At 46.3% G+C, this 57,671-nt stretch carries 43 protein-coding genes, 1 tRNA gene and 3 pseudogenes (1 of these 47 running past the window's edge); 26 read left to right on the top strand and 21 right to left on the bottom strand.

The features are described from left to right. A protein-coding gene (locus tag ACJMM9_RS01185) for a TldD/PmbA family protein (protein ID WP_405323079.1) crosses the window boundary here: on the top strand, nucleotides 1–1,298 show its 3' portion. 31 nt of this gene lie to the left of the window's left edge; only the last 1,298 of its 1,329 coding nucleotides appear in the window; its start codon lies beyond the left edge, outside the window; its stop codon occupies nucleotides 1,296–1,298. Nucleotides 1,299–1,438: 140 nt separating this feature from the next. Here ACJMM9_RS01185 and ACJMM9_RS01180 read toward each other — a convergent pair whose 3' ends face one another. From ACJMM9_RS01180 to ACJMM9_RS01170, 3 genes are all read right to left on the bottom strand, one after another. Continuing rightward, nucleotides 1,439–2,446 carry a hypothetical protein gene (locus ACJMM9_RS01180; protein ID WP_405323077.1) on the bottom strand — a complete coding sequence of 336 codons (1,008 nt, stop codon included), beginning with the start codon at nucleotides 2,444–2,446 and terminating at the stop codon, nucleotides 1,439–1,441. 155 nt (nucleotides 2,447–2,601) lie between these two features. Then, nucleotides 2,602–2,940 carry a hypothetical protein gene (locus ACJMM9_RS01175; RefSeq protein WP_405323075.1) on the bottom strand — a complete coding sequence of 113 codons (339 nt, stop codon included), beginning with the start codon at nucleotides 2,938–2,940 and terminating at the stop codon, nucleotides 2,602–2,604. A 200-nt stretch (nucleotides 2,941–3,140) separates the two neighbouring features. Beyond that, nucleotides 3,141–4,478 (bottom strand): LuxR C-terminal-related transcriptional regulator, encoded by a 1,338-nt coding sequence (locus tag ACJMM9_RS01170; protein ID WP_405323073.1) that lies wholly within the window; start codon nucleotides 4,476–4,478, stop codon nucleotides 3,141–3,143. A gap of 493 nt (nucleotides 4,479–4,971) precedes the next feature. Between ACJMM9_RS01170 and ACJMM9_RS01165 the strand changes: the two genes are divergently transcribed. From ACJMM9_RS01165 to ACJMM9_RS01090, 16 genes are all read left to right on the top strand, one after another. Continuing rightward, nucleotides 4,972–5,550 carry a DUF4255 domain-containing protein gene (locus ACJMM9_RS01165; protein WP_088639986.1) on the top strand — a complete coding sequence of 193 codons (579 nt, stop codon included), beginning with the start codon at nucleotides 4,972–4,974 and terminating at the stop codon, nucleotides 5,548–5,550. Continuing rightward, nucleotides 5,550–6,335 carry a hypothetical protein gene (locus ACJMM9_RS01160; RefSeq protein WP_405323071.1) on the top strand — a complete coding sequence of 262 codons (786 nt, stop codon included), beginning with the start codon at nucleotides 5,550–5,552 and terminating at the stop codon, nucleotides 6,333–6,335. The genes ACJMM9_RS01165 and ACJMM9_RS01160 overlap by 1 nt, the downstream gene beginning before the upstream one ends. A 17-nt stretch (nucleotides 6,336–6,352) precedes the next feature. Further along, nucleotides 6,353–8,158, top strand: coding sequence for a phage tail sheath family protein (locus ACJMM9_RS01155; protein WP_405323069.1), 1,806 nt, complete (start codon nucleotides 6,353–6,355; stop codon nucleotides 8,156–8,158). Between the two features lie 16 nt (nucleotides 8,159–8,174). Then, the gene (locus ACJMM9_RS01150; protein ID WP_088639983.1) at nucleotides 8,175–8,627 is read left to right on the top strand and encodes a phage tail protein; all 453 of its coding nucleotides are present in this window, start codon (nucleotides 8,175–8,177) and stop codon (nucleotides 8,625–8,627) included. Between the two features lie 40 nt (nucleotides 8,628–8,667). Continuing rightward, nucleotides 8,668–9,123 (top strand): phage tail protein, encoded by a 456-nt coding sequence (locus ACJMM9_RS01145; RefSeq protein ID WP_173353616.1) that lies wholly within the window; start codon nucleotides 8,668–8,670, stop codon nucleotides 9,121–9,123. A 158-nt stretch (nucleotides 9,124–9,281) separates the two neighbouring features. After that, entirely contained in the window at nucleotides 9,282–9,920 is a 639-nt protein-coding gene (locus ACJMM9_RS01140) for a peptidoglycan-binding protein (protein WP_405323067.1), read from the top strand. Nucleotides 9,921–9,927: 7 nt separating this feature from the next. Then, nucleotides 9,928–11,715, top strand: coding sequence for a type VI secretion system tip protein VgrG (gene vgrG / locus ACJMM9_RS01135; protein WP_405323066.1), 1,788 nt, complete (start codon nucleotides 9,928–9,930; stop codon nucleotides 11,713–11,715). Nucleotides 11,716–11,723: 8 nt separating this feature from the next. Further along, nucleotides 11,724–12,026, top strand: a complete 303-nt coding sequence (locus ACJMM9_RS01130; RefSeq protein WP_088639979.1) for a PAAR domain-containing protein — start codon at nucleotides 11,724–11,726, stop codon at nucleotides 12,024–12,026. 1 nt (nucleotide 12,027) lies between these two features. Then, nucleotides 12,028–12,432: a GPW/gp25 family protein gene (locus ACJMM9_RS01125; RefSeq protein WP_088639978.1), complete on the top strand. Its 405-nt coding sequence runs from the start codon at nucleotides 12,028–12,030 to the stop codon at nucleotides 12,430–12,432. A gap of 18 nt (nucleotides 12,433–12,450) precedes the next feature. Beyond that, entirely contained in the window at nucleotides 12,451–15,591 is a 3,141-nt protein-coding gene (locus tag ACJMM9_RS01120; protein WP_405323064.1) for a hypothetical protein, read from the top strand. Next, nucleotides 15,592–16,419, top strand: coding sequence for a hypothetical protein (locus ACJMM9_RS01115; RefSeq protein ID WP_405323063.1), 828 nt, complete (start codon nucleotides 15,592–15,594; stop codon nucleotides 16,417–16,419). After that, the gene (locus ACJMM9_RS01110; RefSeq protein WP_405323062.1) at nucleotides 16,416–17,744 is read left to right on the top strand and encodes a hypothetical protein; all 1,329 of its coding nucleotides are present in this window, start codon (nucleotides 16,416–16,418) and stop codon (nucleotides 17,742–17,744) included. Before ACJMM9_RS01115 ends, ACJMM9_RS01110 begins: the two co-directional genes overlap by 4 nt. Further along, nucleotides 17,741–18,823 carry a contractile injection system tape measure protein gene (locus tag ACJMM9_RS01105; protein WP_405323061.1) on the top strand — a complete coding sequence of 361 codons (1,083 nt, stop codon included), beginning with the start codon at nucleotides 17,741–17,743 and terminating at the stop codon, nucleotides 18,821–18,823. Before ACJMM9_RS01110 ends, ACJMM9_RS01105 begins: the two co-directional genes overlap by 4 nt. 7 nt (nucleotides 18,824–18,830) lie before the next feature. Continuing rightward, complete coding sequence (locus tag ACJMM9_RS01100; protein WP_405323060.1) at nucleotides 18,831–20,165, top strand: ATP-binding protein; 1,335 nt, start codon at nucleotides 18,831–18,833, stop codon at nucleotides 20,163–20,165. 71 nt (nucleotides 20,166–20,236) lie between these two features. After that, nucleotides 20,237–21,925, top strand: coding sequence for a hypothetical protein (locus tag ACJMM9_RS01095; RefSeq protein WP_405323059.1), 1,689 nt, complete (start codon nucleotides 20,237–20,239; stop codon nucleotides 21,923–21,925). A 61-nt stretch (nucleotides 21,926–21,986) separates the two neighbouring features. Next, the gene (locus ACJMM9_RS01090; protein ID WP_173466301.1) at nucleotides 21,987–22,208 is read left to right on the top strand and encodes a hypothetical protein; all 222 of its coding nucleotides are present in this window, start codon (nucleotides 21,987–21,989) and stop codon (nucleotides 22,206–22,208) included. A 37-nt stretch (nucleotides 22,209–22,245) separates the two neighbouring features. On the opposite strand, the gene ACJMM9_RS01085 is transcribed toward ACJMM9_RS01090, so the two are convergent. Then, a complete protein-coding gene (locus tag ACJMM9_RS01085; protein ID WP_405323057.1) occupies nucleotides 22,246–22,443 on the bottom strand; it encodes a hypothetical protein in 198 nt (65 codons plus the stop codon). 154 nt (nucleotides 22,444–22,597) lie between these two features. On the opposite strand from ACJMM9_RS01085, the pseudogene ACJMM9_RS01080 reads away from it, so the two are divergent. The 5 genes and pseudogenes from ACJMM9_RS01080 to ACJMM9_RS01060 all read left to right on the top strand — a co-directional run. Beyond that, nucleotides 22,598–22,897: pseudogene (locus ACJMM9_RS01080) on the top strand (DUF4157 domain-containing protein); the annotation flags it as partial. Between the two features lie 1,233 nt (nucleotides 22,898–24,130). After that, nucleotides 24,131–24,430: pseudogene (locus ACJMM9_RS01075) on the top strand (DUF4157 domain-containing protein); the annotation flags it as partial. Nucleotides 24,431–25,594: 1,164 nt separating this feature from the next. Continuing rightward, nucleotides 25,595–25,894: pseudogene (locus ACJMM9_RS01070) on the top strand (DUF4157 domain-containing protein); the annotation flags it as partial. 1,999 nt (nucleotides 25,895–27,893) lie between these two features. Further along, a complete protein-coding gene (locus ACJMM9_RS01065) occupies nucleotides 27,894–28,448 on the top strand; it encodes a DUF1353 domain-containing protein (RefSeq protein ID WP_088639965.1) in 555 nt (184 codons plus the stop codon). 85 nt (nucleotides 28,449–28,533) lie between these two features. After that, complete coding sequence (locus tag ACJMM9_RS01060; RefSeq protein WP_405323055.1) at nucleotides 28,534–30,744, top strand: HD-GYP domain-containing protein; 2,211 nt, start codon at nucleotides 28,534–28,536, stop codon at nucleotides 30,742–30,744. Nucleotides 30,745–30,794: 50 nt separating this feature from the next. On the opposite strand, the gene ACJMM9_RS01055 is transcribed toward ACJMM9_RS01060, so the two are convergent. Together ACJMM9_RS01055 and ACJMM9_RS01050 are read right to left on the bottom strand one after the other, a co-directional pair. Next, nucleotides 30,795–32,306, bottom strand: a complete 1,512-nt coding sequence (locus ACJMM9_RS01055; protein ID WP_405323053.1) for a C2 family cysteine protease — start codon at nucleotides 32,304–32,306, stop codon at nucleotides 30,795–30,797. Nucleotides 32,307–32,346: 40 nt separating this feature from the next. Then, nucleotides 32,347–33,822: a C2 family cysteine protease gene (locus tag ACJMM9_RS01050; RefSeq protein WP_405323051.1), complete on the bottom strand. Its 1,476-nt coding sequence runs from the start codon at nucleotides 33,820–33,822 to the stop codon at nucleotides 32,347–32,349. 518 nt (nucleotides 33,823–34,340) lie between these two features. On the opposite strand from ACJMM9_RS01050, the gene ACJMM9_RS01045 reads away from it, so the two are divergent. Further along, nucleotides 34,341–34,413 (top strand) — tRNA-Arg (locus ACJMM9_RS01045). 61 nt (nucleotides 34,414–34,474) lie between these two features. Here ACJMM9_RS01045 and ACJMM9_RS01040 read toward each other — a convergent pair. From ACJMM9_RS01040 to ACJMM9_RS01010, 7 genes are all read right to left on the bottom strand, one after another. Next, nucleotides 34,475–35,809: an ATP-binding protein gene (locus tag ACJMM9_RS01040; RefSeq protein ID WP_405323049.1), complete on the bottom strand. Its 1,335-nt coding sequence runs from the start codon at nucleotides 35,807–35,809 to the stop codon at nucleotides 34,475–34,477. Nucleotides 35,810–35,978: 169 nt separating this feature from the next. Then, a complete protein-coding gene (locus ACJMM9_RS01035; protein WP_405323048.1) occupies nucleotides 35,979–36,566 on the bottom strand; it encodes an L-threonylcarbamoyladenylate synthase in 588 nt (195 codons plus the stop codon). Nucleotides 36,567–36,646: 80 nt separating this feature from the next. Then, a complete protein-coding gene (locus ACJMM9_RS01030; protein ID WP_405323046.1) occupies nucleotides 36,647–37,054 on the bottom strand; it encodes a YraN family protein in 408 nt (135 codons plus the stop codon). A 254-nt stretch (nucleotides 37,055–37,308) separates the two neighbouring features. Beyond that, a complete protein-coding gene (locus ACJMM9_RS01025) occupies nucleotides 37,309–38,814 on the bottom strand; it encodes a serine/threonine-protein kinase (RefSeq protein WP_405323044.1) in 1,506 nt (501 codons plus the stop codon). Then, nucleotides 38,811–40,925, bottom strand: a complete 2,115-nt coding sequence (locus ACJMM9_RS01020) for an ATP-binding cassette domain-containing protein (protein WP_405323043.1) — start codon at nucleotides 40,923–40,925, stop codon at nucleotides 38,811–38,813. Before ACJMM9_RS01020 ends, ACJMM9_RS01025 begins: the two co-directional genes overlap by 4 nt. Before the next feature lie 12 nt (nucleotides 40,926–40,937). Continuing rightward, nucleotides 40,938–42,128, bottom strand: coding sequence for a pyridoxal phosphate-dependent aminotransferase (locus tag ACJMM9_RS01015; protein WP_405323042.1), 1,191 nt, complete (start codon nucleotides 42,126–42,128; stop codon nucleotides 40,938–40,940). Beyond that, complete coding sequence (locus ACJMM9_RS01010) at nucleotides 42,125–44,461, bottom strand: MMPL family transporter (RefSeq protein WP_405323040.1); 2,337 nt, start codon at nucleotides 44,459–44,461, stop codon at nucleotides 42,125–42,127. Before ACJMM9_RS01010 ends, ACJMM9_RS01015 begins: the two co-directional genes overlap by 4 nt. A gap of 113 nt (nucleotides 44,462–44,574) precedes the next feature. On the opposite strand from ACJMM9_RS01010, the gene ACJMM9_RS01005 reads away from it, so the two are divergent. Further along, nucleotides 44,575–46,026, top strand: coding sequence for a BamA/TamA family outer membrane protein (locus ACJMM9_RS01005; RefSeq protein ID WP_405323038.1), 1,452 nt, complete (start codon nucleotides 44,575–44,577; stop codon nucleotides 46,024–46,026). Between the two features lie 4 nt (nucleotides 46,027–46,030). Here ACJMM9_RS01005 and ruvB read toward each other — a convergent pair whose 3' ends face one another. From ruvB to ACJMM9_RS00985, 4 genes are all read right to left on the bottom strand, one after another. Further along, nucleotides 46,031–47,068, bottom strand: coding sequence for a Holliday junction branch migration DNA helicase RuvB (gene ruvB, locus ACJMM9_RS01000; RefSeq protein ID WP_405323037.1), 1,038 nt, complete (start codon nucleotides 47,066–47,068; stop codon nucleotides 46,031–46,033). A gap of 117 nt (nucleotides 47,069–47,185) precedes the next feature. Further along, nucleotides 47,186–47,794, bottom strand: a complete 609-nt coding sequence (ruvA, locus tag ACJMM9_RS00995) for a Holliday junction branch migration protein RuvA (protein ID WP_405323036.1) — start codon at nucleotides 47,792–47,794, stop codon at nucleotides 47,186–47,188. Between the two features lie 115 nt (nucleotides 47,795–47,909). Continuing rightward, on the bottom strand, nucleotides 47,910–48,920 hold the full coding sequence (locus tag ACJMM9_RS00990) for a virulence RhuM family protein (protein ID WP_405323034.1): 1,011 nt from the start codon (nucleotides 48,918–48,920) through the stop codon (nucleotides 47,910–47,912). Between the two features lie 110 nt (nucleotides 48,921–49,030). Beyond that, nucleotides 49,031–51,361, bottom strand: coding sequence for a DUF748 domain-containing protein (locus tag ACJMM9_RS00985; RefSeq protein ID WP_405323033.1), 2,331 nt, complete (start codon nucleotides 51,359–51,361; stop codon nucleotides 49,031–49,033). Between the two features lie 186 nt (nucleotides 51,362–51,547). On the opposite strand from ACJMM9_RS00985, the gene ACJMM9_RS00980 reads away from it, so the two are divergent. Beyond that, entirely contained in the window at nucleotides 51,548–53,221 is a 1,674-nt protein-coding gene (locus tag ACJMM9_RS00980; RefSeq protein WP_405323031.1) for a glycoside hydrolase family 9 protein, read from the top strand. 108 nt (nucleotides 53,222–53,329) lie between these two features. Here the strand turns inward: ACJMM9_RS00980 and ACJMM9_RS00975 are convergent, their stop codons facing one another. The 4 genes from ACJMM9_RS00975 to ACJMM9_RS00960 all read right to left on the bottom strand — a co-directional run bounded on the left by ACJMM9_RS00975 (nucleotide 53,330) and on the right by ACJMM9_RS00960 (nucleotide 56,401). Next, complete coding sequence (locus ACJMM9_RS00975; RefSeq protein ID WP_405323030.1) at nucleotides 53,330–54,190, bottom strand: YdcF family protein; 861 nt, start codon at nucleotides 54,188–54,190, stop codon at nucleotides 53,330–53,332. A gap of 5 nt (nucleotides 54,191–54,195) precedes the next feature. Next, entirely contained in the window at nucleotides 54,196–54,651 is a 456-nt protein-coding gene (locus ACJMM9_RS00970) for a GNAT family N-acetyltransferase (RefSeq protein WP_405323028.1), read from the bottom strand. Between the two features lie 83 nt (nucleotides 54,652–54,734). Then, entirely contained in the window at nucleotides 54,735–55,364 is a 630-nt protein-coding gene (tsaB, locus tag ACJMM9_RS00965; protein ID WP_405323025.1) for a tRNA (adenosine(37)-N6)-threonylcarbamoyltransferase complex dimerization subunit type 1 TsaB, read from the bottom strand. A gap of 2 nt (nucleotides 55,365–55,366) precedes the next feature. Beyond that, on the bottom strand, nucleotides 55,367–56,401 hold the full coding sequence (locus ACJMM9_RS00960; RefSeq protein ID WP_088641202.1) for a D-alanine--D-alanine ligase: 1,035 nt from the start codon (nucleotides 56,399–56,401) through the stop codon (nucleotides 55,367–55,369). A 228-nt stretch (nucleotides 56,402–56,629) separates the two neighbouring features. Here ACJMM9_RS00960 and ACJMM9_RS00955 point away from each other — a divergent pair, with 228 nt between their 5' ends. Continuing rightward, complete coding sequence (locus ACJMM9_RS00955; RefSeq protein ID WP_088641201.1) at nucleotides 56,630–57,550, top strand: NAD(P)-dependent oxidoreductase; 921 nt, start codon at nucleotides 56,630–56,632, stop codon at nucleotides 57,548–57,550. Nucleotides 57,551–57,671 lie beyond the last annotated feature (121 nt).

Below are 57,671 nucleotides of genomic sequence, written 5' to 3'. Positions count from 1 at the left end.
GCGACCTCGCCAAGGGCGAAGCCGAACAGTTCGATGTAATCGCTTCTAACACCCATTCCGAGGGCTTGTCCGTCTTTCAGGGGCAGGTCCAGAGTACTGAAATTTCGGATTCCGTAGGGCTTGGGGTCCGCGTCATCAAAGATGGCCGCCCAGGTTACGCGCATACGGAACGACTCACCGACGAAGCCTTGCGCCAGACGCTCAAGGACGCTCTTTGCCACACGCAGTGGACCGAAAAGATCGACATTACACTCCCGAATGCGGTAGAACTCCCGAAGGGCGAACCGAACTACAATCCGGCACTTGAATCGCTTGACCTTGCGACCATGAAAGATTTCTGCATCGAGCTTGAAAGGGCGACGTTTGCAAAGTCCAAGGAAATCGAGAACATCCCGTACCTCGGTGGCGATATCGAACATGATTATTCCGTTGTTGCAAACAATACGGGACTTTTCTACGAAGCCCGCTCGAACTGCGCTTCTGCGGGTGCAGGTGCAGTCGCAAGTCGCAACGGCATTAAGAAACTTGGCAACTTTGTCAAGAATGGCCGCGACTGGAACGAATTCTCTGTCGATGAAATCGCAAGCAAGACTGCCGAATATGCGACGGAACTTTTTGGCGCCCAGAAAATCGAAAGCGGCAAGATTCCTGTGATTCTCTCGGAACGCATTTCTGCGCGTTTCCTTGGCATGTACAGCCAGCCGTTCTTTGCTGAAACAATGCAGAAGGGGCAGTCCCGCCTCGACGGTAAGGAAGGCGAAAAAATCGCAAGCGACGTTTTCTCGCTGTGGAACGATCCGACTGGCGAAATGTTCGAGCACAAGTTCTATTTCGATTCCGAAGGCTGCCTCACGAAGCGCGTGAAGGTTGTCGAAAATGGCGTCTTCAATTCGGCGCTTTACAATCTCGAAACCGCAGCAAAAGCGGGTCGCGAAACGACCGGCAATGGCGCTCGTAGTTTTGGCAGCAAGATGTCCACGAGCTTCTACAATATGCTCGTACCGCCAGGAAGCATGACGACGATGGAACTCCTGAAGCTTTTCCCGAAGTGCTTGCTCGTGGTGCGCCTGGAAGGCAATTCCGGCTGCAATTCCGTGAGCGGTGAACTCAGCATCGGTGCGCATGGTTTCTGGTGCGAGAACGGGGCTATCCAGCACCCGGTCGATGGCGTCACGCTCAGCGGGAACTTCTTCGACATCATCAAGAACATTGTGGCGGTCGGTAACGAATACCGCGATCCGTTTGCAAGCTACAAGGTTCCTGCACTTGCCGTGAGCGAATTAAGCGTGAGCGCCTAACGCTCGGCTTTCAGCAGGTTACATTTCGGCGGGCTTTGTCCCGCCTTTTCTGTATAAAAAATGCTGCAAGAGCTTTCCTTGGGGAGGTGGATCCTTTTCAAGCTCTTGCAGCACTATGTTTGAGGTATTTTTTTACCCTATTACGGGTTGTATTTTTCGCTGTGTCGGTCGAGAGGAACTTTACCGACTGAAACCGTATTTGTCGTGTGGCAATACAAGTCGTGCGGTGTGACGAACATGGCCTGCTGTTGCTTGGCGTTGTCGATCAAATCCTTGATGCTATCGACGACAATGCCGCTTGCCTTCAAGAGCGATTTCAAGAAATCTTCAATGGCGTTGCTCAAGAAGTTGCTCTTCAGCAGGTAAACGTGATCTTCATTTTTATCGTCAACAAGATCTTCCAAAACTTCTTGAGTGGATTCCGTTACCGGTTCGTCGTTTTCTGCGGTGAAAGTCTTGTTGAAGTTGTATTCCGCAGCGTGTTCGGCGTAAAGATCCAAAAGCGTTGCTGTGCGCTTGCCGGCTCTGAGATTGGCGTCAACGTCGCCGTTTTTAATATTGATCTTCAAATCAGGATTGTTCTTGGATGCATCCAGATAGCACTGGTACACGTATGAAGAGCAAACCATCGTGTGTTTGCCATCGTGGTATTTTTCATCGATTAAGGTCTTCAGTTCGGCGGCTGCAATCTTTAACAACTTGATAATTGCAGCTTGCTTGAGGCTTACGTGAGAAACATCCTTGTAAATGAGGATCATGGCGAGCAAAACCAGATTCGAGTAAGGATAAACGAGTCCCTGCTTGACGTAGTCGTATGCGATATCGGTGACTGGAGCCACGATCTTGTCGAAATCGTCTCCGAAACCGCCTTTCTTTGTGATTCGGCGGACGTGTACGCCACGAGCGTTTGGAGTACTTGTAACAAGGTGCATGTTGATCCCGTCTTGCCCGGCGTCTGCTAATGCTGCATTCTCGCCGTTTTGCATGAAAATTGCGCCGTGGGTAACTCTGGAATTGGTAAATGCCATGATAAGGCGGGAAATGAGGTCGTCTGTTTCTCCATCAAAAATGAGAATGTCACCTGGCTTCAAGTCCTTGAGTTCGATTTCTTTTTCTTCTTCGTTTTGCGGCGCATTTTGCGTATTCATGTTTTATTCCTGTATAAAGTTTTTTGTTAATTGCAAAATCAAAAATAAATGTATAATCGCTGTTTCGCAATAACCCATTTGGATTATATTGAGTATTAAAAAGGTGAAAACCTCAAATGGGTCTTCACCTTTCGCTCTACTAATTTGTTTGAAAATTAGTTGCAGTCTTCGAAATGGAGGGTCTTGCCAAAGAGAGAACCGGTGATCTTGTAACGAGCCGTCTTCGGAGAGTTCGGGTCGTAAGTGAAAGATTCTTCTGCAAGCTTGTCTGTTCCGCCAGACACATCGGCTTTCAAACGTACTGTATCGCCCGAAGTAATAGTTCTGTTCGGGTCGTTCAGCAAATCGAATGTTCTTTCGGCGCCGACGCAGATGTCATCGTAACCGTCTTTTCCAACTTCGTAAATCTTACCGTCTTTGTCAGTCACTTCGACTTTAATGCGTACTACGAATGCTGCCGAATTGTGAAGTTTGAAGTAGCGGATGCTATCCATTTGATTTTTCTCCTGTTTTAGTTGTTTGAGCATGTCTTAAGAACTGATTGATTCGTTGTTCTTAAGATCTGTGCTAAAAGTAGAATCAAATGGTATTATTTCGCAATAATCTGATTTGGCGTTTGTATGTACTAATTTGTATGATTACGAAGCGTTTATCCTTGGAATTATGTGGGGTTATTTTATGTATTATTTGAGTATTATTTTTTGAATATTTCTTGTAATGATTCCATAATAAAGGCTTTCTTTTGCGGGGCGACACCGGCTAAAAGCTGCTCTATGTCGTTTTGGCTAAAAGACGGATGGTTCTCGTATAGTTTTTTGATTTGGGCTTCACATTCTGCTTTTTGACCCATTTTATAGCAGCATGCTATCATGATGAGGCGAACCGCCATCGCGTTGGGCGTATAAAGTAAAACCTGTTTGGCTAGTTTCTTGCACTCGCTGTATCGACCTTGTAGAAAAAGAATCAATGACCTTGCGTGGGTGACCGATGCTTTATTTGCTGTTTCTGGAATTAGACGTTCGCATTCGTCGATGAGCTTGAGCGCTCTTTCTTCTTCCCCTGTAAGCAGATAAATTTGTATGAGGTATATGCGGGCTGTAATGAAAAGAGGGGTTTCTTCAATGGTCTGCTGGAGGTAGGAAATTGCCTCTGCCTTGTTGCCGATGGTCGTGTTGTAGAAGGCCATGATGACCTTTGAATAGACCGAATACGGCGCATTGTACATCGCTTTGCGCGCAAGCTCTCCCAGTGCGAGGCTGTTCGTTTGCCTGTCGCCCCAGTTTTCAAGAAAGGCTATGTAATAAGCCATCGACAACATGTAGGTGGCCTGTTCATTGTATTCACTGCCTGTCGCAAGAGGCGTAAGCATTTTCTTGCTGATATCGAATGATTCTTTGCTACGGTTTTCTAGTTTGACATTGCAGTACATTGAAGCGTACCACCAATAGGGGATGGAACTGGATGGGGTGTACTTCATTTTAGCGGTTGCAAGAACCAGGCTTCTGAACAAAAGCATAGATGTCTTTTGTGCTAAAAGCAAAATGTCGTCGCTGTTGACCTTGATTGATGTTGTCCAGAGCAGTTCTCGAGAGTTGCCTTGCCTGATGGAAATAAATAGAACTTCTTCGTTGTCGCGTGTTGCAGAAACGCTAATGACAAATCCCGGCACAAGATCTTTTTCTGGAAAATCTATAATGCGGAATATGTGATACTGGTGGAAGGACTCGACGACGGACAAGTAAAGTTCTTGCGCCTTTGGCGTTGCTGCAAAGTCGTTTTCTTTGTTGAAAACGATGATTAAATCTTTTTTTAAATCGTCGATCTTTATAGCGGATTCGTTCTGCGTAGAAACAGCTTCAGTCCTGTTCGTGACTTCGAGAATCTTATAAATATTTGCAAGATGCACTTTAACGGTATTCGCCGAAATGCCTAAAGTCTTGCATATTTCTGTATTTGTGAGTCCCTTGCGTAAAAGAGACAATATTTCTTTTTGGCGAGAGGTCAGCTCTTGCCTTGTATTTTGCTCAAACATGGGCTTAATTTAATATAAAATCAGTCCTAATCACATAGTATTATTGTAAAATAATCTGTTAATTTTATTACAAACGCGTAATTTTTGGCGTTTTTACACAAAAAACAGGCTTTTTTGGCCGCTTGCCAGCGTTGTGGAGCTTTGCTTGTTCGCGAAAGGTCTTTTTTGCTTTTATGCGTATTATATGGATTACCTATAACGCTGCTTGTATAATGCAGATCTTTGCGTACGCATAACAATTTTTCGATTTTTACTCGTAAAATTATTGTAAAATGTTGACATTTTTTGCAGGTCTGAATGCTTTAAAAACTGCTGATTTGCGCTTATACAAACTTTTGTTTATAAAAACAAATGAACTGTAGAAAAATAAATTTTACAATTTACAAAAAGCTTGACAGAATATTATATTGCGACTTAAGGTGAATGAATTTAAATGAAAAAATGCATATAAATGTATGTGTATAAAATATAAATGTTGGTACTTGTATAGAATATGATAGGAGCTTCTTTACAGTATTTGGCTATGAGGTTAAATCTTCATTTGCGTCAGGAAATGTCTGTCCGTGAAGATCTTGTTGTTGTTTCGAAAATGCTTGAAAATGATGGTAAAGAATATGAAGACGCAGTAAATAAGTTGAACATTTTTCTTGTGAATATGGAGCGGGATAGCATGATGCAGAATCATTCTGTCCCAGAAGTATCTGGCGATCGAGCTGTTGTTCCGCCCAAAATGGTCTTTTTGAACCTGTATTTTGTTATTGCAGCAAATTTTAAAGGCCGGAATTATTTGGATTCGTTGCGTTATTTGTCTAAAACGGTTGGATTTTTCATGGATCATTCTTTTTTCGACCGTTCGAATTCGCCAGACTTGCCTGAGGGCTTGGAAAAAATTGCAATTGACATGGAAAACTTGAATATGCAAGAGTTGAACAATTTGTGGGGAATGGTTGGTGCAAAATATGTTCCTTCTGTTGTTTATCGCCTAAAAACGGTTGCTCTTGGTGGAAACTATTCGTATTACCAGCCGTATGTTATTCGGTTGCCAGAAAATTCAGAGTTGGGGTTAATATAATGGATCAAAAAGATAAACGTGAAGGATATGAAAGAATTGCCGATGTATCTTTATGCCATGAGTACTACAACGGGAGTTGTTGTGGTTTTAATGTAACCCCGTCCTCTGAAACAGCGGAAATAATGGGAAGGGAAGGACTTCTCTGCCGTATTTACGATGGAAAAGTTCGAATTTTTGCTTATTACAAACCTCATAAAAACATTATTTCAAAAAAAATGACGCTTTCCTTTTTCGTCAGGGCTTCTATTTCGGAGGTCTGGAATGTGACAAAATTTGATAATGTTGCTCATGATGAGTTCCCGGTTGCGAATGTGTCATGCTCAAATGGTGTGTGTGTCAAAGGGCGTAAAAAAAACACTTTGCCTGAATTGCAACAGATGTTTGGTGTGCTTTTTTTGCTTGAAGTTGTTTTGGAACCGGAATATATAAATCATGAAAATTATCTTACATGTACTGTAAAGATACCGACGAAAAAATTGAGGTGGTGCTATTGCGTTTCTGGCGCGTATGCGAATAAAAATTTGCTCATAAATGACTCGTTGAAGACTGATGACCCGGTGCAGTTTGTGTGTATTGAAAGATCATCGCGGTTTTCGCTTTATGTATCTCAACGCGAAATTCCGATTGTAAGTGGGGCGCCTCCACGGTTCCAGCTGCTTGACTCAGCGACGTCGAAGGTTCTGATGAAATGCCTTCCGAATGCAAATGCAAAGTCTATTGCCAAAACAAAAACGGGTCAGGACGGAGGCTCGATTTTTGTCGCAGAATGTTTTGTTAATCCATAAAAATAGGAGAATCATAAATGCCAACAGCATACAAAACCCCTGGCGTCTATCTCGTCGAGAAGGACGCTTTCCCGGGATCGGTCGTAGAAGTCGCTACGGCGGTTCCAGCCTTTATCGGCTATACCGAAAAGACGGAATACAACAAAAACAGCTTGATTAACAAGCCGGTGCGTATTACGTCCTTTGCCGAATATCTGAGCATCTTCGGCGGTGCGCCGTCTGTAAGATATACTTATAAAAAAGACAATAGCAATGACGCCAAGGCTGTCCTTAGTGCGAAGCCGGCGTTCCGCCTTTACGATTCCATGCGGATCTTCTTCCAGAACGGTGGCACAACCTGCTATATCTGCTCTGTGGGCGGCTATACGGTTGAAAAAGAAAAACCGGATCCGACCGACAATACAAAAAAAATAACAGTAATTGAGAATAATGAAATTGATCAGGAAGTGTTGTGCAAAGGCATTACTCCGTTCGAAAAGGAACAGGAACCGACTTTGATGATTATTCCTGATGCGGTTTCTCTCGCTGATGCTGGTCTATGCGCAAATGTGCATACGGCATTGCTTGCTCATTGCAATAAAATGCAGAATCGCTTTACGATTTTGGATGTTTTTGAGGGCTTTACCGAAAGAAATCTTGAAAAAGATTGCGTCGCTGATTTCCGCGAGAAAGTTGGAACGATGTATCTCAACTACGGCGCGTCTTATTACCCGTGGGTTAAAACGAATGTCGTTTCTTCTAATGAGGTCTCGTTTGCAATCATTGAACCTGAAAAAGATGATAAAGGTCAGGTTACGGGAACTCCATACAAACTGTTAGCGGATGATTTGAAAATTTCTGTTTTGCCGGAGTTGCCCGATCTGTCTGTTTTGACTCAGGATGACTGCAAAGATTTGTTCAATGCGAATCCCAGTATAGCTGGTCTTCCAACTCAAGATTCAATATTCCCGATTGAGTTGGACAAGGATTATGCAGACGTTTTAACGAAGTTGAATGCGGTAACTGTTCCTAAAGATCAGACTGATAAGGAAAAGATTGAGGCTGAATTAACCAATCTTTGTAGTTTTTTACAAAAAATACAAGATTACAACGATTATTTAAATAAAAACAAAGATCTCATCAAAATTTTCGATCGCTTGAGCAGCTTCGACATGACGAATGATGATTCGACGGATATGCATAATCAGCTCATGGCTGTTTGCCCGGCGTATGTCGAAATGGTGTCTCAGATGCTCGATGAACTCAACTTGATGGCTCCTTCTGCTGCAATGGCTGGTGTCTACGCCCGTGTCGATAACAGCAATGGCGTTTGGAAAGCTCCAGCAAATGTCAGCATCAATGGCGTTGTATCGACTGCAGTGAACATGACCAACGAAGAACAGGAGGACTTGAATGTCCCTTTGAACGGCAAGGCTGTAAATGCCATCCGCTACTTTATTGGCGACGGTATCAAGGTCTGGGGCGCTCGTACGCTGAATGGCAATAGCCTTGACTGGCGTTATATCAATGTGCGCCGCACGATTATCATGCTCGAAGAATCGATCAAGCAGGCTTGTAAGGCTTACGTGTTTGAAAACAATACGGCTACGACTTGGCTTACAATGAAAAATATGATCGACAACTTCCTCAACGGCATCTGGAGACGTGGCGGCCTTGCTGGCCAGACTCCGGAAGATGCATATGAAGTGCATGTGGGGCTTGGCGATACCATGACAGCCGATGATATTCTCGAAGGCTATTTGAGAATCACTGTCAAGGTCGCCTTGATCCGTCCGGCGGAATTTATTGAACTCACGTTCCAACAACTTCAACAGAAATCTTAATTGGAGGTAATATAATATGGCTGGTGAAAACCAAAGTCCTGATATTTGGCCTATGCCAAAATTCCACTTTCAGGTAATGTGGGGTAAAGATACGATGTCCTTCCAGGAGGTTTCTGGTCTTGACGCACAATCTGAAGAAATCAAGTATCGCGCTGGCGATAGCAAGGTCTACTCGGTGGTCAAGATGCCTGGACTGATCAAGTTCGGCAATGTGACTATGAAGAAGGGCATTTTCAAGGGCAATAACAAGCTCTGGGAATGGTTCAAGAAAATCAAGATGAATACCATCGAACGTACCGACGTTACGATAAGCCTTCTGGACGAATCCGATACGCCGACCGTGACCTGGAAGCTCAAGAATGCATGGCCCACCAAAGTAACGGGAACTGATCTCAAGGCCGAAGGCAACGAAGTTGCTATCGAAAGCATTGAAATTGTTCACGAAGGCTTTGAAGTTGAAAATAAGTAGAAGGTAATTGCGTATGCCCCCTGAAGGTGAATCCTCCCAATTGAATAAACTCGAAGAATGGGATATTCCTGCTGCGTTTCATTTTAGGGTGACTGTGGGCGATGCTCAAGTCTCCTTCTGTGAAGTGAGCGGAATCGAATGTTCTTTGGAAATTGAACCGGTTCAGTCTGGGGGCGACAATTACAACTGCTTTTACGTCCCGAAATCGCGCAAGTTTACTGATTTGGTTTTAAAGCGTGGTTTCGTAAAAAAAGGCGATGCTTTCTTTAACTGGTGTAAAGACATTCTGGCAGAACCCCTGTCTAAAGAAAGCATCAAGCCTAAGGACGTCATTGTTTCTTTGCTGAGTGAATCGGAAGAACCTTTGGTGTCGTGGGCTTTTAAGCATGCTTATCCTGTAAAGTGGACTCTCGGAAAATTTGATGCCATGAAAAACGAAATCGCTCTCGAAACGATAACGCTGAAATATTATTCGTTTAAATTGCTGGATTTGTAACATGTCCTTGGATATAAAGAATTTGACGATAAATGTCCATGTAGCGGGAGTTTCTTCTGATGATATGCAGAGGACTCTTGAGAAAATGCGTACTGAAATACTGGATGAGTGCCGTGATTATGTGAATGAATTTATAGAAAATAAGAAGGAACGTTAAGATGGCTGCAGACGGAATGCTTACATTATCGGCTAATAACAAAAGCTTTTCGGTTATGGTTAATCCGCAGGATTATAGCATTAAGGATGCTATAAAGTATTCTGATTATAACGAACCGCGAAGCAAAAAGTTTGACCGGTACGAAGCCTCTGTTCTTACGATCCCTAAAATATTCTTAGATACAACCGGTTCGATTCCTGTTGAAAAATGGCCTTTCAATGGGTCCATTGATGAAATGATAAAAAAGCTGAAAAGCATTGTCTACGATTACAATGGAAAAAATCATGAGCCTTCTGTCGTCGATATCTTGTGGGGTGATTTAAAAGTTCAGGGCCGTCTTCTTTCAATGGAGACCAAGTTTGCTTTGTTCGATAAAGATGGCCATCCGATTCGAGCTGAAGTGAACTTGAGTTTCGCCTTGTTCAAGACCTTTAAGGATCTTGAAGCTGAATCAAACAAGAGTTCTCCTGATTTGACGCATGTCATTGAAGTTAGGGCCGGAGATACTTTGCCGAATCTTTGCAACAAGGTCTACAACGATCCTTCTTACTATATGCAGGTGGCCCGCGTAAATAACCTTTCTGATTTTTGCCACCTTGTTCCCGGAACGCGTCTGGTGTTCCCTCCGTTGGTTGATTGAGGTCTTTATGAGTAATTCGCCAATTCTTAGTGCAGAAGGTCCTGTTGAATGCGTGATTGAATCGGGTGGCAAGGCGTTGTCTTCGATCCTTCCGATTGTTTCCGTTGACGTCTACTATGGAATCAATTCCATTCCGAAAGCTGTTATTGTCATAGAAGACGGTGAAATGAGCAATGGCTCGTTTCCATTAAGTGACGGTGAGGAGCTAGCTCCTGGTTCCGAAGTGACAATTAAGGCTGGATATGAAACGAAATCGACTCCGATTTTCAAGGGGATCGTTTTGCGCCACGGAATATCGATTGATAAAAGTGGCCGCTGTTGCGTGAAAATCGAATGCCGCCATAAGGCGATTGCCATGACGTGTGCACGTAAAAATGCGAATTTCCTGGATAAATCCGATGACGATATCGTAAAAAAACTGATAGGCAATTATGGGGTCTCGATAAAGTCTAGCATGGGCAGCGAAGTGCATAAAGAAATGTTGCAGTATTACTGTACGGACTGGGATTTTATGATGACTCGTGCAGAGGCGAATGGCTGCTGGCTCCTGGCTGATGACAGTGGATTGTCCATAGAAAAAATCAACTCTAAGGGGGATGCTAACGTTGACCTCATTTGGGGAACGGATATTCTTGAATTCAAGGCGGAGGCAAATGCCTTGTTCATGGTCAAGAATGTCACTGCCAAATCTTGGGATGTGACATCCCAGCAGGTCGTTTCTGGAAAGTCCACAAGCAAAACTCTGGGGGGCCAAAACAGCTTTACGGGAAACAAGCTTGCCGATGTCCTGAAGGTCTCTGCGAATACGCTTCAGACCAGCACCCAGATTTCCAAGAGTGCGCTAAATTCCTGGGCGGAATCGGAGCAGCTGAAAAATGAGCTTTCGCGTATTTGCGGTTCTGTGGTGTGCGTCGGGACGACAAAGGCGAATCTCGGAAAATTGGTGAATCTCAAGAATGTCGGAAACCGTTTTAAAGGCGGGGCGCTTGTTTCTGGAATCCACCATAATGTCCGCAATGGAATCTGGACCACGGAATTTTCGTTTGGCATGCCTAAAGAATGGTTCTACGAAAAGTTCGAGACCTCGGCGCCCATTGCGTCTGGGCTTAACTGCGGTGTACATGGGTTATTGACGGGTGTCGTATTGCAAATACATGACGATCCTGAAAAGCTGAACCGCGTCAAGGTGAATATCCCGCTAATGGAAAATGAAAAACAGGATGTGTGGGCCCGCCTTGGGGGCATTTATGCATCGAATAAGGTTGGGTGCTTATTCTATCCGGAAGTAGGCGACGAGGTGGTTCTTGGCTTTTTTGGTGGCGACCCTTCGAGTCCTGTGATTCTCGGGAGCCTTTACAGTTCCAAGCTTGCTCCTCCGCATGCTTTGGAACAAAAGAACAATGTCAAGCAGATCCTCACGCGTGAAAAGCTGAATCTCGAATTCAACGAAGAAAAAAAGTCGATTACGATTGCAACGCCCGGTAATCGCAAATTTATACTTGATGATGATGGAAAAAAGATTCTAGTCGAGGATTCTTCGGGCAATAAGATCGAAATGTCTGATAGCGGTATTAAGGTATCGTCGAATAAAGATATATCTTTCGATACGAAGGGGAAGTTTAAAGTCTCGGCTGTCGGAGGAATCGAGCTTTCTTCTAAAGGCGACCTTAAAGGGGATGGGTTGAACGTGGAGTTCAATGGAAAAATTGGCTTTACGGGAAAGGGTAGTGCCAAGGCCGAAGTTTCGGCTTCTGGTCAGACCGTTATTAAAGGTGCTATGGTGATGATCAATTAGGAGCTTTTATGGCGTGCGCTGCTAGACTTACAGATATGCATACATGTCCCATGCAGACCCCTGCATTCCCATCGCCTGTGCCGCATGTGGGAGGGCCTGTCGTAGGGCCTGGTGCGCCAACGGTTTTGATTGGTGGAATGCCTGCTGCTGTAATGGGCGATTCCTGCGTTTGCGTTGGCCCTCCTGATTCGATCATAAAAGGCTCTGCGACGGTCCTGATTTGCGGAAAGCCTGCGGCAAGAATGGGCGACAGTACAGCGCATGGCGGCGTTATTGTAGTGGGTTGCCCCACGGTGATGATTGGGGGCTGAAATGCGGGATATATCTTTTTTAGGTCGTGGCTGGTCGTTCCCGGTAATGTTCTTGGATACAGGAACGAAAATGTCGGAGTTCGAAGAGGATATTCATGAAAGCCTTCGTATTCTCCTGATGACGTATCCTGGGGAACGTACGATGCGCCCGGATTTTGGCTGCCGCTTGAGGGACTATTGCTTTGAATCGTATTCACTACGGTTGATTACGCTTATACAGTCCGAAGTTCGTCGCGCAATCCTGATGAATGAACCCCGTGTTGATGTAGAAAATGTGAATGTGATGGAGAGTGAAAAGAAAGAGGTCCTGAAAGTCGAAGTTGTCTATGTTGTTCGTTCGACGAATAGCCGAATGAATTTGGTGTTCCCGTTCTATCTGAATGAAGCGACGGATGCAAGCATTTAAAAGTTGAAGAATTTGAATATGACTGCAGCTTATAGAATAAAAGATGGCTTAAGTAATCGTACTCGCGAGTTCTATGAACTTAAGAAGAATTATTTTGTTGTAGATAACCGTAAAACGCAAAATATTTTAGAAGAACTGCTTAAGAAATCAAAGGATAAAGGGCTTCCTGATTTTTTTGAAAAGGCCGATGCTAAGGATATCGCCTTGATGATGGACGGTGTCATTGACGCTGATGGCAAGACGGATCCTGCGGTTGCTTTGTATGCTGCGAGTGCGAATCTCTTTGGGAATGTTCGTGATAAAATTAACGAGTTTCCAGATAAGCGCATTGATTTTTATTACAGGAAGGTTCTCGGGCAAGATAAACGAGAATTTGATGGGGATCATGCTTTTGTCACGTTTGATATCGAAAACGAAAATGTTTCGTGTGTGCTTCCGAAAGGGACGCGCTTTAGTGCGGGTGTAAACAGCAAAGGCGAAGATATTGAATTTGAGTCTATTAGCGATGCAAACCTCAATGATGTAAAGGTTGCAAAAATCCTCACGCTTTCGAATGTTGCGGATTATCCGATTGTGCAAACGGAACTCCCTATTTATAAGGTAAGCCAGGCGGTTGAACAGAAAATGGTGCCTTATCCACTGTTTGGACTGACCCGATCGAATGATGTTCTTGAAGGAACCAAGTTCTCAAGGCTTGGTATATGCATTTCGGATCGAATTTTCTACATGTCCAGTGGTGAAAGGAATGTGAAAGTCGATTTTACGTATGTGCCAAATTCTATAAAGAATACGGTCTTTGATGGAATTTCTGGTGCGCCAAAAGAGTTCTTAGCTGTATTTTCAAGCGCGTTTCGAGTTTCACTTACGACGAGCGAGGGCTGGCTTGATGTCAAAAACTACAGGATTGTCGTTGGTAATGAAATGAATGGCCTTGCCAGCAATCAGATGTCTCTTGAATTTACGCTCAACGATTCCGACCCTCCGATCGTGAATTACAATCCAGAAATTCACGGTGGCGAGTTTCGGTTCAAGCATCCGATGCTTAGGCTTTTGATGAATCCGCATAGGTCGCAAGATCTTTGGTATGCTTATAGGCAAATGAAATTGCAATCGGTCAACATCGCTGTGAATGTGTCCAAATGCCGCGGTATTGTCGCCTCTAATGAGTTTGGCCCGGTTTCGATGGAATTGCCGGTGCAGCCTTTTGGCCCTGTTCCTGCTCTTGGTCATTCGTTTATTTTGGGCTGCAAGGAAACTTGCGGAAAGGATCTTGATTCGTTTACGGTTCATGGAAAATGGTGCGGCCTTCCGAAGTGCAAGGATTTTTCAGAATGGTATAGTCAATATGAAAATCCTCCGCATACATCTGATTTTAAGGTGGCCTTGAGCGGACTTTACAACGGTTCGTGGGTACCTCCTGAAAAAAAGGAGGTTCTCTGCAATCTTTTTAAGACTGTTAAAAATGAAGGCTATGAACGTAAGGACGAAGAAATTCTGCCTGATTTCGATATCTCGTTCAAGAGCGTTGTTTGCTTGAATACAAGTGTAAATATTCCAGATGAAGAATATTTCATGTATTCGCCATCAATGAAGGATGGCTTCTTCAAGATGAAGCTTGTAGCTCCTGACAAGGCTTTTTTGCATGGAGAAGTATCGGAAGTTATATGCAATTCCTATTTGAGCAAGGTTAAAGAGGATAAGGACAATAAGAAAAAGATAAAACTGCCAAATCAGCCTTATACGCCAAGTATTGAAGATCTTTATGCCGATTATACGGCGCAAACAAAGATCCTGCCTGAGTTGAATGACGGACATAAGGATAGCGGAATCTTTTTTGTGCATCCGTTTGGTTTCAGTGAAAAGGAAAAGTTCATTCTTGAAAGTGGAATCCTTTACTTAGGGATTCTCTTTAAGGGCAAACCGAAAAAAGCGAATTTCTATTTCTTGCTGAATCGTGATTCGGCTATGCGCAGCAGCGGGAACGAAAAATGCAAATGGTCGTATCTCGGTCCTTTAGGATGGACTCCAGTTCCAGATGAAAATCGTCTGGCCGATTCTACGACGAATTTCACGTCTTCTGGAATCGTGACGCTGAATTTGCCGAACGATATGGTGAATGATTCCTGCTTGATGCCGAAAGGCTATTACTGGATTCGGATTGAACCTTGCGAAGAAAACTGGAGGGAATGCTCAAGATTGTTGACCGTGTTCACGCAGTCGCTCGAGGTCAAGCGTGTTTCGGGCTTTGAAGATGACTCCGAATTAGAACACTGCAAGCCGCAAACGATTAAGGAGCTTACGACGAGCGTTGAAGGCTTTTCGAATGTTTACCAGTTTGAAGAATCCTTTGGCGGAAAGCGCTGTGAAACGGACTCTGAAATGCGAACCCGCGTGGCTGAATCCCTGTACAACAAGAATCGGTGCGTCTGTGCAGAAGATTATGAACGCATGGTTCTGCAAAATTTCCCAGAATTGCTCAAGGTAAAATGTTTCCCGCATACGCAGGTAAGCGAAGAGAATGGATCTATAGATACTTGTTGCCCGAGAAGCTTGTTGCTAATCCCGATATCGCCGTTGTATAATGATGGAAGTTTTCAGTGGGACCCTTGTGTCCGTGGAAACCTTTTGTACAAAATAAGGGAATTTGTGCAAAAAAATTGCCCTGGGATTTCAAAGGTCCAAGTCCGCAATCCGTTTTTCGACAAATTGCAAGTCCGTTGTAATATCGTGCTTCGTTCGCTTGAAAATGAAGGCGAGGCCATTTTGGACTTGAACGAAAAGATAAACCGTTTTCTTTCACCATGGTATCTTTCCGTAAATGATGTTGACAAGTCTAAAGTTGGTGGGATTGTCAAGCATTTTGGCTGGTCGATTCAAAAAGAAAAACTCATAACGTTTATTGAAAGCTTGGACTATGTGAAACAAGTGGACCGTGGAAAATTTACCTTGATGAAAATTAAATCGGTTGATGACCGTAAATTTGATGTAAACGTTGACGAAGAAATGGATGATAGTGTTGTTTCCGGATCGTTTCCGTGTAGCGTTCCTGTTCCGATGCGAAAGCATTTTATTGAAGTGAAAACGAGAATTGATACTCCAGTCAATAATGGGTACGGGGCGCTTGAAATAGGTCAAACCTTTATCATAAGGAAAAAATAAATGCCTGAAGAAAATAATACACTCAACAAAGAAACTCGCGAACAACTGAAAAAGCGCTTTAGCGCAGGGAACATGCCGGCTGAAGACGATTTTCACTGCCTGATTGATTCTGTAGTGAATTCTCTTGACGAGGGCATTGCCGTTTCTGAAGCTAACGGCATGGAACTTCGTCAGCGGGGGGAAGACGGATGTCTAATTAGTTTGTATCAGGATCAGAAGACGTTGGATTACGACTGGTCTGTCAATATTGCAAACAATAAGGAAAGTAAAGAATCTTCCTTGAATGTAAATATGCGGCTAAATCGGGATACCGTGAAGAACGCCGTGACGCTTGTGAGCAAGCGCTCGGACAATCCATCAATGGATTTGCCCAATGTAAGTGTTGGTATTGGCTGCAATTCTCCTAAAGGTGAGCTAGATGTTAACGGCATGATCGCATCTAGAGGCCGCGTCGGTTATGAAGATGAAAAGTATAAAGTCATTGCAGATGGAGAGTGGTATGATGTGACCGATGTCCTGACGGGATGCCAATGCTTTGAAGTCGTTGCTGGTGTCGGCGGGCTGGATGGTGATGGACGTTTTGCGCTGACTCATGCCATTGCGGTGAATGTGTTCAATTCGCACCCGTCAGTGAACATTACACGCTCATACAGCGGTGGTGGCGGGTCAAAGATCGATGTCCGCTGGCATAAGTGCAAAAATAAATTCGAGTTCACGCTCCAGTTGCGTGTCCGCAGTAATTTCAAGGAAGGAAAAAAGGTTCAAGTACGTTATCACTTGACTAAGCTCTGGTACGATACGCAAATGAATGGATCGATTACAAAATGAGTGAAACTAATCTTATAACTATATCTCGTCAAGAGGAAAGACCTTTTGATTATGCGGCTCTACGGCAAAAAGCTATAGAGATTGTGCAGAAATTGAGTGGAAAAATCTGGACGGATTATAACGCCCATGATCCAGGCATTACCATTCTGGAACAGATTGTATTTGCTCTGACGGAGGTTGGTTACAAGTCAAGTTTTGATATCGAAGATTATCTTGTTTCACCCGATGGAAAAATAAATTATGAAAATCAGGGCATGTACAGTGCGTCTCGCATTAAAAGTTTATGCACTGTAACCCAGGATGATTATTCTTTGTTTTTTGAGAAAAAAATTGTTTATAAAAAAGAAGATGGTTCGTATAAAAATCCAGAAAAGGTGATTTTTAACATTGATGATGATAATGGTTGGTATAAAGTAATAATTTGTGTTGCGGAACCTAAAAACGATCTTATAAAAAACGCTGTTGTTGAAAGCTTTTGGAGCTTGTGGAAAAAATGGCGCTGCATGGGGGACCTTGTTTGCGAACTAGAAATCAATTGGGAAGGAAGTTTTTCGCCAAAGGTTGATGATAAAAATGCAATGAATTGGGAACATCTCCCAGAGGGCGATTATCATAAATGGAACAATCTATCTCCGATAATAGAGCTGTTCCCGGCTATTTATAGGGAAGGCAACAATCCGCAATTGTTCATGGACTATCTTTATCCGATTGAAGATGGAATGAGAAAATTTTTAAGAATACTAGAAAAGTTCCCAAATATTTATTCAATTGATGAAAATGTTTCTGTAGATCTGGATTCTTTGGATTGTAAACAATGTAATTCCCGCCCGTTCAATCAAATGCTTGCTATGTATGGTGTTCGTTTCCCTAAATTGGGGCTTGTTTCTGAATACCGTTCGATTTGTTGTAAAAAACAGTATTTGCGTGAACTTCCGGAATTGCTATGCCACCGTGTAGGATCTTCTTGGCGGCGGCATGTGGAACTTATGCTCGGTATTTTACACGATAACGAAGATCCTTTAAAAATTTATTATACCGATTGCTTGTTCGGAATCGAAGGCGCCGGCCGAGTTCGTGTTGTATTCTTTGCTGATCTGGAAAAATTGGAAAAGAATGTTAGAGATGAAATAGAAAAATTTGTCAGCAGTGAAATCCCGGCGCATCTGCTCCCGATTTTTTTCTGGAAAACGCTGGACGAAGAAGAGGGCTTTGCAAAGCTGTATTCTGAATGGATGAAAGGGAAGCCTGAAAGTTATAAAGTATCGCCAGAAATGGAACTGTGGTTTAAGCGTGGCTTGACAGCTTCGAATGGAGACTGGTTATGAGTACATCGCAGAACGTCATTCATGATATGAGCTTGAATATCGAATTTGAAAATCCGGCGCATCCGATTGTATCGGAAAGCGAACTTTACGGATTTGCGAACGGGCCGTTCATTGAGTGTATTGACGAAATTCTGGATGGTATTCACATTGAAGGCGATGTAGAACTGGATTCCTTGTCGGTTGATTTGAATCTCGACGGTGAAGGGGATGTTTTTTTACGGATTCTGGACGGATTACGGGATTCTCTTCGATCAAAGCTTGATACTGCTGTGTTTAAGGCCAAAAGCGATCCTGTCACGAGCATGCTTGCGAACGTGTATCGCCAATATTTACCGATGGAAAAATCGAGCAATATCGAGAGGGCGCTAGACAGTTTCTTGGAAAAATGGAAAGCGGAACATGATTGCGAAATGTTTAATTCGCTTGGCTTCTCTGAAATGGTCTTGAGGGAAATCCAGGCTGAATTTCCGCATCTGGACTGGCAGCAAATTGCATGTGTGGTTTACCAGAAAATTTTGCAGATGAAAAACTCTAGTAAACTGCAGAAGAGCGATCATCCAGCGCCCCTGAAGAACGCGGAGGCGGTTGCCGATTCTGGCCTGGTTCTGATTTCTCCGTATTTGCCGCCTCTTTTCGAACGGACTTGTTGCACCGAAAAAGGCGCTTTTATCTCGGAGGCTTCTCAGAAAAAATCGCTTGCGGTTCTCAAGTACGCCGCTTTTGGCAATTACAAAGAGCCTCCTGGAAACGCGGCTGTTATGAATTTGCTTTGTGGCTTGCCTGTGACGCCCGTGTATTATGCCGATGAACTCCCGGGCCTTTCGGATAGCGAGAAGGAACTTGTCGATTCCCTGCTCAAGGCGGTAATTGCAAATTGGAAAGCGGTGGGGAATATGTCGCCCGATGGTTTGCGCGGCTCGTATTTTGTACGACCGGGAATAATCGAAACTACGGGAGCGGCCGATGTGCTCTCGGTCGAGAAAAAGACGTACGATATTTTGATTGATAAGTTGCCGTGGAGCTATTCCATGATAAAGCACCCGTGGATGAAGAAAATGCTGAATGTGAAATGGAGATGATTTGCCAATGAGCCTTGATTTGACAAATGAAATCGAATGGTGCAAGTCTGTGATTGACCTGCGTTTCTCGCAGTATTTTTCGGCCGACGATTCCGAAGAAAAAAAGCTCCAGGTCGAAATGCTCCCGCCGCCGGAACTTGATGCAGGAACCCCGTATGGGCAGGTTGTCGCTGATTTTGAACTGGGCTTTTACGAGCGCCTGATCATTGCGCTTGCGCTTTTGCCGCACCTTTGCCCGCAGGCGCTTGATTCGTTCTTGTTGAATAACCGCACTCTGGGCCGCCCGTACACGGAATTTGGCGGGTGGCGCAGCAAGAGCCATTCCGGGTTCTTGCCCACGTGCGAGACGGCGCTGTTCTTGCTTGCGGGTAACGATATTGAAAAGCGCATACAGATGATGGCGCTGTTTGACACCTCGTCAACACTTTTTGTAGAACGCATTTTACAGCTTGAATACGGCGAACCCGGTGAACCTGCAAATTCGGCCGCGCTCCGTGTATCCTCGGAATACTTGCAGTACTTTACGACCGGCGTTAAAAACAAGCCTGACTTCAGCATGCATTTCCCGGCAAAGCTCATCACGACGAATTTGCAGTGGGAAGATCTCGTGCTTGCCGAAGAGACGCTTGACGACATCAACCAGCTTATGGCATGGATTCAAAAAAGCGAAGCCGTGCTTGACGATTTTGGACTCCGCAAGAACCTCAAACGCGGTTACCGTGCGCTGTTTTACGGCCCGCCGGGTACAGGGAAAACGCTTACGGCGACGCTCATCGGCGCAAAAGTCGGTATGGATGTTTACCGAGTGGACTTGTCGCAGGTGATTTCGAAGTACATCGGCGAAACCGAGAAAAACCTCTCGAACATCTTTGACCAGGCGGAACACCGCAACTGGATCCTCTTTTTCGACGAGGCAGACTCGCTCTTTGGCTCGCGTACGCAGACGAACAGCTCGAACGACCGTGCCGCCAATCAGGAAATCTCGTACCTGTTGCAGCGTGTCGAAGATTTCCCGGGCATTGTCATTTTGGCAAGCAACTTGAAGTCGAACATTGACGAAGCTTTCTCGCGCCGTTTCCAGAATGCCATATACTTCCCGCTCCCGGAACCCGAAGAGCGCATGAGACTTTGGTCTAACATTTTCTCGAAAAAAGCTATACTTGAAAGTGACGTCGATTTGAACAAATTTGCACAGAAGTATGAACTTGCGGGGGGAGCGCTCACAAATGTGGCTCGTTATGCCGCTATAAGCGCTGTGCAAGATTGTCGCAAAAAAATTTCTAACGATGACATCATCAAGGCGTTGACAAAGGAATTACACAAAGAGGGAAAAATCCTATGAAAATCAAATACATAATCACGTGTCTAGCCGTTCTCGCATTTTCGGTGCTTTCATTTGCGAAAAGCACGGTTATGAACTATTATAGAATCTCGCCTGAAAAGGTTGATTCTCTAGCCAAGCTGGATTCGTTGGCGAAACCGGCAGATGTCGCCTTGCAGGTGCTCAAGAACATGCAAGGGGTTGATTTCCCTGATACGTCGTTAGTCCACCATTACGCCCTGAAGGCTTTGGCTGTGTTTTTTAACAATATGTGTGGAGAATCTTTTGACGGAGATGGTGTTCAGGATAAGAATTGTTCCGATAAACAGTGGATGCGAACGCTTGATTATCTTGACACCCTTTACCGTAATTCAATTTTGCCATCGTTAAGTGCGGTGTTGGAACATGTCGATGGCTTTAACGACGACCCTTTGCTGACAAACGGGAAAAAATCCTGTGGCTGTAGCTCGAAGGATAAATTTGATAGCGAAATTTTTGGAATTTATCCGTACTGGTATGTCGGCGATTCCACCAAATGGATAGATTTTGAAGGCGTTACAAGACTGGAATTTTATGGGCTATACGCCGATGACAAAGGAACACTTCACTTGCCTTCTGGAACGCTTGCCTCGGAATACCTGAGCGATGAAAAAAATTATGAGTTTGTCAATGAAGTCCACCGCCACTTTGTGAAATTTGACTGGATTGTCCAAAAAGACGACTGGAACTACATTGATTCAAAAGAATCGTTTAAAAAATTTTTTGAGAATCTGGTCAATGAAATCGAGATGGTCGTGAACAAGAAAATAAATTCGGGATTCCAGCGGTTTGTGAATACGCTCAGTTTCTATGCGGACGATTTCGAATACCGTGGCGATGGCGTGACTCTGCGTTTCAAGAACTATCCGAAAGATTCCATTGCTACAAATGAGTTCAAGGTGTTTTTTAGGAAGTTGAACAAGGTCCTTTCTGCGGAAAATGCGCATGCCTATGTAAATGTCATGATGGATCGTTTGGATCTTGTGGATTCCATGGGTCTCGGGAATAACAATGGAATTTACAGCTATAAGTATTTTGCTGACATAGGCGTGTTCCCTGAAGATTATCAAAAGTATAGCAAGAATGAATTAAAGAACTATCTGTTCGTGGTTCTCGAAGAACCCACGTCGCATAGTAAGCGCTTTGTTTTAAATGACCTGGACCAGCAAGTGGAAGGCAAGAACCGTCGCGATGTGATTCATTCTGTTGTGCCGATGGTTTGGTTTGATAATAAACAGTGGTACCAGTTGCAAAACGATGAACCGTTCTACAATGATACCTACTTTGGCTTTGCTGTTGGCCCTTATGCCACGGATGTCAAGGCCAAGGATGCGTGCTTTGCGCCTGGAAATCTCGGCACGTGTATAGTCCAGTTTTTTGGAATCGGGAAAAATCGGTATGAACGACAGGGGAGTATTGCCGCTTTTGCCTGTAAGCACCGCTGGATTTTCCGACTCTTGAACCTTTTGTCCTTCCTTATTGCGGTCGGAGTCCTCGTGAGCTATTTTGTATCAGATGACGTGGAGGATTTCTTCAGAACCCGCCTGGTTTTGCTGCTCGGTATAGTTGTGCTGCCGTCTGTTATCACGATGGCTGTCGTTATGCTGTTTGACCCCTTCGTCACCTTTATAAACGGATTGCTGGGCTTGTTGCCCAATATCGTATTGTTCATGGTTGCCGTAGCCATTATTCTGTTGCAGGCCCGTGAAAAAAGGGACGTTCCGACCCGTCGAGTAGAATAAAAGGTGTGCCATTCACGGCAATCCATCAAAACCATTAACATTCAAAAAAAGGAAACATCTCATGACCTCTACGTACTCTCAAAAATCCGATGCCATCCAGCGCATGGCCTCCAATAACGCCGCAAGCCTCATGGACTCCTCGATGCAGAGCGCAAGCCTGCAACGCAAAGCCGACATGATGAACAGCGCCCTCCAGCGCGCCACCTTCGAAGATGACGAGGAACCCGTTCAGGGCAAGGCCATCCAGCGCGAAGCCGTCCCCGAAGAGGAAGAACTCGCGTAAATGTCATTCCCGCCTCCGAGCGGGAACCTCCCTCTCGTCATCCTGCCTCAGCTTCGTCATCCTGAGGGCGAACGCCCGAAGGATCCAGTGAAGTCTTGACATTGCATGTCTTCCCGGACTCCGTTCCGGGAACGGCATACACGGATTGTTCCTGCCCACCTGGTAACGCTTTGTCATCCTGAGCGAAGAACCGAAGGTTCGTAGTCGAAGGATCTCTACAAAAAGGAGAAAACATGAATACCACATACGTACAACGCCAAACCACTGCGCAAAAGAAGGATGCCCCCTCCGCATCCTCCATCTTCGATGCGTCTTCTCAGAGCGAATCCCTCCAGCGCAAAGCAGATATGGCGAACGGCGCTGCCCAGCGTGTGGAACCTCCGCGACCGAACAATACGGGAATGCCGGATAACTTAAAGGCTGGCATTGAGAGCCTTTCTGGCTTCTCGATGGACGATGTGCGTGTGCATTACAACAGTAGCAAACCCGCTACCGTTCAGGCTCTTGCGTATACGCAGGGAACTGATATTCATGTTGCCCCCGGACAAGAAAAACACCTGCCGCACGAAGCATGGCACGTCGCCCAGCAAATGGCCGGCCGCGTTTCTCCAACAACAAACATCAACGGAATGCCTGTGAATGATAACGCTGCACTAGAGCACGAAGCCGATGTGATGGGGGAAAAGGCGGTGCAGAGGGTCTCTGAAATGGACGTAAGTAATAAAAAAATCAATTATAATTTTGGTAATACATGTCAAATGCTTCGTGTTATTAATGGTTATCAGCAATTTTGGGGACAGAAAAGAAATGCCACTTTAGCTGGGAATACTGCATCATTGAGATCGCTTTATGAAGGAAAAGTGGAAAAAGCTTTCAATGATTATTGGAATGCTGTGACGGAGGGTACTGTGAATGAATTTGTAAAAAAAAGAGCAGAACATTACTGTCCTGAAATAACCATTTGGGCAAAAGATTGCCAAGATGCCTATGGTAAATATACAGATTATATAAATAAATTAAAATGTTCGATAAGTGATACAGATGTTCTAGGAGAACAAGAAATGTTGGTTATAAATGCGCATGGATCAAAAGAATCTTTTGCAGACATGGGACCCTATTTACTCGCTTATCATGTCGAACAGCTGTTGCCAAATCATTATTCGGGATTAATTTATTTAGCAGGATGTCATACAGGAGAACGTGAAATAAATGAAAAAAAAGAACCTGTTGTTGGATCATCATTTATTGAACAATTTCGTGCTAAATTGGTTGAGTTAGCTGGGGCGAAAAAAATATCTCCTTTTGTTAAAGGAAATAAAAATACCGCGATATCAACTAAAAAAGGAGTCTGTGTACTTACTGATGAAGTGAAAAAAATAAAAGCAAAAGAGATTCGTTTATACTTCAAGAACGAAAAAGATAAGTTCCTTTTTTTAAAAAAAGAAGAAATTGATTTCAATACGGACAATTTATTTTTTCCACAATGTGAATGTATGAAATTAGTGAATGATGTCTATGAAAATACAGGCAAAAAAGGAAATGTTAAAATAGAAAAAGGCAAATTTACCATAAAATCGATAACGCTCGACTTTGATGAAGGTTCGTTAATGATTTCAGAAGATGGTTCGAAATGGCATTACGCTTGTTTACGCGAGGAAGGAGTATATATAAGTGGCAAACAAACGAAATTACGTATTTAATTCGATATGATTAGCTGTTGATAAAAGGGATGTCTTCCCATTCTTCAAAAATTGTATGGTATAAATATGTTTTCCTCTTTCGAACAAAAACAATCCCCCGCGCAAAAGAAAGATGCCCCCTCCGCATCCTCCATCTTCGATGCGTCTTCTCAGAGTGAATCCCTCCAGCGCAAAGCAGATATGGCGAACTGCACTGCCCAGCGTGTGGAAACCCCGCGACCGAACAATACGGGAATGCCGGATGACTTAAAGGCTGGCATTGAGAGCCTTTCTGGCTTCTCGATGGACGATGTGCGTGTGCATTACAACAGTTCTAAGCCCGCTACCGTTCAGGCTCTTGCGTACACGCAGGGAACCGATATTCATGTTGCCCCTGGACAAGAAAAACACCTTCCGCACGAAGCATGGCACGTCGCCCAGCAAATGGCCGGCCGTGTTTCTCCAACCACAAATATCAACGGAATGCCAGTGAATGATAACGCTGCACTAGAGCACGAAGCAGATGTGATGGGGGAAAAGGCGGTGCAGAGGGTCTCTGAAATTGACGTAAGTAATAAAAAAATCAATTATAATTTGGGTAATACATGTCAAATGCTTCGTGTTATAAATGCGTATGAATTTTTTGATGGAATAATGCAAGGAAGTACAAATTTGGGTTATAATGGTGAAAATTCTATATATTTATTTAGCCATACAGAACGTCTTAAAAAAAAATATAAAACAAGAGCAGAGATTCTATGGGATAAATATTGCATGTCGGGGAAATTTGATGATTTAAAAAAACTAAAACCGTATGCTCCCATAACCTTTGAAACTAAAAAACCGGAAGATTTGGAACTAATAGAATGGAATGATATTGAATCTGAAATCAATGATAGAATAGATGAAAAATTTGATTTCGTAAGCGCTCAAAATGCAACAAAAGTTCACAAGTATGAAAATTTGGTTATAAATGCACATGGTGAGCAAGGCTCCTTTTTCGCATCGTACTCGCCGTCACGTTTGGCTAAAAAAGTAAATGCTATATTGCCCAAAGGCTATGCTGGGGAAATATACTTGGCTGGTTGTCATACAGGTGAAAGAGATTTGGCGGCAAAGGGTGGTTTCAAAGAAGGTTCTTCCTATATTGAAATTTTTTATAAATGTTTAAAGGACCGTAGAGTAAACGACGACTGTTTTTCTCCTCAAATAAAGGGTAATAAAAACGTTTCTATATCAATGAATGATGGAGTCTATGTGTCTGCTGACGCAAGAAGAGGGGTTTCGGGAAATGCTAGCCATAGGTACACTGCTACTAATGGTAAAGAATATTATAAAGGGAAGAAAACGAAATTACATATTGATGAAAATGGGAATGTTTATTAATTCTATAAATTTATTGAGGCTGTAAAAACATTGTAATTTGCAGTTTGTTTTTATAAATCTATCAATTTAAAAAATTGAATGGATTGAAATCTTGACAGACGAATTACTAATTCATGTATCAAAATAGATGAACGAAGTCTTTGTGAATCCCTAAAGGATTTTCTTATGAATTCAACATTTGCACAAAAACAATCCCCCACGCAAAAGAAGGATGCTCCCTCCGCATCCTCAGTTCTCGATGTGTCTTCTCAGAGCGAATCCCTCCAGCGCAAAGCAGATTTGGCGAACGGTACTGCCCAGCGTGAGGAAACGCCTCGACCGAACAACACGGGAATGCCGGATAACTTAAAGGCTGGCATTGAGAGCCTTTCTGGCTTCTCGATGGACGATGTGCGTGTGCATTACAACAGTCCTAAGCCCGCTACGGTTCAGGCTCTTGCGTACACGCAGGGAACTGACATTCATGTTGCCCCTGGACAAGAAAAACACCTACCGCACGAAGCATGGCATGTCGCTCAGCAAATGGCCGGCCGCGTTTCTCCAACCACGAACATCAACGGAATGCCTGTGAATGATAATACTGCCCTAGAGCATGAAGCCGATGTGATGGGGGAGAAGGCGGTGCAGTGCCGACAGATTGAATGTGGGAATTTTGTTGCTCAAAATAAATTTAATAATTTGATACAATGTATCAGTATAGCATCTACAAAAAATGCTTCTGTAGAACAATTATATGATAATGTAAATGATTTTTTTGATGCGATATGTCATATGAAAATTTTTTATGTTGGCAAGGAATGCGTCATCGCTCAGAAAGTTCGCAAAGAATTAGAAAAAAGGTTAAAAAATATTCCCAAAACTCAATGGGAATTTATTAATATCAGTGAACGTACAACTATTGAAGGTGTTGTAGATGCTATAGATGCTTATGCTGATGGAATGCGATTCGCGGAAACGCGCAATGTTGAAAAATTAACATTTGCTTCTTGTAAAAAGAAAGAAGGAATTATTCCACCGCTGGGATCTTTGGGGATTGTTACATTAAAAGATTTGATTGTTTACGGTTATACGCATGATTCGATGATTCTTAATGATATTTGTTTTGGTGAATTTATTGAGTATATTCAAAGTAAGATAATAGAAAAAGGATATACCTTTGATACTCTGGGGGAAAAAAAAGTTTTTGATTGTAGGACTATGCAAGATGTTCTAAAATGTTTGGATTTTACATTAGACACAAATAATTTAGATTATTGGAATTTTAGAACATTTGGTGATTTGATTGCGTTTAATTTTGCCCACCCACACTCTGAAATATATGGCGTAGATCTTAATTCGTTTATACTTGAAACGCAAAATTATGTAAATCAACAAACGGGCTGTTTGGATTGGGTTTTACACCTAAATATTTCCAAGTGTGAAAATTTAATAGATGTTGCAAGAGTTGTAGAAGAAAGTTGTACAGCTCGTCAGAAATCAGATTCTGCACCTGTTGTAATTGGAAAGGGCAAAAAAAACTTCGAAAAGAAGGTCCCGTCTAGAATGCATAACACTCAGAAATTAGCTTCTGCACCTGTTGTAATTAAAGAAGGCGAAAAACTCTTTGAAACGCATGGAATTCAAACTTTTGGTGATTTAATCGCATTTAATTTTATTCATCCTCGTTCTGAAATATTTGGTGTAGATGTTGCTTCGTTTATACTTCAAATGCAAGAATATGTGCTTGATCATGAGTGTAGGCTGGACTGTGTTTTAAATCTAGATATTTCCGGGTGCAAGAATTTGAATGGTATTGAAGATAATGTAGTAGGTTGTGTTCAAGAAAAATTATCTTTGACTCGGAAAGAAATGATGCCGGGAAGAAAAGTGACATGTGTGTTAAAAAATTTAGGTGATTTATTTGCGTATAGTTTTGTTAATCCACATGCTGTGATAAACGGCTACAGACTTTGCGATTTTATACGAAAAATGAAAGCATATGTTTTATGCGAGATAAATAGTCTAATTGGTGTTGATAAAATATCCATTGAAGGTTGCTCTGATTTAAGTGATGTTGAAGATAGAATAGAAGATTTTGTTGAAGAAAAACAACATTTTGAGATAAAAACTGAAGTTTTTGTGGAACAATTGTGTGAACGAAGTGCTGCGAACAAGCCAATTTGGTGTTCAAAATGTGTTGCTTATATGGAAAATCACAAATTAAATAGTGGTGGTGGCACAAACTTTTTATATGGGGGTAAAACGGTTTTCCATATTTCTCATGGTGGTTTGAAAAAAAATGGAAAAGAAGGAGACTCTTGTCACGTATTATTTGTCCATAAAGAGGATTCTTCTTTTTTGATTATTGGAGTTGGTTATCATACTGGTCCAACTTCTTATCATTTGAATTGGAAAGCTGACGATATTGATGAAAAGTATGTAGACTATGATTTGGATGGGGTGAAAGTGGATACTGAAATGAAAAAAAATGAAAAAAAGACTGAGAAAAAGGAATAATTTTGCTATTTAGATTTGAAAAAATGTTTTAATGGAAAGAATACTCACAATTCTTATTCCCCCCAAAAAACGCCTTTAATTTTTTATCTTTTCTCTGTGTCTAACATGCTAAGAGAAGGAGTCTATGGCAACATTAAAGATGCTCATCGACAAGATGACGAGTCGCAAGAATTTTCAGCAGGACAGAAATTCCATAACGGTGGAGTCCATCGAGATTGATTTTCCGCTTGTGTTTGACGGCAACGGCAAGATGTATTTTTTCAAGCTGGACCGTTACGTGTATGTCAAGGGTTCTCGCTATACAAAGGCCGATAAAAAGTTCCGCGATTTCATGTTGACTTTCCGTTTCAGGAGAGGGTTTATGTCGGATGGCGCTTCGGCGCCGGCGTTTGCGAAGCGCTTTGTCCCGGACATCAAGAAGGGCGACGATGTTTATAACGCGGCTCCGTTCATCCATGACGGCTTGTATATGCTCGCGGGCCAGACGGATGGCTGCAAGCTGAGCCGCGAGGAGTGCGACGATATTCTCCGCTGTATTTGGAGGATTGCCGGCATGAGCCGCCTTGTTGCGGGGGCTGCTGACTTGGGTATCCAGGTTTTTGCGGGTTCGTCGGATCACTGGGGCAACGACAGTAATAACTGCAAGCATTTATTTGAAGCGAAATTCGAATACCGTTAATTTTTGAGCCTGGTTCCTTGAAACTGGGCTTTCTTTTTGTCTTATTTTTATGTATTTTAAATAAGCAAAAAGGAAGAATTTGGGTATGAGAAAGTATGCTTTGGAAGTCGTGTCTAGCCTAAAATGGATTCTGAAGGTCGTGAGGGGCTTTCTGTGGCGTTCTAGAAAGGCCCTGCTGCTGATTGTTTTAGGCTTGCTCTTGAACGTGGTCCCCGCAAAGCTTGCAATTTTCTTTGGCATACCGCTTTTTCTGGATTGTCTGGGGACGGTGCTTACCGCCATGCTGGGTGGGTATTTGCCTGCCGTGATTGTCGGCTTTGGCGTGAACGCCATTAACGGGATCGCCGAGCCTGTTGCCATGTATTATGGCGTCTTGAGCATCTTTATTGCGGTTGTCGCGACGTTCCTTTTCCGTCGCGGTTTTTTCAAGAGCATCTGGAAGCTGCTGGTTCTCATTTTAATCTTTGCGATGATCGGCGGCGGCATTGGGTCGATTTTCACCTATGCACTATACGGCTTTAATTTTGGCGAAGGGATTTCGGCGCCGTTTGCGATTGCGTTCCATGACCTGATGCACTGGGACCGTTTCACTTCGCAGCTCTGTGCCGATGTCGTCATTGATGTTTTTGACAAAAGCGTGATTGTTTTGCTGTCGGCGCTCATCTACCACTTTATTCCAAATCATGTCAAGGAATATTTGAGCGAAGTTAATTTTGCACGGGGCAATTCTGCGGAAAAGGCTTCGTTCAGCAATTCCCTTCTGAACAAGGTTGTCCTGATGGTGATTGTCGCCGAGGTGCTTCTGGGCGGGCTTGCAAGCACAATCGGGCTGTTCCTGTATCGCGACAATTCGATCAACGACTATATAAGTACCGCGCGTGGAGTGACGGAGTCGGCGTCGATCGCGATTGATGCTGAAAGGGTGGATGAGTATATTGCGCGCGGCCATGAAGCTGAAGGTTATGACCGCATAAAGAGGATTCTTGAACAGATTCGGAAGAGCTTTCCGCATACAAAATACCTCTATGTCTACAAGATCATGGAAGACGGCTGCCATGTCGTTTTTGACTTGGACGTAGATGGCGAGGCGGAGGGCGAGCCTGGTTCCGTACTTGAATTTGATCCGTCGTTCTTGCCTTATCTGCCAAAGCTTTTGAATGGCGAAGAGATTGAGCCGATTATTTCGGATGACCAGTTTGGCTGGCTTTTGACGGTTTACAAGCCTATTCGGAACGCTGCCGGGAAAACGGTTGCCTACGTGGCTGCAGACGTTTCCATGGAATCTATTGTCCGCGATGAGGCGATGTTCTTTATCAAGCTCCTGTCGCTTTTCTTCGGGCTTTCGATTATCATCATGATGATTGTTTTCGAGCTGATGAAGCGCGGGATCGTGATTCCTGTGAACAAGATGTCCTATGCAGCGCAGAAGATTGCTGGGGCGACGATGCGCGCGAACTATGCTTTGGACATGGGCTTTGATCTGGACCTTTCCCGTATGCGGAATTCCGTGAACGATGTCGCAAGTCTCGGGATCAAGTCCAAAGATGAAATTGGGCAGCTTTACGACTACTTCAATGCGATGACGGATGACACGTTCAACTTTATCCAGAAGGTGCATGACCAGAACCAGCGCATCCAGCGCATGCAGGAAGTCATTATCATGGAATTTGCCGAGATGGTTGAAGCGCGCGATAAATGCACGGGTGACCATATCAAGAAGACGGCTCAGTATGTCGAGGCCATTGCGAAGGAACTTCAGTCCGAGGGGCAGTTCAGGGGAATCTTGACGGATGCCTATATCCACAAGCTCAAGCAGGCCGCTCCGCTCCATGATATCGGAAAAATTGCGGTGTCCGACTTGATCTTGAATAAGAACGGAAAGCTTACGGATGAAGAATTTGCCATCATGAAGAACCACACGACCGAAGGCGGCAAGATCCTCCAGAAAATCGTCGATGATGCAAAGGGCGCTTTCGATGCCGACTACCTGAATGAATCTATTGAAATGGCTTGCTATCACCATGAAAAGTGGGATGGCTCTGGATACCCGAACCGTCTCAAGGGCGAAGAAATTCCTTTGTCTGCAAGAATCATGGCTGTGGCCGACGTATTCGATGCGCTCATTGCCGAACGCGTTTACAAGAAAGGCTTTAGCTACGAAAAGGCGATGGCGATTATTATGGAAGGGGCGGGTAGCCACTTCGACCCCGTTGTCGTCGAGGCGTTTACGCATATTTCCAAGAGCCTGTACGACGCAAGGACGAAGCTTTCGTCCGAAGAAAATCCTGCAAAGTAAAAAAAAAACAGGCCCCGGCGAACCGGGACCTGCTTATGGCTACAAGACAATTATTTTTTCGGAATCGGCTTTATTGGGTTAAGCTGTTCCGGGATAGGCTTGGGAACCGGGATAGGCCTGATCGAAATGGACGGGGTCAAGCTTGTTGAACCGTTTGATATTGTTGCCCCGTTGTAGCGCTCGATAGCCGTGAAGACTCGCTTGAATTCGGCAAGTTCCATCAGGAACGTGCCCCGTGACTTTTGAGGGTTGTTGTTGCCATCGACGAACCTGTAGATGTCCTTAGTCCCTCTGTACGTGTTGTTTGCGCTAACCGTATTTGCGACGCTCCAGCTGCTTTGGTAAACGTGGGTGTTGTTCTTGAGCTTGTTTGGGTTACGTCCATGCGGGTTGCGGAGAATGACGTATTGCTTGTTGTTTATTGTTGTGCGGCCCAGGAGCGAATATACATGGTAGGTGTATAGGCCCATATTTGTATAATCTGCTTCGGTCCCTACTTTGGGGGCGCTGATGGATGCGCATGAAGGTTTCGTATCTGCGTCTCCGGCGAGGCTCCAGATCTGCGACGTGGTGAGGTTTGACAAATATTTTGTTTCGACGTCTTCTGTATGGAGAATCACCTTGAGGGAGTCTTCTGCGTTTCCGTAATGGATCAGCCCGTCCATGTTTGGGTAGTCCGAAGTGCATCTTTCGAGGAACTTGGCATACGCCTTTTCATAAACGGCCGGCCAGCAGGAATCGAGCTTGGACTTGTCGCCTTTCACGAGGCCTTCCAGCTTTTCCTTTGGCCCGGATGCACCGTAGTTGTAGCCGCTTGCGTTGACAAGGACTTCTTCGGAAACGACGATGGTCTGCTTTGTCTTCTTGGCATGACTCCATGCATTTGAAGATTCGTAAGTGCCGTTAGGCACGTAGTATTCGATGGCATGCCACGGAGTTTCGTCCTGGATGCCTTCGCTGTATTTGAACCTTAAGCCGGTGACGTTCTTGATCAGGAACGGGTTGACGAAGGCGACGGAGCAGAGCGCGGCGAGGTAGTAGCAGTCCGCAATGCTGTTTTGGCAAATGTCGTACCAGTGTACGGTTTCGTTGAAGTAGTAGCCTTTGTCTTTCCAGGACATGCCTTTGGGCAGATAGACGGCGTCAGTTGTTGCTGTGATTTCGCCGCTCTTGATTTTCTGGTTGATGACCTTCTGGGATTCCTGAACGTTCATCAAGATGCTGACAACATTTTTGCGCTTTTGCTGGAATGTGAGGCTGCTTGCCGATTTCAGGATCTTTGCGCTGTTCTGCGGCCTTGCAATCTTCGTCATGAGCGTTTCGAGGCGCTTCTGTGCGACGTCCTTCGAAAGGATCTTGATCGTGCCTTTGGAATCTTCTTCGGCGAAGGGGCGGAGAATCGCGTTTATGTTGTTCAGGTAGCCTGCTTTTGTCACGCCGAGGCATTCTGCGAGCGTTTCGATTTCGTCTTTCTGCTTAGACCAGTCGATTTTTGTTCCTTCGATAAATTCGGCGATACTGAACGGGTCCGGGCATCCAATTGCGTTTAATTTTTCTTCCATTGTAAATCTCCTGTATAAATCTTTGTGTGGTTGATGGTTGTCATGGGATGAGCGAGGTCAGGCCTTCGTCTATTGCGGGACCGTCGTAGTAATACACGTCTTCGAAGACGCGCTTGAATTCATTGATTTCCATCAGGAATGTTCCACGTGATTTTTGCGGATCGTTGTTGCCATCGACGAACCTGTAGATGCTGCTTACGCCGCGGTAGGTGTTTGTCGGATTGGCGCCATAGTTGTATGTCCAGCTGTCGTGATAGACCGCCGGGTTGTTTTTGATAGCGGCGAGGTTACGGCCGTGCGGGTTGCGGAGAACGACGTATTTCTTGGAGTCTTTCATCATGATGACGTCCAGGAATGAATAGACGTGGCCGATGTAGAGGCCCATATCCATGTACTCTTGTTTAGTTCCGGCTTTGGAATAGTAGACTTGTTTTCCCTTATCCCAGTAGCTGTGAATGGAAACGCATGTCGGATTGCTGTGGGCTTTAAGGCCGATATCCCAGATTTGATTGACGGTCAGGCTGCCCAGAGATTTTGTAACAACGTTTTCAGTGTGGAGTATTTCCTTGAGCGCTCCGCCGCCATTGCCGCCGTTGATTTTGCCTTTCAAGTCGGGATAGTCCGAGGTACATTTCTCGAGGAACTTGGCGTAGGCTTTTTCGTAAACGGCTGGCCAGCAAGAATCCATTTCTGATTTGGAAACGTTTTTTATAGCTGCTCCCGATTTTTCCTTAGGTCCGCAGACACCGTAGTTTTTTTCGGTTTTTTCGTTGACGAGAAGTTCTTCAGAAACGACGACGGTTTGTACGGTTCCTTGTTTTCCAGACCATGCTTGATTTGATTTGTAGGAGCCGGTCTTAGGAACGTAAAAGTCGATTGCATGCCATGGGGTGTCGTCTTGGATACCGTTTTTGTACCTTAGGGCGACGTTGTTCTTAATCCAGAACGGGTTTGCGTAAACAACGGAACAGAGAGCCGCGAGGAAGTAGCAGTCGCCAATGCTGTTTTGGCAAATGTCGTACCAGTGGGCGGTCTCGTTGAAGAAGTAGCCCTTGTCTTTCCACGTCATTCCTTCTGGCAGGTAGACGGAATTGTTACTGTTGGCAACTACAATTCTGTTTGCTTTTATTTCTTGTGCTAATTTTTTTTCCGTCACCTGTTTGTTGAGCAGGACGCTGATGACGTTTTTGCGTTTTTGCGCTGGCGTGAGGGCCTTTGTGGAGGCTGCCTTTGCCAAAGCCTTTTGCGGTCTTGCGTTATTTTTCAGGAATGTTTCAAGGCGTGTTGTAGCTTCGCTTTCTGAAATTGCAGTGAGTTCGCCTTTTGAATTGATTTTTACGAACGGATTCAAAAGAGTAAATGAATCTTTTAAAAATGCTTCTTTCGTGACGCCAAAAATTTCGGCCAATGCGTCGATTTCGTCTTTTTTCTTAGACCAGTCGATTTTTTTACCTTCAATCAATTCCGCAACACTGAATGGGTCTGGGCATCCGATTGAGATTTTTTCTTTATCCATTATTTTTCTCCTGTGTAAGATAAAATGCAAAACAGTTTTTATTGTTACGAAAAGCTGTTATATGATACAAAATAACAAGCTGTTATACAGAATGGAGTAAATAATGGTTTACGTTGTTTGTGGCGAATGTGTGGAATAGTTGTTACTTGATTGTACTTGTTTAAAATTCTATAAATTTTTTGAGAACAGAAAATAGTTAAATTGATTTATAAATAAAGAAATTATATTGTATATGTTGTCTGCTTTTTGAGAATAAAAGATATAAGTTTGTTTGAAAAGTACGTGGCAATGCTGTAAAAAACTTTTTTCAATGGTGTATTATTCCTAAAATAAATTATATTCGGCAAAATTTGTTAAAAATGCGGCCTCTTTGGGAAGCCTTACCGCCATCTAAAGTTCGAACTCTGGAATGGCGCCCAGGGCTTGCTGATTGCCGGATTTATCTCTTGATGCAGGCCGTTTTGGCCCTTTTGCTTGATGAATTGCCGTTTTTTTTCTATATTCGCGGTCGCTAAAGAGCCTGGTTAGTTCAGATGGATAGAACGAGTCCCTCCTAAGGATTAAACTCGCGTTCGACTCGCGAACCGGGTATAGCAAAAGGGCCGCACATTGCTTCATTGCATGTGACGGCCCTTTTCTCTTTTTGAAGTTCTTAAAAGTCTGCAGTCTTTAAAAAGCTTTTTAAAAGAAATGCGCAGAAATATGGGAATGTGTAAATATTATTGGTGAATCCAACATTCCCATGAATGAACTTGATGCCGCGGACGATGTCTGGGTAGGCGTCGCTTTTTATTAAAGTCGTGAGCGATTTTGCGGTGCCGTTGGTCGCTTTGACTTCTACTGGGACAAGCGACTTTTGGGTGCGTACAAAAAAGTCCTGTTCAAGTGTGGAATTTTCTTTTTTGTAATAAAATAATTCATAGCTTTGCTTGCTTAGTGCTTCGGCGACGATGTTTTCGTATAGTCCGCCTTTATACACGTTCATGTTTTTGTTGCTTCGGAGATCTTCTTGGGCTTCATCATCAAGACTTGCGACTAGGAGTCCTGTGTCCTTGAAGTAGATTTTATACTTGTTTTCCTCGTAGTTTCCTTTTAGGGGGAGGCCGGGTGTGTGCAGGCAGTGGCATAGGTTGATCATTCCTGCGTCGCTTAGCCATTCGATGCATCCCCAGTAGTCCTTGAATTTGGCGCCGGATGCGACTTTGGATATTTGAAATTTTTTGTTTTCTTTGGCAAGCTGTATGGGAATGTGGTTGAATACGTTCAGGACTCTGGTTTTATCAATTCCTTCAACGTATTTTTTTATGTCCTCTTTGTAATCGGCTAGCAGCTCTTTTTGTAACTCCAGGGAACCCTCGAAACTTTTCTTTTCGATAAATGTTCTGACAACTTGGGGCATTCCGCCTAAAATGCAGTAATCTAGGAACAGGTTTTCGAATACCTTTAACGTTGTCTGGTTAAATGGAGTCACTGAGACCATATGTGAAAGTAGGTCGTCGGTGGTTTCTTGTGCATAGCCCATAGCCCAGAGAAATTCTTCGAAATCGAGCGCCTGCATCGGGAATTCGGATTTGTAACCCACGCTGTTGCTCTCGATTTTCTTGTAATTGATTCCGAGCATGGAACCGCTGCATATGACGTCAAAGCGTTTGTCGATACAGAACGATTTAAGTGCGGTTGCGATTTCTGGGTAATCTTGAATTTCGTCGAATAGAATTAGGGTTTTGCCCTCGATAAATTTTTTTGTAGGATCAATTCGGGAGATGTTCATTATGATGTCTTGAACATCGTAACCGTCTTCGCATATGTTGGTGTATTTTTTCTCTAAAGCGAAATTGATATTGATGAGGTTTTCGTAACTTAATGCGAAATGCAAAACGGACTCTGTTTTGCCAATCTGTCTTGCGCCCTTGATGATCAAGGGTTTCTTGGGTTCGGAATTTTTCCAGGATATTAAAAAATCGTCAATTTTACGTTTTAGGTACATGCTATTAATATAGTCAAAATTTTACGAAAAGACTAAAATAATGGCTACTTTTTGATGGATGTATCTAAAATATGAGCGAGTTTTGACTAAAAATACCTAAAACATGAGTGGGTTTAAGCGTCACCTTTCTAATGCGTCGAGAATCGCGGCAATCAAGAATCGCGCGACTTTAGACGAGTTCCCCGCGGATGACTTCCACGCTGTCGCCGACGAGGCTCACGACGTTTGTCGGGTTGATTTCGATGTTGCCGCAGTCCACCATCATGTCTACGGAATGCTGGAACGTTTTCCAGAGTTCGTCTGTCTCGTAGATGTCGTCGTCGCTGAGCTTGGCTGCGGTGCTCAAGATGGGCTTGTCAAAGTGCTGGAAGAGTTCCTTGAAGAACGGGTGCGTCGGAATGCGGATGCCGATTTCAGGGCGCTTGACGTCAAGCTTGCGCGCAATGTGCGGGTCGGCGGGGAGGATGAATGTGTACGGGCCGGGAACACGCTGCTTGATGATGTTGAACGCAAAGTTGCTCACGTGGGCGTAACCAGAGGCAAAGCGGATATCGGGAACGATGAGTGCCATGAAGAATTTTTTCATGGGCTTCTTCAGGGCGTAAAGCTTGTGAATGGCTTTGGAAGATTCGGCGTTGCAGCCGATGGCGTAGCCGGATTCAGTAGGGTAGAGGACGAGACCGTCTTTTTCGAGGATCTCGGCGGCCTGCTTGACAATGCGCGCTTGCGGATTTTCAGGATGTACTTCGAGTCGCATATTATTCTTTATCTGTATTTTCGCTTTTTGGAGGAATAATATACAAAAAAAGTCGGGAAAAAGCTGTGACGAAAATCGCGTTAAATCCTTGGGAGGACTTCGTTTGCTTCGAAGGCGTTTTTGTAGTGCGCGAACTGGAGCGGTTCTTGGTAGGCGCGGGTGCTCAATACGTCGAAACGGCATGGCGTGTCGAAGCCTTTGGGCGCGATTGCATTTTGCGTTGCCAGAAAGTGGCAGGCGGTCTGCCAAATTTTCTTTTGCTTGAGGGCGTTCACGCGGGCGGCCGGATTCCCTTCCTGGTTGTTCCAGACGGACTTGACTTCGACGAATACGAGAGTTCCGTTATCGCGGGCGACAATGTCGAGTTCTCCGCCGTGGTAAGCGTAATTGCGGGAGACGATTTCATAGCCTTCGCGCATCAAGAACGCGACGGCCTGCGTCTCGATAAAATTTCCCTTTGACTTATTTTGTGATTTTTTAGAAATCATGTGCTCCCCTTTTAATTGCTATTTCAGGACTTTACTGGATCCTTCTGCCCTGTGGGCTTCAGGATGACACTGTTGGTTTTCATTACGTCATTCTGAGGGCGAAGCCCGAAGAGTTGGGGCTTTAGCCCAATCCAATAAAATCTTGTTTCATAACTCAAGACTTTACTGGATCCTTCTGCCCTGTGGGCTTCAGGATGACAAGTGTAATACTAGAAATAACTGGACCCTTCACTTCGTTCAGGGTGACGGTGATGCTACTTCACTTCCATCCCAAGGAGGCGAATCTCGGAGATGGCGTAGTCGTCGTTGTCGGCTTCGTACACGTCTTCGAGATAGAATCTGAGTTCTGTCGTTTCTACAGCCTGGATGTTCGGGTACTGCATGCCCCTGATATTCTCAAGCTTAACGCGCTGCTTGAACCCGTCCTTCGTCTCGATGGTAAGCGTGTGCGGCTTCTTGAAAATGCGGAAGCGGTCGCCGAAAGCGTCGTTGACGGACTTCTGGTAGCCGATTGCGATACCGATGTTCGTGATGAGCGTATTCTGGTCGAAGTACATGGCGAGTACTGGATTTAGTGGCTTGAGCGGCATCTTGTTGAGCCAAGCGGTGGTCAGGTCGCCGTCGGTCAAGTTCGAAAGCGGGTAGCCCTTCGACATTTCGGGTTCGATGGCTCTCGTTTCGTAATTCGCGATGACCTCGCTCCATTCAACTTCGTGCAGCATGTTCTGCGGCTTGTGCGTGAACATGAGGAGCATGAGCAAAATCACGATGAGCGGGAACAGCACCGAGAACGCCACGATTATGAGCTTGTGCGGAGTCATGTTGCTGCCGAATCGCTTGGCGGCTTCTGCAATCGAGGGCACGTTGCGGTGGCTGCCGGTCTTGCGACCGAGACTTGAATTCTGGTGCGGCGTGTCGCGCTGCGGGAATACCTGATCGCATTCGTCCAAGAATTCCTGCATGTCGTGGAAGCGCTCGTTCAGCTTTTTCTTGAGGCACTTGAGGATAAGCGCCGAAAGTCCATCCGGGATATCTTCGCGGAAAAGCTCCGGAGCCGGAGGCGGTTCCTGCACATGCTTGAGCGCAATTTCTACAGGGCGGCTGCCTTCGAACGGCAAACGCCCGCAAGTCATTTCGTAAAGGATCACGCCCATGCTGTAAATGTCGGACTGGAGCGTAACCTCGTCACCGTGGCACTGCTCGGGCGACATGTATTCGGGGGTCCCCATCGTCATGCCGGTGCGGGTGAGGCGTTCCTTTTCCATCTCCTGGATGTACGAAATGCCAAAGTCCATGATGTAGACGCGGTTGTCGCGCGTGAGCATGATGTTCGAGGGCTTCACGTCACGGTGGACGATGCCCTTGCTGTGCGCGTAAAGGAGGCCGCGTGCAATCTGCTTGATGATGACTTCGATGGCTTCAAACGAGAGCTTGCTCTTGTTCTGCAAAATTTCGGCAAGCGAAATACCTTGCACGTAAGTCATCGCGATAAAGAGCTGCTTGTCCTGCTGGCCAAAGTCGAACACGTGAACGATGTTCTGGTGGTCGAGTTCCTTCATGGCTTGCGCTTCGAGATAAAAGCGCTTGATGGCCTCTTCATCGGAGGTCGAGTCGAGAATCTTGAAGGCGACTTCGCGCTTCAGCTTTTTATCGAGGGCCTTGTAGACGTAGCCCATTCCGCCTTTGCCGAGCGTTCCCAATAGTTCATAGTTTTCGTTAAAGGGGTACGGAAAAGTTTGCGGTTGTTCTGGACGTATCATCTTGGCTTCTTTAATTTGTGTAGTAAAATTGCAGTAACAATATAGAAACTAAGTGCGATGGCGATGGCGAAAATCGTGTTGAAAATGTCGTCTTTTCGTTCCAGCAAAATGTTGAGGAGTGAAGCTTGATTGTAGCGCGACCAGATGATGCTGGAGAGGGCGCGGCCAATGGGCTGCATTTGGTCGAGCGGCACGAGGGCGCCTGCGAGCGCGACTTGCGGGATGATGAGCAGCGGCAAGAAGGCGTTTGCCTGGCTCGTATTTTTGGAAAGTGTACTTGTGAATAGCCCGATGGTGGTTGCGGGGATGGCGATGCAGGCGAAAACGCAGGCGATAAGCGCAATTGGGGGGTGGGGGGTAATGCGACTACTGATAAACGCATAGACAATGGCTGTCTGCATCATCGTGAAAATGATGGGGAGTGTGCATTTGGCTGTAAGCGTCGAGAGTGCGGAAACGCCTCGGCGGAACTTGTCGCGGAGAATGTCTTTCTCCTGTACGATTTCACGGATGGAAAGCGAAAGCGCAAACCAGTTCGCACAAAGGATAATCGCAAAGGCTACGGTCCAGAGCGAACTTTGGTTAGAGAAAATCTGCGAGAGCAAAAATCCGATAATCGCGGGCTGCACAAAAAGCGCAGCAATGCGGCCCTTGTCGCGGAACCACTGCTTCAAGGTGATGCGCACGGTGTAGGCAAAATTGCGGGGGAGCCTGGTACGTTCAAAGTAATATTTGGATGCTTTCTTTTTGACGCTGTTCGGGCTTTCGATTGCTTTAGATGCTGCTCGAAATTCTGTTCGAGATGCGCACCACTCGGCTGATTTGCTTTGCGTGATGCTCGTGAGGAGTGCTTGCGGGTCGTTCGTGTTGAAGTGCGTGTAGGCCGCCTGAACGGTCCCGAAGAACGCTTCTTCGCCCTGGTGCAGTACGAGAATTTTATTTGCAATCTGCAAAGCTTCGTAGCTGTGCGTTGTGAGGATGATTGTATGGCCGAGGAACGCTAGCTGTTTGAGGTGCGTACAAAGGATTCTCGAATTGTACGGGTCAAGACCCGAGAGCGGTTCGTCGAGAATCACGAGTCCCGGATTGCCCATGAGTTCTCGTGCGAGCGCGACGCGGCGCATTTCGCCGCCGCTGAGCGTCTTCACGAGGTTATGCTTGCGTCCGCTCAGCCCGAAAAGTTCGCAGAACTTTTCGAGTCGCGCCAGTGCATCTTGCTTGAAGTTCTGAACGTCCATCGACGAACGCGCACCGTCGAGAATGGTTTCTTCGACGGTCAGCTCCGGGCGGAGCGGCGGGTCTTGCGGCAGAATCGCGATGCGCCTGCGAATCTCGTTTTTGCGGTAATCGACACCGCCGATGTGCACTATGCTCTGCTTGTCGCAACTGTTGATGCCTTGAATCATCTTTAAAAGCGAAGACTTGCCTTGTCCGGAACGCCCAATAATCGCAAGAATCTCGCCGGCGGGAAGTTCGAAATCAATCCCCTTTAATAATTGCTTTTTGCCTGCGAAAACATTCACGTTTTGCGCGAAAACATCAAAGCCCGAATTTTGCGATTCAATCAATAAATCATTATTGCGGAACCCGACTACGGCCGATTCAAAACGGCTCGCGTCACCGTTTGCAATTGCAATCGTTCGCGTACGTTTGCCGCTCTCGTCTACAATCGCTTTTGCGAACTTGATCTCGGCACTTCCAGAACTGCGTGCATCTCGGCTCGCAATCCCGCGGCATTTCGCTTTCCCGATTCCGGGTATTTCAATTTCTCTCCATTCCGTCGAGAGCGTTACGGTCTGCATATCGCTTTCCGCTTCACGCTCCATGATCAAGAGCGTCAAATCCGCGCCACGGAGCGTCGCCCGCAACTGCCTCGGCCCAATGTGAATCACGTCGCCGTCGCTAATTGCTGCGGTCGTCACGTCCTTCCCGTTCAGCATCGTGATGCTGTTCTGGGTCAAGCTTTGCAAGATCCATTTGCCGTCCGTAAAATTCAGAACCGCGTGATACCTCGAAACCATCAGGTTATCGAATTGCAAAACGTTATCCGATTTGCGCCCGATGGTAAACGGCTTTGACGGGTCTGGATTGACGAGGCGGAATGGGAACATCGCAATTCCTTATTACGAGAGTTCCTTCACGAACGCTTCAAAGCGGTCGCAAGCTTTTGCGAGATTTTCGTCGCTTGCCGCATACGAGAATCGGACGCAGGTGTCGTCGCCAAAGGCGGCGCCAGGCACAATCGCAAGGCCCTTGCTTTCCAAAAGTGCGCTGCAAAAATCAATCGAGCCTGCAATTACCTTGCCGTCCGGAGTCTTTTTGCCGTAGTAATCGCTCACCGGAGCAAACAGGTAGAATGCACCCTCGGGTGCGCGCGGCTTGGTTTTCAAGAACGAAGTGCGTTCAAGCATGTAGGCTCTGCGCTTGCGGAATGCGGCCTGCATGGCGTGAACATTGCTTTTGTCCATGTTGAGTGCACCGAGGGCGGCGTACTGTGCGACGTTGCTCGGGTGGTGTGTGGCCTGTCCCTGAATCTTGCCGATAATCTTTGCAATCGGAGCGGGGGCGGCATCGTAACCGATTCTCCAGCCGGTCATGCAATGCGATTTCGAAAAACCGTTGATTACGATTGTGCGTTCGGCCATTCCGGGGAATACCGCTGCACTTGTAAATTCCGTATCGTAGACAAAGTATTCATAAACTTCGTCTGAGATGCAGTAGATGTCCTGCGCGACAATTTCCTTTGCTAACGCTTCAAGTTCGCTCTTGCTGTAAACGGCGCCAGTCGGGTTGCACGGATTGTTCAGGAGAATCGCCTTTGTGCGCGGTGTACATGCCTTGCGCAAGTCATCCGCGTTGATCTTGAAATTCTTTTCAATGCCCGCTTCAACAAAAACGGGTGTGCCGCCGAGCCACTTCACAAGTTCCGGATACGTGACCCAGTACGGGGCCGGGATGATCACTTCGTCGCTTGGGTTGATGAGGGCGGCGAGCGCGTTGAACACGGCATGCTTTGCACCGCTTGTCATGATGATTTGCGATGCATCGTAATGGAGGCCGTTTTCTTCTTCCAATTTTTTGGCGACTGCCTTGCGCACGTCGAGAATCCCGACGGGTGCGGTGTAGCGTGTCTTGCCTGCGCGGATAGCTTCGATAGCTGCATCTTGAATGGGGGTTGGCGTTCCAAAATCAGGTTCGCCTGCGCCGAGACTCACGACGTCCTTGCCGTCTGCGATCATCTGTTTTGCCATCGTGTCGATGGCGACGGTGAGCGATGCTGCAATGTTTTGCGTTCTATCGGAAAGCGATTTCATTTGTGGGCTTCCTTTTTCCTTTGTTTTCTCAGGCGGTATTGGTCGAGAGAGCCTGCGATGAGGGGGAAGATGGTGAACTGGGCGATGAATATGCAGATAAGCCCTGTCAACGAAACATAACCCATGCTGCGTAGTCCCGGATGGGATGAAATGAGCATGCCGTATGTACCGATGAAGGCCGCCATCTGCGAAAGAAAGATTGTAAAGAATTTATCCCTTAAAATAGTAAGCGCCGTTCCATTTTGTTTTTCGTAATATGCCGTGAAAAACTGGAGCGAACCGTCAACGCTTGCGCCAATGAGAATCGGGAAAATGAGGGCGCTGTACGCCGAAATCTTGACATCAAAGAAGTTGAGCGCCGCAATGAACCAGCATGCCGCAAAAACTGAGGGGAGGGCCGTGAACAAGGCGCGGCTTAAACGGTTGTAGTAAACGAGCATGAACAGGAAGACCAGAACGCCTCCGATTTGCAACGGCCTTCGGATGTTGTTCGTGATGCGGTCGAGGAATATGGCGCGCGTGATGGGGCTGCCTGCAATTTGGTATGTTCCGTTGTCGATTCCTTCAATCTGGTGGAGTTCCTTGTACAGCTTGGTGCACTCGCTGCCGTAGTTCTCCTGGATATTGCTAAAGATGAATGCAAACCTTCCTTGCTTGCCGTGCTTGTCGCGGAATTTTTTGGCAATGTACTCGGGCGGCTCGAAGTCGTCTGTTTCGTCGAATTCTAGCGCCTGTTCTACTTTTTCGAGATTTTCCAGCTCGCTTTTCGAAAGCGCTGCGCGAAATTCCTTTGTGATCAAGTTGTGCAGCTGGCGGAGCTTTTCCATTTTTTTCTGCTGCAAGTTGGGGGAGAACTGCGCAAGCGTAAACAGGGAATTGACGGTCGAAAGTTCTCCGTCGTTCTTGAGCTTGGTAAATTGCTCCAGCAGGTTCTCGCTTTCTGCGCTTTCTGGAATCATCACGATTATGGGAGTCTTGTTCATGAATCCCGTTTGCGCAATCAGCGAGTCGATGGTTGCATTTTTGTAGTTGATTTCTGTTGCCGAAAAGTCGTTGCGGATGTGAACTTTCGTTCCTCCGAAGTAAAGCCCCACAAGGCTTGCGACAATGATAATCGAGAAGATAATCCAGTTCACCTGGTTTGAAAGCATGTAGATTCGGTGCTTGCGGTGGATCAGGGCATGCGTTACCGTGAACGGCTTTTTTCGTTGGGTCACCTGCAAAAGTGCGGTTGAGAAAAGGAGCGTCATTGCCCAGTTCAGGATGCAGCCTGTAGATCCGAGAACGCCTAATTCCTGGAGGCCTGGTAACGGAATCAGGATGAGGCTTGCAAACAATGTGGCAAATGTAACGCTGGATGCGGCTGTCGAAGGGCCGATGCCGAGTAGGGCGCTTTCGATGCTGAGCTGCGGACTGAGTTTCTGTTCGCGTTCCAGGAAGTATCGGTTGAGGACGTGGTTGATAATTTGCAGCGCCTGTCCGGGGAGTACAATTGCAAGCAAGAGCGTAAACAGGTTGATGCGCCCGTAGAACATGTAGGAGCATGCCATCGTCGTGAAAATCGGTGTCGCGATAGGCAATGCCGAAATGAGGATCAGCTGCGGTTGCTTGTAAAAATTGAGGATGAGAAGCACGAGAATGAGAACGGTCGTTACGATGCCGACCATTTTCGCTTCGGGCAGGAGCCGCTTGCCGGTCTGGATGGATTCGTAGACTTTCCCGGCGTAGTGTATGTGCAAGTCGCTTGGCTTTTCTTGTTTTTGAAGCGCTCTTTGTACGGTATAGTATAGCTGCCTATTTGCCTGTAAATCGGAAATCGAGTGTGACGGGTAAATCTCGATAATGCGGATCGTGCCTGTTTTGTTGGAATGGCTCACGGAGAGCTTGTCGAAATATTTCTTTTCGAGATCGCTCAGTAGCTGTGCGCGCTGTTCTGCCGTTGTCTGCGTAATCGAATCAATCACGCTTCTTAAGTCGATGTACAGCGGATTGCTCTTTAATATGTAGTCGCGCTTGAGTTTCTCTATGCGGTGAACCATGATTTCGATATCGCTTTCGCTTGCGTAGAGAAACTTGTTCTTTCTGTAAAAGTCGATATCGGTTTCAAAATCTGCAAAATGGACGGATGGATCCTTCTGCATTTGCTCTGCGAGATTCTTGGCAATGCGGTAGTTTGCGCTTGAATCCTCGGACTGGAGTATGACAATGAGGCTGCCAAGTCCTCCGAATTCATCTTCGATTTTTTTGACATTGCTCGGTTCGCGAGCGCTGGTGATTGTGTCCTGTAGCTGTAAATCCCATCGCAAGTGCATGATGGGGTAAATGCTCAACACTCCTATCGCCAAAAAGACAGTAAGGACTATTTTGGGATAGATCGCTATTTTTTTAATAATTTTGGCAAATAGAGAAAACATTACTCTCAATATAACTATATATTAAGATAAAAATGGATCGACTTGTAACATTATTGGTGCTTGTGGGTGTGCTGTGTTTGACGGCGCACGCGGAGGAGTCGCGCGATGCCGTGCAGGACTCCTCTTCTGGTTCCATGTCGTTTACCGAGATCCTTTCATGGCCGTTTATCCATGTGGTCCAGCCGTTCTTTGGTTCGCTGGTTTACCCGATCTCGGCTCCGTTACAATATGCAATCGATAATGGCGTTGTAGACAAGGCCGTGGAGCTGATTACGTTTGGCTCCAACAAGAATATCCTCATTTATCCGGTCCTGAACCTGAAACCGGGGAGTTCCACGATGCTTGGCGTTTGCTACCGGCATAGGAATGTTTTTATTGAAGGGGACTACGGAGTCTTTGAAGGCCATTATTTTGCAAATAGCGATGTCGAAGTTAAGCTGCGATATTCAAAGCAGGGACTTTGGAACAAGAAAATGTACGGTTCCGTGAATGTCAACCTGGATATGAACCGCGATGATTTCTTTGTAATTCCAGGGACAAAGAGCCTGTTCCATCAGTCCGATACGTTGCTTACGATTGGGGCTAAGCTTGGGTTCCCGATTACAGAATCGAGAAACTTGAACTTGAGCTTTGGTTCTGATTTTGATTATCACCTTGCGAATTTTACGGACTTAAAGGATTCTGTGCTGGATGATGCGAAGTACTCGATTGCAGATCGAGGCTTGTACCAGAATCATTTTGAAATTCCTTTATATGCAAATATCGTTTTTGATAACTTGGATTTTCCGTATGCGCCGTCGAGAGGCCAGCGTATAAGCTTGAAGGCTTCGTATGTGTTTACTAGCGATTATGGGGGAATTTCCGAGGAAAACCTGGCCCAGGCGGGGCTGAAACGATCCGAAGCATTGAAAGATGGCGGCAAGAATCACGATTATATAAGCCTTGATGCGTTTTACCAGATCTACTTCTTTATTGGCCGTGCCGACAAGTATGTGCTTTCCGCAAAAGAAGGCCGCAAGACGAGAAAGTTCTATACGGACTTCTCGTGGAACGAAGTCTTGCGCGTGTGGCGCCCGGAAAATTTGGTGGAGACGCTTTTTGAACATCGCGTACTCGCGTTCCAGCTGCGTTTCATGGGAATGTGGGAGGTCGAGAAGGGAGGCGCTCCGTATTCGGCCTTTCATTTGCTGGATGCCCGCTATCCGCTGCGCGGGTTCGCTGATTCTTGGGCGAGTCCCTTTATTCTTGGATTTTCGGCGGAATACCGCTGGCCGATCGACCGTCTAGTGGATGGCGTTGTTTTTGATGAATATGCCATCATTAGCGATAAGATCAACCATTGGTCCAAAAAGAACCTCTATAATTCATGGGGCTTTGGTGTGCGTGTCCGTAAACCGGATATGTTCCTGTTCCGTATGCAGTTTGCGTTCCACGGGCTGCATGGCATCAACCTTGTGTTGACTATTGCACCGGAATTCAGGTAATTTTTTACAGTGGCAGCTCCGTCTGCTCGTTGATCAGCGTCTTGGGAATAGGCTTATGCAACATCCTGTAGGCGTTGTGCGTCGCGACGCGACCGCGTGGCGTACGGGAAATAAGCCCCTTCTGTAGCAGGTACGGCTCGTAGACTTCTTCGAGCGTGTCCGGCTCTTCGCCCATGGCGGCACTGATTGTCCCGAGACCGACCGGGCCTCCGTTGAATTTGTCAATCATCATCGCGAGAATCTTGCGGTCGGTCGGGTCAAGCCCTTCGCTATCGATGCCAAGCATTTCGAGCGTCTTGAGCGCCGCGCGTTCGTCGATGACTCCTGTACCGCGAACCTGCGCTACGTCTCGGCAGCGCCTGAGGACTCGGTTTGCTACACGGGGCGTTCCGCGGCAGCGGCCGCCGAGAATCTTGGCTGCTTCTTCAGAAAGATCGACGCCTAGAATGCGGGCGCTTCTCATGAGAATCTTGACGATGTCTTTTTCGTTGTACAGTTCCAGTCGGTATTGCAGGCCAAAGCGGTCGCGGAGCGGCCCTGTCAAAAGCCCGCTGCGCGTTGTGGCGCCCACGAGTGTAAAGTGCTTGAGCGGGAGGTTCACGCTCCTTGCCGCAGGGCCGGAATCGAGCATGATGTCGAGCCTGAAATCTTCCATGGCGGGGTAGAGGTATTCCTCGACCACGCGATTCAGGCGGTGGATCTCGTCGATGAACAGAATGTCGTTCTCTTGCAGGCTCGTCAGCAGCCCGGCAAGGTCACTTGCTTTTTCGAGAACCGGGCCGCTCGTGATGTGGATGTTCACGCCCATTTCCTTGGCGATGATGCTTGAAAGCGTCGTTTTGCCAAGTCCCGGAGGGCCTGCGAACAGGCAATGGTCCAGCGCATCACCGCGCTGTTTTGCGGCTTCGATGGCGATAGAAAGGCTTTCCTTGATGTCGTCCTGGCCTGTAAATTCGCTAAGGCTAGGCGGGCGCAAGTTGCGGTCGGAATCGCCTTCGTCAAAAGAGCATTTCTGCGGGGAAATTATACGCTGGTCTTCCATATTCTAGTTCTTGGTCAATAGTCAGTAGTCAGTGGTCAGTAGCCAATAGTTATTGTCTTAGGGGCTTGTCATGCCCGCCGTTTGTCACCCCGGATTTATTCCGGGGGGCATCTCCTTTTACAAATATTTTAACGCCTCCGGGATAAGTGCAGCGGCATCAACGCCATCTCCGAGAACTTCAACGGCTTTCACAACCGCTTTTTCTGCCATCGGGTCCTTGACTCCGAGCGTGTGCAGTGCTAAGACCGCTTCAAGCTTTGCGCCCGTCAAAGCGCCGACGCTTGTAATCCCGCTACCCTCGACATCGCCGAGGGATTGCAACATGTTAGACGCCTTTTCCTTGAGCGTGAGCGTCATCTGCTCGCAGGTCTTTTTGCCGAGACCCTTGATTTTCCCAAGAGCCGCCTTGTTGTCGCTTGCAATCATGTTCAGAAGGTCTGCTGGAGTGCTGCCACTCAGAATCCGCTGGGCAAGCTTTGGGCCGACTCCGTTCACATCCAGAAGCATGAGAAAGAGGTTCTTTTCGGTCGTGTCAGCAAATCCAAACAGCGTCATGGAATCTTCTCGCACCACGAGATTCGTGTGCAGGGTGATTTCGGCCCCTTCTTCGGGCAGCTTGCCTGCTGTAAATGCAGAAATGTTGACGCCGTAACCGACTCCGGCACATTCCACAACGACAAATGTGGGCGTTTTCTGTACCAGGATGCCGCGAATTCGTTCGATCATAGAAACTCCAAAAACTTATGCTCTTTTGTGCTACTGCTCAAATATACAGCTTTTTGATAGCTCTGTCAAGCCTTTTTGGACGGCTGCGTCATTATTTAGCAACTATAATAACTCATTACACCTTATATTCTGCAGTAGCTTCCATCAGTTTGTCAAAATCACTTTTGTAGGTGGCATCGCGAATCACGCGGAACTTTTCGAATTCATTTTCGGCAAAAGCTTTGGCTATTTCATGTGTGACTTTGCCTTTGTCTTGTAGAACATCTTCTTCGTTGAATTGCAAGAATGCATTGAGTTTTTGCACCCAGTCTTTCATATACATGACTTGACCTCGTTTAGCCTGACGTTCCGCGTAGTCCAAGTACATGGTGACGATTTCATTCAAACTTTTGATTTCATCTTGCGACAGATAATTTTTGGCGATGGAAACATCAGGTTTGCGGATATCTCCGTTTGGGGCATTTTTCCAGGTTGTGAGTCCCATATTTAATTTTTTGCTATTCGCACGAGAATAGATTATTTCTGCAGCGGTTTGATGTGTTACTGCATAATGCAATTTGTTTTGGACTGTAGCGAAAAAATCCTGCGTAATCTGGCTATCAAAGCTGTAGTCGGCGCTACATTTTGCGTAGATGTCCGTTATCTTCTGGTAAAAACGGCGCTCACTTGCGCGGATTTCACGAATGCGTTCCAGTTGTTCTTCGAAATAATCTTTGCCGAAGAAATTCTGCGGGTCTTTCAGGCGTTCGTCATTCATGACGAAACCTTTAACAATATATTCCTTTAGGACTTTTGTCGCCCAAATGCGGAACATTGTCGCTTTTTTGGAATTGATGCGGTAACCGACTGCAATGATGGCATCGAGATTGTAGATGTTTGTGTGCTTGGTTTGTTCTTTGCCAGCAATAGCGCCATGCGGAGTGGTTGTTTCCATTTTGGAAACGACCACTTTTTCATCAAGTTCTCCACTTTCAAAGATGTTCTTCAAATGTTTTGATATTGCCGCTTTTTGAACATCAAAAAGCTCGGCCATTTTAGCCTGTGTAAGCCAAAGATTTTCGTTGAGCAATAAAATTTCAACTTTGACTTCTTCGTTATCAGTCTTGTACAGCAAAATTTCTTTCATATATACAAATGTACACTAAAGAAGAGCCTCTGTCAAGTACCTGCCAAAAAACAGTAAACCCGCTAGCAAGCTTCTGCCAGCGGGTTCTTTGCAATTACTTGAACAGCTCGTTACTGCACGTCCACGTCGACTTTATACATCGGCTTGTCCTTGTAGTTGCGGAGCGATTCTCTCGGAGCCGTGATGACTTTCAGGTTCTTCTTGGTGACGCCCGGCTGTGCGCGCAGAACCTTGAGAAGGTCGGCGTTGCGCTGGGCTGCCATCTTGGGGAGAACCTTCATCATGTAATTCTTGTCGATTTCAGCCGAGTGTTCCTTGACGTAAGCCTTGAATTCCTTTTCGCTTTCGTCCATTTCGTCAATGGCTCTGTGGTCGAGTTCGTTCAATTCCGTCTTGTTGTTCTTTTGTTTGTAGTAGTCAATCTTGAGCTGCTTGACCTTGTATTCCTTGGCCGTCCTTCTCGGATTGTAGTACTGCGTGAAGGTCAGCATGAGGTTTGGATCCTTCTGGATCATTTCGGTCATCTTGATGGCCTTGGCGTACTGTTCGCTAGTGAATGTCTCGGTGTTTGCGTCAATAACCACTTCGTTGTTCTTGCCGAGGTCGAAACCGAGCGCGTTGGCGCCTGCCATGGCCAGGTTCCCGACGAGTCTGAACGGAGAAACGGCGACCTTGACGAGCAGGTTCAAGACGGTTTTCCAGATGATCTTTCCGTAAGAGAATTCTGGGTCGTCGAGATTTCCCTTGACCGGAACGTCGAACTGGATCTTGTCATCCTTGTCCTTCAAGATGTAGAGACCTATCTTCATCGGAACGGTGTATTCCGGGTCGATGTCGTCTACCTTGTTTCCGACGGTGATATTGTAAATGTCAATGGTATTTTTGCTATCGAGGTTGCGGTCTACAATCTTGTTTTCGCTTGCAAAGGCGAGTGTGCCTGCCTTGATGGGGTAGGCCGTGTAGTGCAACGAATAGTTCGAGAAATGCTTGAGCACGAGATTTTTTACGCTGATGTAGATGTCCATCGTATTGAGGTTGCTGAGGGCGCCGTGGTACTTGAGCGAGAGGCTTCCGCCTTCGGGGAATGATGCCGTGACATTCACGTTGCAAGGCGTATCGTAGTTGATATTCTGGCCGGTGACGGTAATGGCGGTTACCTTGTAATTGAACGGACGGATGATGGTGTGGTCGGTGGCTGTAACGTATGTGTTCTTGACAAGAAGCTTGTTGATCCTTGCCTTGAGCTTCTTTGCTGGAGCAGGCTTTGCCGTAGAGTCTGCTGCGGCTACGCTTGACGAATCTGTTGCAGCGGCTTCAGCCTTGGGTTCTTCTTTCGGTTCTTCCTTCGATTTTGTCTCGGTGACGTTCGTTGTATCGATGTCCTGTCCTTTGTTCTTCGGATCGAGGAGAATGTCGAAATTCGTCTTGCCGTTCTTGTACAAGTCGATATGCGCGAACGCTGCATCCACGATGACGGAATCGATGAGGTATTCGTTGTCGGTCAGGTTTGCTTTACCGATGCCGACGGTTACGTTCTCGGCGCCGAGCTTGTGGCCGCTGTTTTCGGTGAGGTCGATATTGTCGAGCGAAACTTTACCCTTGACATTCGAAGAGAGGATGCTGTTGATGTTTCCGCTGATGGTGAGGTTTGCAGAAAGGTATCCTGCGAAATCCTTGTAGTTGATGAAGTCGTTGAGGTAAGGCTTGATGCAGGCCAGTGCGAAGCGGTGCAGATTCAGGTAGATGTTGAAATCGTATGTTGCCATATTGGCATCGACTTTCACGGAAAGGTCGCCACCGTCAGCAAATCTCAGACTGACATCGACGCCAGTCGCGTTGTCTTCCAGGTATATTGCTGGGATGTTGATCGAGAAATCCTTGATGTGGAACTTGGAACCGACTTTTGTGTCCTGATAAATAATGTTGCCTTTTTCAAAGACGATATTGCGGAGGCTCAGCTTGACGGGGAGGCCGGCTGCGATTTCGGCTGCGCTCTTGTTGCTGTTGTCCTCGGCTTTTTTCTCATCGGGGTGCTCGGCATAGTAGATGCTGTCTTGCCTTGCGAGGTGTTCCAGGATGTCTGTGAAATTGAATCGCTCGCCGTGCTGCTTGACGCGGACATAAAGCGCTTTCATGTAGATATCGCTAATGTCTAGCGTTTTTGTGAAGAGCTTGAGCGGGTTTATGTTCATGCTGAACTTTTCGAACGCGACAAAGGGCGTCTTGTCGTCGGCTTCCATGACCGCGAGCGTATCGACGTCCAGGACGTAGGTGAACGGGTTTAGGCTAATGTCCTTGATCGTAATACTTCGGCCGATCATTTCCTTGGAGTGCTCTTCGATGTAGCTGCGGGCGATCTTGGGCGCCACGAGGAGGGCGATGAAGTAGAGGAGGATCAGTGATCCTAGGACGATGAGGGTAATTTTGACTGGCTTTTTCATAGTATAAAATCTAAATATAAAAGTGAGAAAAGTGTAATAAAAGAAATCAAAACAGATAAGCTATTTTGGCATTTTGTTTGATGTAAAACAAGTTTTACTTTTACATTTTTTGTCTGTTCCCTGAAGTAAACATAAGGAAGTCTGATTTCTTGTCCGCACTTGCCTTAAAAAAGTTATTCTTAGGGTATGAGCGCCAAAATCCATTACTGCCATGTCGGGTACGTCCCAGCTGAATCAAAAACTTTTCTGATTGCCTTTTCTGAAGGCGACGTATTGACCGTTGGTAAATCAGCCGTATCGGTTCGGTTTAAAATATTGGATTTTGAATCGCACGTGGTCTACGAGGGCCTTGCCGAAAAAATTGGTACGCCCGAATATACGGGTGAACTTTTGTACAAAGGCGATTTTTCGCCGGTGAAAAATCCAGGGCGATACAGGATTGCCTTGGATGATTTTAATTCGGAATCGCATTTGTTTGAAATCTCGGACGAGTGGCTCAAACGCGAAGTCAAGGCGAACATCAAGTCGTTCTATTATCAGCGGAGCGGTGTTGAACTGCCTGCGAAATATGCTGGCGCATGGAATCGCCCGGCTGCGCATTTGGATGATGCGCTTGAGTTTCATCCGACGATGAACCGTCCTGGCGTCTGGAACGCGCATGGCGGTTGGTACGATGCCGGCGATTACGGCAAGTACATTGTGAATGGCGGCGTAAGTGTTGCAACCTTGATGCTTGCCTGCGAATTGCGTAAGGATTCTTGTTTTGTTGGTGGCGCCTCGTTTAAGGAATCGTTTGAACAGCCGGTGAGCTTGCTTGACGAAGTCCGCTTTGAACTGGAATTTTTCTTGCGTATGCAAGATGACGATGGCGGCGTTTTCTTCAAGGTGACTCCTTACCGCTGGGACGGCTTTGTTTCGCCGTCGGAATCGGATAAATCGCAGAAGCGCTACATTCTTGGCAAGTCAACGTCTTCCGCGCTCAACTTTGCGGGCGCCTTGGCGCAGGCGCATCATGTTTATGCGGATGTCGATAGTGAATTTGCAGAGAAGTGCTTGTTTGCAAGCATTCGCGCTTACCTGTGGGCCGAAAAAAATCCTGAAGTCGAATGGCCTCACAATACCGAAGGCAGTGGCGGTTATGGCGACCCTGATCTGGGCGATGACTTTTTCTGGGCGCGCGCGATGCTGTACCGGGAACTGAAGAATGTTGAAAGCATAGCCGATATTGGAGTCGCGGGCTTGCTGGAACGATTGGAATTCCAAATCCCTGTTGATATGGATTTGTACTTGCCGACGTACGGGATGCAGTGGCGCTCGACGCAGAACTTGGCTTGGTATGCTCTTGCGACCATGGACTGCAAGTGGCGAGACCGTGCGCGGATGGCTTTTAAATATACCGCTGACGAAATCTTGCATTTGCAAAATGAAGATCCTTATCGCCTTTCGATCCGCAAATTTATTTGGGGGAGCAATGGCGATATTGCAAACCATGCGCTTACTTTGTATTTAGCGTATGAATGGTTTCACGATTCGAAGTACCGCAATGCCGTAATGGAGCAGATTGAATTTGTTTACGGCAAGAATCCTGTAGATGTGTGCTTTGTAACGGGTTCTGCATGGAGTTCTCCGAAGTTCCCGCATCACCGCATTAGCCATTCCGATGGTGTCGATGAACCTGTGCCGGGGCTTGTCGTGGGCGGCATTAACGAGGATCGCCAGGACATGCACAGAAATCCGCATTACTTGGGCGAGGCCCGCGGCCTGTCGTATGCAGATGAACAGAGTTCTTTTGCAAGTAACGAAGTCGCGATTAACTGGAGCGCTCCATTGACCGCAGCACTGTTGCTGCTCAGCGCTTGAGTGAAATGCGCCGTTTCACCGTCTCCTGAAGCCGCTTCTCCGTCATCCTGAAGCCCGTAGGGCTGAAGGATCCAGTTAAGTCTCGTCATCCTCCGTTAGGAGGATCCATTATTTCTTGCCTGGCTTTGCTTTTTCCTGCGTCTTGCTCGAATCTTTCACAGCCGCTGCGACGGAATCCTTGAGAATTTCCTTTTCAGATTCAGCCTTTATCTTTTCTTCGATCTTGGGAAGAATCTTTTGCAAGTTTACTTTGGGCCGCATTTCTTTTTTGTATTCTGCGTAAGAACGGATGGGCTTGTAGTAAGAAGAATCTGCAACGCTTAGTGTGTCGATATTGAAAAGGTCAATGTACGATGCAAACAAAGCCGCCCAGCTGCGGAGCCAGTCCTTGCGCGATTCTCGGTTGTTGTACCAGCATGCAGGGTCGTATGTGATGTGGTGGATATTTTTTGTGAGGTAAACAGGGCTGTTCCCGGAAAGCTTTTGGAAAATTCTTTTGACGCGGTACGTTGAAGTTGCGCCCGTTAGCAAAAGGACCGTATCGATGTTTCGGCTCTTTAGCCATGGGATAAGCGTATAGGCTTCGGCGATTGTGGACGGATCGTTGTGCGGAACGAGATAAATGGCTTTTTCGTCGAATGCGCCGAGCTTCATGAAGTCTTCGGCGTAAAATTCGGAATTGCTGCGATCGCGGTAGGCGCGGCGTCCGAGAATGAGTACGGAATCTGCAATCCCTTCTTTTAAAAGGTTGGCGGCGTAGTCGCTGCGTTCCAGGTCGGGCGTTTGTCCATCGAGTACGGCAACCCATTTTACATGTTCGAAATCGTCATCTTCGACAAGCCAGAGTCCGCTTTTTTCAAAAATGACATAAGTCAAAACGGCTATAGCCAGTAAGATCAGCAATGCAAAACCGATGCTGAAGCTTTTTTTCTTATGGTCAATTTTTTCTGATTTTAGAATTTTTGACAAAGTTGTTACCTGCTGAACTTGTACAATGCGGCGTCTTCGCCATCGGAATAGTATTTTTTACGGACGCTGTACAGCTTGAATCCGTGCTTCTCGTAAAAGGCGCGAGCCTTGGCGTTGCCGTCGCGGACTTCCAAAAAGCACTGGTCGCCGCTTTCGGTGAGTTTGTCCAGACCCGCTTTCAGAAGCTCGCTCCCGATGCCCTTGCGCTGTTCAGAAGCGCGTGTGGCGATACTCAACAGTTCGGAATCGGGGCCGAGCAAATGGAAAATCGCATAGCCCAAGAGTGCGCGGCTTGCGTCGCTATTTGAACTGCCGCAGTCATCCTCGCAGACGACGCAGTACGCGTAACTGGCTCGAATCTCGGACAAGAACTGCTTTTCATTCCAATCCTGAAACGCAAGTTCCCGTTGCAATTCGAGAACTTGAGGCAAGTCGTTTTCGGTCATCTCGCGCAGTTTCATTATTGCAATCTCAATACTTTACTGGTTCCTTCGACTTCGGGCTACGCCTTTCGCTCAGGGTGACGCATTATTCCTACTTCCTACTACACCTTCAGCTTCTCGAAGTACGAGGGCTGGATGTAGTTCGCTTCTTGAATGAGCGAAGGCTTCACCGTATCAAAAAGCGGGGTCCACATGTCGAGCTTCTTGTCGGTATCGAGAGTCGTTGCAATTCCCTTGTCCTTGAATACAGTGACGAGCGTTTCGTCTGCAAGTGCGGCTGCATCGACAACGGCGTTCTTCACGGAGCTTGCCTGGAGTCGAGCAACGACATCCGCAGTTTCGATAAAACTCTCTTCGTTGTTCAAGCGCAAGTACCAGAATCCATTGCGCGCGCGAATCACGACGGCAACAGATTCGTCGGGAACTCCGGCAAAGCAGGCTAGTGCTTGCAATGTCGTCACACCATACAAATTGCGCTTGCCGCTAAAGCATAGCCCCTGGCAGAATGCGACGCCCGTGCGCAGTCCGCTGAACGATCCCGGCCCGACAGTCACCATGACGCGCTTCACGTCGTCAAGTGTGGCACCGACCTTAGCCAAGAGATTATCCAAACTTGCGCTCAGGATTTCACCCTTGGCAGACGGATCGACCATTTCTTCGTACACGCCGTCAGCACACAGCGCCATTGCAATACCCTTTCGGGAAGTGTCCACAAAAAGATCGTAGTTCATGACTAACGCTTAATCTCCAAGCTCTTGTCGATGATGAGGTCGATGAGCTGGCTGTAGGTGATGCCAATGCAGGCGGCCTGTTGCGGTAACAGCGATGTCGGGGTCATGCCCGGGAGCGTGTTCGTCTCGATCGCAAAGAGTTCGCCATCCTTCGTGATGCGCACATCCGTGCGGCTGTAGCCTGCACCACCCAAAGCGTAGTGGGCGTTTTTCACAAGTTCCTGTATGCGGGCTGTGAGTTCCGGTGCAAATTCCGCCGGAGTGACTTCCTGGCATTCGCCGTTGTACTTCGCTTCGAAGTCAAAGTATTCGCGGGTCGTCATGCGCATTTCCGTCGGCGGGAGTGGCTTTTCGCCTTCGATGTAGCCGCAGCTCGCTTCGCCACCGGCGATGAACTTTTCGCAGAGCAGACGGTTGGAATCCTTGAACAAGTCCTGGGCAATCTTGCCCGCTTCGTCGATGTTCTTGGCGATGCCGATCCCGATAGAAGAGCCTCCCAGCGGGTCCTTGATCACAAGCGGGAATCCGAGTTCGTCGGCAACGCTTACGAGCGTGTCGCCGGTAAAGTTGTGCTTCCAGATCACGCGGTAAGGCGGAGTCGGGATGCCGTTTGCACGGTAAATTTCCTTGGACTTGATCTTGTCCATGGCGAGAGCAGATGCCAAAAGGCCGCAACCCGTGTACGGGATGTTCCAGTTTTCGAGCATGGCCTGGATGTGGCCGTCTTCACCCCACTTGCCGTGGAGGGCGAGGAATGCGATGTCTGCCGACGGGAGTTCCGAAAGTGCCGGGGATTTCTTCTTGTTCGCTGCCGTGCCTTCGAGGCTATGGAAATAGTTTTCCGAAAAGTTTGCCTTCTGGTACGGAGAAAGTTCACGGGAAGACCAGTGCCAGGTGCCGTCCTTGTCGATGAGCACCGGGTGGATGTTGTACTTTTCCGGATCCATGGCGCGCACAACGCCAGTACCGCTAACGACAGAAACATCATGTTCGGTAGATGGGCCGCCCATCAGAACCAAAACGCGTAAACGGGACATAAAAAACCTCACAAAAATTTTTTTCGTGATTTAATCTAGTAAATTAGTTATTGGTCAATAGTTGTTGGTCAATAGTTATTAGTTGATAGCTGGTAGAAATCGCTATGTTAAAATCCTTAAAAACTACCTGAAATGCTCCCTAAATCTGCAAATAAATTTTTATGAATCTTGCCGAATTGCGGTGACAAAATCTATATTGGAAAAAATAGGTGTTAAAAAGGAGTTCTTATGCGAGTCTTTGTAACGGGTGGAACCGGCTTTATTGGTCATTATGTGGTCAAGGCCCTCTTGGAAAAGGGGCACGAAGTTGTTGTTGCAACGCGCCACCCGAACAAGGTGCCGACATTAAGGGCTAATCCGAATGTGTCGTTTGTCGAAGCCGCTCTGACAGATTTCGAAAAAATGGGCGAGGGCTTGATTGGCTGCGATGCATGCATTCACGTAGCTCTTGGCTGGGGCGATACGCCGAGCGCCATGCTCATGAACGATACCCGTGCAACGATTGCGCTTCTGGAAATGTCCGCCCGTGCAGGCTGTGAAAAGTTCATCATGACGAGCAGCACTTCGGCTATGGGCCGTGTGCGTTCCGAAATGCGCGAAACCACGAGCAACTTGCCGATTGATTTGTACGGCGCCACAAAGGCGGCGGGCGAAGCTTACGTGCTTGGCTTTAGCCACGGCTATGGAAGCCAGTTCCCCGAAGTCAAGATGAAGCGCAATATCATTCGTCCGGGCTACACGTTCGGTAATCCGGCGTTCCCCGATGGCTGTTCGCAGCCGGACCGCCGCTTCTTTGAAATGGCATACGCCGTCAAGGAAAACCGCGATATCAATATCATCAAGAACGACGGTACACAGTTTATCCATGCTTCGCAGCAGGCTGAAATTTATATGAAATTGCTGGAGTCCGACTACAACGAAGAAATCTTCTTGGGTCTCGGCTCTGAATGGATCAGCTGGAAGGAAATCGCGCAGAAGATGATTGCCCTCAAGCCGGGTTGCACATCCAAGATTGTTGAAGCGGACATGGGCTGGGGTGAAGAACCGATGCTCTATGACGTTCAGAAAATCAGGGATTGCTTTGGCCTTGCGTTTGACGCGCACGACCTCCTTGATGACCATATCCGCTGGACTTTCGAAAACGCATAAAAAAACGCCCCTCGGGGCGTTTTTTTTTGTTACTGTCATGCTCGCCAGTCATCCTCGAAGCCTGTCATTCTCGACCGAAGGGAGGGAAACCATAATTTCTCGTATAACCATTGCGTAGGGG

The organism is Fibrobacter sp. (genome assembly GCF_045112255.1).
GTDB lineage: Bacteria > Fibrobacterota > Fibrobacteria > Fibrobacterales > Fibrobacteraceae > Fibrobacter.
Note: the sequence above shows the minus strand (reverse complement) of the source record. Positions and strands in the feature narration are given on the sequence as shown.

Coding starts and splice junctions, on each gene's coding strand:
- ACJMM9_RS01175 (WP_405323075.1), bottom strand. CDS start 2,940: ATGGATAGCATCCGCTACTTCAAACTTCACAATTCGGCAGCATTCGTA.
- ACJMM9_RS01035 (WP_405323048.1), bottom strand. CDS start 36,566: ATGCGACTCGAAGTACATCCTGAAAATCCGCAAGCGCGCATTGTCAAG.
- vgrG (WP_405323066.1), top strand. CDS start 9,928: ATGAGTAATTCGCCAATTCTTAGTGCAGAAGGTCCTGTTGAATGCGTG.
- ACJMM9_RS01105 (WP_405323061.1), top strand. CDS start 17,741: ATGAGTACATCGCAGAACGTCATTCATGATATGAGCTTGAATATCGAA.
- ACJMM9_RS00960 (WP_088641202.1), bottom strand. CDS start 56,401: ATGTCCCGTTTACGCGTTTTGGTTCTGATGGGCGGCCCATCTACCGAA.
- ACJMM9_RS01020 (WP_405323043.1), bottom strand. CDS start 40,925: ATGTTCCCATTCCGCCTCGTCAATCCAGACCCGTCAAAGCCGTTTACC.
- ACJMM9_RS01160 (WP_405323071.1), top strand. CDS start 5,550: ATGGATCAAAAAGATAAACGTGAAGGATATGAAAGAATTGCCGATGTA.
- ruvB (WP_405323037.1), bottom strand. CDS start 47,068: ATGGAAGACCAGCGTATAATTTCCCCGCAGAAATGCTCTTTTGACGAA.
- ACJMM9_RS01120 (WP_405323064.1), top strand. CDS start 12,451: ATGACTGCAGCTTATAGAATAAAAGATGGCTTAAGTAATCGTACTCGC.
- ACJMM9_RS01025 (WP_405323044.1), bottom strand. CDS start 38,814: ATGATACGTCCAGAACAACCGCAAACTTTTCCGTACCCCTTTAACGAA.
- ACJMM9_RS00985 (WP_405323033.1), bottom strand. CDS start 51,361: ATGAAAAAGCCAGTCAAAATTACCCTCATCGTCCTAGGATCACTGATC.
- ACJMM9_RS01050 (WP_405323051.1), bottom strand. CDS start 33,822: ATGGATAAAGAAAAAATCTCAATCGGATGCCCAGACCCATTCAGTGTT.
- ACJMM9_RS01125 (WP_088639978.1), top strand. CDS start 12,028: ATGCGGGATATATCTTTTTTAGGTCGTGGCTGGTCGTTCCCGGTAATG.
- ACJMM9_RS01165 (WP_088639986.1), top strand. CDS start 4,972: ATGATAGGAGCTTCTTTACAGTATTTGGCTATGAGGTTAAATCTTCAT.
- ACJMM9_RS01090 (WP_173466301.1), top strand. CDS start 21,987: ATGACCTCTACGTACTCTCAAAAATCCGATGCCATCCAGCGCATGGCC.
- ACJMM9_RS01065 (WP_088639965.1), top strand. CDS start 27,894: ATGGCAACATTAAAGATGCTCATCGACAAGATGACGAGTCGCAAGAAT.
- ACJMM9_RS01100 (WP_405323060.1), top strand. CDS start 18,831: ATGAGCCTTGATTTGACAAATGAAATCGAATGGTGCAAGTCTGTGATT.
- ACJMM9_RS01085 (WP_405323057.1), bottom strand. CDS start 22,443: ATGTTTTCTCCTTTTTGTAGAGATCCTTCGACTACGAACCTTCGGTTC.
- ACJMM9_RS01040 (WP_405323049.1), bottom strand. CDS start 35,809: ATGTACCTAAAACGTAAAATTGACGATTTTTTAATATCCTGGAAAAAT.
- ACJMM9_RS01155 (WP_405323069.1), top strand. CDS start 6,353: ATGCCAACAGCATACAAAACCCCTGGCGTCTATCTCGTCGAGAAGGAC.
- ACJMM9_RS01015 (WP_405323042.1), bottom strand. CDS start 42,128: ATGAAATCGCTTTCCGATAGAACGCAAAACATTGCAGCATCGCTCACC.
- ACJMM9_RS01055 (WP_405323053.1), bottom strand. CDS start 32,306: ATGGAAGAAAAATTAAACGCAATTGGATGCCCGGACCCGTTCAGTATC.
- ACJMM9_RS01005 (WP_405323038.1), top strand. CDS start 44,575: ATGGATCGACTTGTAACATTATTGGTGCTTGTGGGTGTGCTGTGTTTG.
- ruvA (WP_405323036.1), bottom strand. CDS start 47,794: ATGATCGAACGAATTCGCGGCATCCTGGTACAGAAAACGCCCACATTT.
- ACJMM9_RS01130 (WP_088639979.1), top strand. CDS start 11,724: ATGGCGTGCGCTGCTAGACTTACAGATATGCATACATGTCCCATGCAG.
- ACJMM9_RS01030 (WP_405323046.1), bottom strand. CDS start 37,054: ATGATTTCTAAAAAATCACAAAATAAGTCAAAGGGAAATTTTATCGAG.
- ACJMM9_RS01150 (WP_088639983.1), top strand. CDS start 8,175: ATGGCTGGTGAAAACCAAAGTCCTGATATTTGGCCTATGCCAAAATTC.
- ACJMM9_RS01060 (WP_405323055.1), top strand. CDS start 28,534: ATGAGAAAGTATGCTTTGGAAGTCGTGTCTAGCCTAAAATGGATTCTG.
- ACJMM9_RS01110 (WP_405323062.1), top strand. CDS start 16,416: ATGAGTGAAACTAATCTTATAACTATATCTCGTCAAGAGGAAAGACCT.
- ACJMM9_RS00990 (WP_405323034.1), bottom strand. CDS start 48,920: ATGAAAGAAATTTTGCTGTACAAGACTGATAACGAAGAAGTCAAAGTT.
- tsaB (WP_405323025.1), bottom strand. CDS start 55,364: ATGAACTACGATCTTTTTGTGGACACTTCCCGAAAGGGTATTGCAATG.
- ACJMM9_RS01170 (WP_405323073.1), bottom strand. CDS start 4,478: ATGTTTGAGCAAAATACAAGGCAAGAGCTGACCTCTCGCCAAAAAGAA.
- ACJMM9_RS01095 (WP_405323059.1), top strand. CDS start 20,237: ATGAACTATTATAGAATCTCGCCTGAAAAGGTTGATTCTCTAGCCAAG.
- ACJMM9_RS01115 (WP_405323063.1), top strand. CDS start 15,592: ATGCCTGAAGAAAATAATACACTCAACAAAGAAACTCGCGAACAACTG.
- ACJMM9_RS00970 (WP_405323028.1), bottom strand. CDS start 54,651: ATGAAACTGCGCGAGATGACCGAAAACGACTTGCCTCAAGTTCTCGAA.
- ACJMM9_RS01180 (WP_405323077.1), bottom strand. CDS start 2,446: ATGAATACGCAAAATGCGCCGCAAAACGAAGAAGAAAAAGAAATCGAA.
- ACJMM9_RS01140 (WP_405323067.1), top strand. CDS start 9,282: ATGGCTGCAGACGGAATGCTTACATTATCGGCTAATAACAAAAGCTTT.
- ACJMM9_RS00955 (WP_088641201.1), top strand. CDS start 56,630: ATGCGAGTCTTTGTAACGGGTGGAACCGGCTTTATTGGTCATTATGTG.
- ACJMM9_RS00980 (WP_405323031.1), top strand. CDS start 51,548: ATGAGCGCCAAAATCCATTACTGCCATGTCGGGTACGTCCCAGCTGAA.